This window comes from Lewinella sp. (assembly GCF_050633125.1).
In the GTDB taxonomy this organism is placed as follows: domain Bacteria; phylum Bacteroidota; class Bacteroidia; order Chitinophagales; family Saprospiraceae; genus Lewinella.
In genome coordinates this window covers 1-55,081 of sequence record NZ_JBOEFX010000005.1, presented here as the reverse complement: position 1 = coordinate 55,081, position 55,081 = coordinate 1, and the positions used below count along the sequence as shown (strand labels likewise).

General features: G+C 44.4%; 38 protein-coding genes. 15 read left to right on the top strand and 23 right to left on the bottom strand.

The genetic code is table 11. The annotated features are described in order from the left end of the window. Nucleotides 1–18 precede the first annotated feature (18 nt). The 3 genes from ACRBG0_RS01015 to ACRBG0_RS01005 form a co-directional block, all read right to left on the bottom strand. Nucleotides 19–429: a hypothetical protein gene (locus ACRBG0_RS01015; RefSeq protein ID WP_431485073.1), complete on the bottom strand. Its 411-nt coding sequence runs from the start codon at nucleotides 427–429 to the stop codon at nucleotides 19–21. Nucleotides 430–581: 152 nt separating this feature from the next. Beyond that, nucleotides 582–1,487 (bottom strand): ADP-ribosylglycohydrolase family protein, encoded by a 906-nt coding sequence (locus ACRBG0_RS01010; RefSeq protein WP_431485072.1) that lies wholly within the window; start codon nucleotides 1,485–1,487, stop codon nucleotides 582–584. A gap of 19 nt (nucleotides 1,488–1,506) precedes the next feature. Then, nucleotides 1,507–3,090, bottom strand: coding sequence for an N-acetylmuramoyl-L-alanine amidase (locus ACRBG0_RS01005; RefSeq protein ID WP_431485071.1), 1,584 nt, complete (start codon nucleotides 3,088–3,090; stop codon nucleotides 1,507–1,509). A gap of 354 nt (nucleotides 3,091–3,444) precedes the next feature. On the opposite strand from ACRBG0_RS01005, the gene ACRBG0_RS01000 reads away from it, so the two are divergent. From ACRBG0_RS01000 to ACRBG0_RS00985, 4 genes are all read left to right on the top strand, one after another. Further along, nucleotides 3,445–5,388 carry a hypothetical protein gene (locus tag ACRBG0_RS01000; protein WP_431485070.1) on the top strand — a complete coding sequence of 648 codons (1,944 nt, stop codon included), beginning with the start codon at nucleotides 3,445–3,447 and terminating at the stop codon, nucleotides 5,386–5,388. Nucleotides 5,389–5,478: 90 nt separating this feature from the next. Further along, the gene (locus ACRBG0_RS00995) at nucleotides 5,479–8,235 is read left to right on the top strand and encodes an FG-GAP-like repeat-containing protein (RefSeq protein WP_431485069.1); all 2,757 of its coding nucleotides are present in this window, start codon (nucleotides 5,479–5,481) and stop codon (nucleotides 8,233–8,235) included. 180 nt (nucleotides 8,236–8,415) lie between these two features. Beyond that, nucleotides 8,416–10,704 (top strand): TonB-dependent receptor, encoded by a 2,289-nt coding sequence (locus ACRBG0_RS00990; RefSeq protein ID WP_431485068.1) that lies wholly within the window; start codon nucleotides 8,416–8,418, stop codon nucleotides 10,702–10,704. Between the two features lie 52 nt (nucleotides 10,705–10,756). Continuing rightward, nucleotides 10,757–11,200, top strand: coding sequence for a thioredoxin family protein (locus ACRBG0_RS00985; RefSeq protein WP_431485067.1), 444 nt, complete (start codon nucleotides 10,757–10,759; stop codon nucleotides 11,198–11,200). Between the two features lie 95 nt (nucleotides 11,201–11,295). Here the strand turns inward: ACRBG0_RS00985 and ACRBG0_RS00980 are convergent, their stop codons facing one another. Then, on the bottom strand, nucleotides 11,296–12,894 hold the full coding sequence (locus ACRBG0_RS00980; protein WP_431485066.1) for a cytochrome c peroxidase: 1,599 nt from the start codon (nucleotides 12,892–12,894) through the stop codon (nucleotides 11,296–11,298). A gap of 156 nt (nucleotides 12,895–13,050) precedes the next feature. Here ACRBG0_RS00980 and ACRBG0_RS00975 point away from each other — a divergent pair, with 156 nt between their 5' ends. The 3 genes from ACRBG0_RS00975 to ACRBG0_RS00965 all read left to right on the top strand — a co-directional run bounded on the left by ACRBG0_RS00975 (nucleotide 13,051) and on the right by ACRBG0_RS00965 (nucleotide 17,211). Beyond that, nucleotides 13,051–13,566, top strand: coding sequence for an RNA polymerase sigma factor (locus tag ACRBG0_RS00975; protein WP_431485065.1), 516 nt, complete (start codon nucleotides 13,051–13,053; stop codon nucleotides 13,564–13,566). Nucleotides 13,567–13,653: 87 nt separating this feature from the next. Further along, entirely contained in the window at nucleotides 13,654–14,574 is a 921-nt protein-coding gene (locus ACRBG0_RS00970; protein WP_431485064.1) for a FecR family protein, read from the top strand. A 6-nt stretch (nucleotides 14,575–14,580) separates the two neighbouring features. Beyond that, nucleotides 14,581–17,211, top strand: coding sequence for a TonB-dependent receptor plug domain-containing protein (locus ACRBG0_RS00965; protein ID WP_431485063.1), 2,631 nt, complete (start codon nucleotides 14,581–14,583; stop codon nucleotides 17,209–17,211). A gap of 8 nt (nucleotides 17,212–17,219) precedes the next feature. On the opposite strand, the gene ACRBG0_RS00960 is transcribed toward ACRBG0_RS00965, so the two are convergent. Both ACRBG0_RS00960 and ACRBG0_RS00955 read right to left on the bottom strand, forming a co-directional pair. Next, nucleotides 17,220–19,514: an FdhF/YdeP family oxidoreductase gene (locus ACRBG0_RS00960; protein WP_431485062.1), complete on the bottom strand. Its 2,295-nt coding sequence runs from the start codon at nucleotides 19,512–19,514 to the stop codon at nucleotides 17,220–17,222. 81 nt (nucleotides 19,515–19,595) lie between these two features. Further along, on the bottom strand, nucleotides 19,596–20,741 hold the full coding sequence (locus ACRBG0_RS00955) for an ankyrin repeat domain-containing protein (RefSeq protein ID WP_431485061.1): 1,146 nt from the start codon (nucleotides 20,739–20,741) through the stop codon (nucleotides 19,596–19,598). Between the two features lie 402 nt (nucleotides 20,742–21,143). On the opposite strand from ACRBG0_RS00955, the gene ACRBG0_RS00950 reads away from it, so the two are divergent. Further along, nucleotides 21,144–21,794 (top strand): SPOR domain-containing protein, encoded by a 651-nt coding sequence (locus tag ACRBG0_RS00950; protein WP_431485060.1) that lies wholly within the window; start codon nucleotides 21,144–21,146, stop codon nucleotides 21,792–21,794. Between the two features lie 66 nt (nucleotides 21,795–21,860). Here the strand turns inward: ACRBG0_RS00950 and ACRBG0_RS00945 are convergent, their stop codons facing one another. From ACRBG0_RS00945 to ACRBG0_RS00935, 3 genes are all read right to left on the bottom strand, one after another. Beyond that, nucleotides 21,861–22,157: a rhodanese-like domain-containing protein gene (locus ACRBG0_RS00945; protein ID WP_431485059.1), complete on the bottom strand. Its 297-nt coding sequence runs from the start codon at nucleotides 22,155–22,157 to the stop codon at nucleotides 21,861–21,863. A gap of 7 nt (nucleotides 22,158–22,164) precedes the next feature. Beyond that, nucleotides 22,165–24,714 carry a T9SS type A sorting domain-containing protein gene (locus ACRBG0_RS00940; RefSeq protein WP_431485058.1) on the bottom strand — a complete coding sequence of 850 codons (2,550 nt, stop codon included), beginning with the start codon at nucleotides 24,712–24,714 and terminating at the stop codon, nucleotides 22,165–22,167. Nucleotides 24,715–24,896: 182 nt separating this feature from the next. Beyond that, the gene (locus tag ACRBG0_RS00935) at nucleotides 24,897–28,664 is read right to left on the bottom strand and encodes a PASTA domain-containing protein (RefSeq protein ID WP_431485057.1); all 3,768 of its coding nucleotides are present in this window, start codon (nucleotides 28,662–28,664) and stop codon (nucleotides 24,897–24,899) included. Between the two features lie 445 nt (nucleotides 28,665–29,109). On the opposite strand from ACRBG0_RS00935, the gene ACRBG0_RS00930 reads away from it, so the two are divergent. Then, nucleotides 29,110–29,565 carry a TraR/DksA family transcriptional regulator gene (locus ACRBG0_RS00930; RefSeq protein WP_020537011.1) on the top strand — a complete coding sequence of 152 codons (456 nt, stop codon included), beginning with the start codon at nucleotides 29,110–29,112 and terminating at the stop codon, nucleotides 29,563–29,565. An 88-nt stretch (nucleotides 29,566–29,653) separates the two neighbouring features. Here the strand turns inward: ACRBG0_RS00930 and ACRBG0_RS00925 are convergent, their stop codons facing one another. Beyond that, nucleotides 29,654–31,084, bottom strand: coding sequence for a M14 family metallopeptidase (locus ACRBG0_RS00925; protein ID WP_431485056.1), 1,431 nt, complete (start codon nucleotides 31,082–31,084; stop codon nucleotides 29,654–29,656). Between the two features lie 345 nt (nucleotides 31,085–31,429). Here ACRBG0_RS00925 and ACRBG0_RS00920 point away from each other — a divergent pair, with 345 nt between their 5' ends. Further along, nucleotides 31,430–34,294, top strand: a complete 2,865-nt coding sequence (locus tag ACRBG0_RS00920) for a M16 family metallopeptidase (protein WP_431485055.1) — start codon at nucleotides 31,430–31,432, stop codon at nucleotides 34,292–34,294. 167 nt (nucleotides 34,295–34,461) lie between these two features. Here the strand turns inward: ACRBG0_RS00920 and ACRBG0_RS00915 are convergent, their stop codons facing one another. From ACRBG0_RS00915 to ACRBG0_RS00905, 3 genes are all read right to left on the bottom strand, one after another. Continuing rightward, nucleotides 34,462–34,677, bottom strand: a complete 216-nt coding sequence (locus tag ACRBG0_RS00915; RefSeq protein WP_020537007.1) for a Sec-independent protein translocase subunit TatA/TatB — start codon at nucleotides 34,675–34,677, stop codon at nucleotides 34,462–34,464. A gap of 193 nt (nucleotides 34,678–34,870) precedes the next feature. Beyond that, on the bottom strand, nucleotides 34,871–35,824 hold the full coding sequence (locus ACRBG0_RS00910; protein ID WP_431485054.1) for an isopenicillin N synthase family dioxygenase: 954 nt from the start codon (nucleotides 35,822–35,824) through the stop codon (nucleotides 34,871–34,873). A gap of 196 nt (nucleotides 35,825–36,020) precedes the next feature. Beyond that, nucleotides 36,021–37,073, bottom strand: coding sequence for a hypothetical protein (locus tag ACRBG0_RS00905; RefSeq protein ID WP_431485053.1), 1,053 nt, complete (start codon nucleotides 37,071–37,073; stop codon nucleotides 36,021–36,023). A 128-nt stretch (nucleotides 37,074–37,201) separates the two neighbouring features. On the opposite strand from ACRBG0_RS00905, the gene ACRBG0_RS00900 reads away from it, so the two are divergent. The 5 genes from ACRBG0_RS00900 (at nucleotide 37,202) to ACRBG0_RS00880 (ending at nucleotide 42,794) form a co-directional block, all read left to right on the top strand. After that, nucleotides 37,202–37,930, top strand: coding sequence for a porin family protein (locus ACRBG0_RS00900; RefSeq protein WP_431485052.1), 729 nt, complete (start codon nucleotides 37,202–37,204; stop codon nucleotides 37,928–37,930). A gap of 57 nt (nucleotides 37,931–37,987) precedes the next feature. Beyond that, entirely contained in the window at nucleotides 37,988–38,854 is an 867-nt protein-coding gene (gene nadC / locus ACRBG0_RS00895) for a carboxylating nicotinate-nucleotide diphosphorylase (RefSeq protein ID WP_431485051.1), read from the top strand. A gap of 27 nt (nucleotides 38,855–38,881) precedes the next feature. Next, nucleotides 38,882–40,990: a tetratricopeptide repeat protein gene (locus ACRBG0_RS00890; protein ID WP_431485050.1), complete on the top strand. Its 2,109-nt coding sequence runs from the start codon at nucleotides 38,882–38,884 to the stop codon at nucleotides 40,988–40,990. Between the two features lie 100 nt (nucleotides 40,991–41,090). After that, entirely contained in the window at nucleotides 41,091–41,642 is a 552-nt protein-coding gene (locus tag ACRBG0_RS00885; protein ID WP_431485049.1) for a class I SAM-dependent methyltransferase, read from the top strand. Between the two features lie 12 nt (nucleotides 41,643–41,654). Further along, nucleotides 41,655–42,794: a PQQ-dependent sugar dehydrogenase gene (locus ACRBG0_RS00880; protein WP_431485048.1), complete on the top strand. Its 1,140-nt coding sequence runs from the start codon at nucleotides 41,655–41,657 to the stop codon at nucleotides 42,792–42,794. 77 nt (nucleotides 42,795–42,871) lie between these two features. Here ACRBG0_RS00880 and ACRBG0_RS00875 read toward each other — a convergent pair whose 3' ends face one another. The 10 genes from ACRBG0_RS00875 to ACRBG0_RS00830 form a co-directional block, all read right to left on the bottom strand. Then, nucleotides 42,872–43,489, bottom strand: coding sequence for a DUF937 domain-containing protein (locus ACRBG0_RS00875; protein WP_431485047.1), 618 nt, complete (start codon nucleotides 43,487–43,489; stop codon nucleotides 42,872–42,874). Nucleotides 43,490–43,828: 339 nt separating this feature from the next. Continuing rightward, a complete protein-coding gene (locus tag ACRBG0_RS00870; RefSeq protein WP_431485046.1) occupies nucleotides 43,829–45,289 on the bottom strand; it encodes a transglycosylase SLT domain-containing protein in 1,461 nt (486 codons plus the stop codon). Nucleotides 45,290–45,523: 234 nt separating this feature from the next. Further along, nucleotides 45,524–47,113 (bottom strand): DUF4139 domain-containing protein, encoded by a 1,590-nt coding sequence (locus ACRBG0_RS00865; RefSeq protein WP_431485045.1) that lies wholly within the window; start codon nucleotides 47,111–47,113, stop codon nucleotides 45,524–45,526. Between the two features lie 186 nt (nucleotides 47,114–47,299). Then, nucleotides 47,300–48,607, bottom strand: coding sequence for a TolC family protein (locus tag ACRBG0_RS00860; RefSeq protein WP_431485044.1), 1,308 nt, complete (start codon nucleotides 48,605–48,607; stop codon nucleotides 47,300–47,302). Nucleotides 48,608–48,638: 31 nt separating this feature from the next. Next, the gene (locus tag ACRBG0_RS00855; RefSeq protein ID WP_431485043.1) at nucleotides 48,639–49,061 is read right to left on the bottom strand and encodes a GtrA family protein; all 423 of its coding nucleotides are present in this window, start codon (nucleotides 49,059–49,061) and stop codon (nucleotides 48,639–48,641) included. A 4-nt stretch (nucleotides 49,062–49,065) separates the two neighbouring features. Then, complete coding sequence (locus ACRBG0_RS00850) at nucleotides 49,066–49,596, bottom strand: 5' nucleotidase, NT5C type (protein ID WP_431485042.1); 531 nt, start codon at nucleotides 49,594–49,596, stop codon at nucleotides 49,066–49,068. A 30-nt stretch (nucleotides 49,597–49,626) separates the two neighbouring features. After that, complete coding sequence (locus tag ACRBG0_RS00845; protein WP_431485041.1) at nucleotides 49,627–52,770, bottom strand: efflux RND transporter permease subunit; 3,144 nt, start codon at nucleotides 52,768–52,770, stop codon at nucleotides 49,627–49,629. A 54-nt stretch (nucleotides 52,771–52,824) separates the two neighbouring features. Continuing rightward, nucleotides 52,825–54,000, bottom strand: a complete 1,176-nt coding sequence (locus ACRBG0_RS00840; protein ID WP_431485040.1) for an efflux RND transporter periplasmic adaptor subunit — start codon at nucleotides 53,998–54,000, stop codon at nucleotides 52,825–52,827. 72 nt (nucleotides 54,001–54,072) lie between these two features. Continuing rightward, nucleotides 54,073–54,513, bottom strand: a complete 441-nt coding sequence (locus ACRBG0_RS00835) for a MarR family winged helix-turn-helix transcriptional regulator (RefSeq protein ID WP_431485039.1) — start codon at nucleotides 54,511–54,513, stop codon at nucleotides 54,073–54,075. A gap of 216 nt (nucleotides 54,514–54,729) precedes the next feature. After that, on the bottom strand, nucleotides 54,730–55,081 hold a 352-nt coding region (locus ACRBG0_RS00830; protein WP_431485038.1), incomplete at its 5' end, for a T9SS type A sorting domain-containing protein.

The following is a 55,081-nucleotide window of genomic DNA, read 5'->3' as shown; positions in this document are numbered from 1 at the left end:
AAATTTCCCAACAAGCTCTTAGTTCATGTACATGAAGTCATTTTCTGGGACTCGAACTCTAAAAAACCTAGTAATAACTATTCCAACAGAATCTAGTTCTACATCAATAATAGATTGTGGAGGATAGCTTTCTAGACAAGCATAACACCTTAGCATGTAGGTTAAATTTTCACAATTTTCATTCAATTCCTCTATGAGGCCTGTTGTGTTGTTTTCATGTACAAGTGGGTCGTCTTCAATCGATAGTGGAGGGTACTGTTGGCATAATGAATCTATGACTATTTTAATTGCATCTCTATCCATGATAATAAAGTCTTCCTCAAGTTCTAAGCAGCTAATGCTAGATTGTTCAGGGACTTCATTGTTTTCTTCTTCATAACATCCTGTAAGAAATAAGACTCCTGTTACTAATAATGACAAGTATTTCATATTGATTAAAATGTTTTACGGTACGTGATGTTTGACACGCTTGTCTTTGAATTTGTATCTTACTATTCCCAAATGGGTTCGCTCAACTCCCGAGCTAGCCGCAGTGTGACTAAAGAGAGCATTATTGTGCTAGCAAAGTTGACTATCGTAGGTTAATAAAAAATACTGTCCTCTACTCTTTCAACGGAGTTTACCCAATCTAATGGAATTGTTTCTTCAGGAGCTGACATAATTACAATACCTCCTACTATGGCACAAATCGTATCTCGATCACCGAGGATCGAAACAGCTTTCCATAGCGCATTTTCAAAGCTTGTGGAATAATGAGCAGCGCACCAAATGGAGTAAGGTACGGTATCCTGGCTTTTCATTTTAGTTCCATCTCCAAGTACACTTCTCAGCATCTCAGGATGAGCACTACTTGATAAACTCAGCCCTTTCAATATACTGTATTTTGTGTCTGAATCTGGAGTGTTTTCACCTATTTTAGCGATGAATTCCTTGGGAGATAGGCTTTCTTGTTCTTTTCCTATTCTTGTACTATACATACTTGCTAGTGCAACACCAATAGCTCCACAAATGCCTTCCTTATTTGAATGGGTAACTTCGGCAGATTTCGATGCCTCTTCGATTACTTTTTCAATATCATCATAAAAGTATGCCCCAATTACGGAAGCTCTCATTGCTGCTCCATTTCCCATAGACCCCATGCCATCAAATGCCCCTCTACTAGCGGCCTTCCAGCTTTTTCCTATACCAATCTCTCGCAATATCCTTCTTGCTGTAGCCCCGTATCCCCTATTCGGATCTAGATCATGATTACGAACAAACTCTAGCGCTAATTCAGTTTGGTTTATTTTCCCATTGTTAACTAACTGCTTAAAGACAGAAATGCTCATCACCGTATCATCTGTGAATTCCCAGGTACTGTCTGGAACTTCGCATTGAAATATAGCTTCTTTCATCTTCTGTGTCTCTCCGAAAAAGCTTTCGCCGAACGCATCTCCGATCGACGTTCCAAGCAATGATTTTTTGGCAAGTAATCTTCTAGGGGGCATTTACACTTCAGGTTTTTTTTTACCGTGCTTTCACCACTTTCCAAATTCCGCGCCTCCCATCCACTTCTACGCTTAAGAGGTAGGTGCCGGCGGGCAAGTCACGTAAATCCAACTGCTCGTTCCACTGCGTACTGTACTTCTGGCTTTGCTTGGCCAATAGCTGGCGCTGGGTTAGGTCTAATAAGCGAATTTCTACGGCGCCTTGCCATTCTCCGTTAAGGGATAATTGGAGGATGTCTTTGGCCGGGTTTGGAGAAAGCGTCAGCGCATCCTTCGGTAAGGTGGCTTGGTTTGTGCCCACTACGCCGGTATTGATGATGACGATATTACTGTAGTCAGACGTGTCTATTTCGCTGAAAGCTCGGATTCGGTATTCGTAAATGCGCTCCAGTTCCAATCCTGCTTCTACAAAACTCAGCATGTTGGCTCCTATTTCGGCGTATAGATTGAAGGTGTCTCCTCCGTCTTCGCTACGCTCCAGTTGGAAGCCCGTTTCGTCTGGAGAATTATGTGCCCAACTGAGGAAGTAAGTGGTCTCATTGATTTCTGAAGCTGCCAAGCTGATAGGGCTGGACAAGCCGGCACAGTTGGCTAAAATCATGTTGTTGGTCTCTTCTCTGACTTGTGACATAAGAGGGTAGAAGGAGTCGCCGGGGCAAGCAGTTGCACAGCCATCCCGATGACCGGAGATGTTTTTAAGAATGCCATTAGAAGAGTTATGGTAGCTTTCGCCTAAAGGATCGGCACCAATGTCGCAAGACTTCCAGGCGAGTAATCGCTCTAAACTCTCCAGGGCTTCGCTGGTTGGCTCGATGTCTGTATAATTGCCCATCATACATACGCCCATCGTACCTGTGTTCATTCCACAAAAGTGTGCCCCCAGGATATTGTAGCCACGGCCTTCGTAAAGAACCCCGTTGGGATCAATTAAGTAGTTGTACCCAACGTCTGACCAGCCGTTTCCATTGACATGAAGGTCCCAGATTGCACGAACGATTGCTGCCCAGTCACTGGCACTGTTGGTGCCTGCCGCATGGTGCACAATCATGTGGGTAACATCGGTAGGTGTAGGGGAAGTTTGAGCTGGACAATCGCCAGAGGGGCACCATTCTGCACGGCTCTCGATATCTGGTTCAGGACAAGGGCAAGCAGAAGAATTAACAGGATCTATATTTGCTGTTGGGGCAGGAGTATCTGCCGTAAGGCCAGGGTGATAAAAGTGCAGTGTTGCCGTTTCTAAACTAGAGGCCTGTCGCACTGTTTTTAACTGAAAATAGCGGTGTTCTGCCTTTCCTATATAAAGTTGAGTGATTCCTTTTTCTGTGTTGTGGGAATCCTGGTGGAGCGTTTCCCATTCCGTCCAGTTTTCCAAATCATTCGTGAACCTAAGTTCAAACTCAGGATCAATGTTGCCTTGAGGCCATTCCACAAAAAAGGAAAAGAATGGAAGTTGATCTACGTAAGGTAGTTCTGCAAAATAATTGAGTTCGGTCGCATCACGGGGAAACTCAATAGGAATGGTCATTCTTTGGCCTTGCTGGGCATTGAGGCCTGCAAAAGAGAAAAAGAAAATACTAAAGGAGAGGAGTTGTAATAGCCGCATCGGTTGTCATTTGATTTTAAACTGCTTGAAAATTAGCTTCGCTGATTATTGTCCCTCCTGGCAGTAGAGACAAATCCCAAACGCGCTTGAAGGGGAAGGTAAGTGATTCCTAGATAATACAATAACGCCAAACCACCGTTTGAAACGTTTATTCCTATTGATTTTGTTCGTTGACTTCTTTGATTTAACAAGAAAAAACAAATTTCCACTATGTTAGTTAATAGGGCTGTCAGCCAGGTGACGCATCTTTATTACGGTGGTAAAAAAATAACCTTTAGCTTTAAGGCTTGTTATAGCAACTAAATCAACGTCCGACTTCCTCATCCTTCGGGATGTAGTAACCTGAACACAACGATGGTAATTTCCAACTTGCCCCATTTTCGCTACCTACTCATAGGTAGTTTATTCGTATTAGTCACGCTTTTTTTTAGCCTTGACTCTCAGGCTTCTCGTGATGCAAATGCCTTTCATACTACCGAAGAGTTCGCTTTTTTTACTACACTTACAGATTCTTTACCACGCGGCTACAATGGGCTCTTTGCGGGCTCTGGAGAGTGTGTGCAATGCCACGGCTTTGATACCGCAATGATTGCCAGCCTTGATCCTCAGGGCAATGATATTAACTTGGTCGACGATTGGCGCGCTACCATGATGGCGAATTCTGCTAAAGATCCTTTCTGGCGGGCTAAAGTTAGCCATGAGGTGTTACTACACCCTCAGTATATGGAGGCTATTGAAACAAAGTGTACAACCTGCCATGCGCCATTAGGACATTTTGCTGCTTTTCACCAGGGAGCAGAGAGCTATAGCATTGATGATATGGTCAATGACAGTATCGCACTGGATGGGGTTTCTTGCCTCGCCTGCCACCAACAATCTGAAGAAAATCTAGGCAACGGCCATTCTGGTGAATTGGTTTTTGAAACGGAAAAACTGGCCTTTGGCCCCTTCATTTCGCCATTGTCATCACCTATGCTGGAAGCTAGTCAGTATGAGCCTGTTTATAGTCCTCATATCTCTGATGCTGGTGTATGTGCTGGTTGCCATACCCTGATTACCGAAACTGTAGATTTGGAAGGAAACTTTACTGGGGGTACTTATGTGGAACAAGCCACCTATCATGAATGGCTAAACTCTAATTACGCCGTCGACAATGTTAGTTGTCAGTCTTGCCATATGCCGACTTTGCAAAAAGGGCAGTTTTACCTGGCGGCAGGTTTTGAAACGGTGCCGCGAGACAAGTTTGCCTTACACGAGCTAGCTGGTGCCAATGTCAATATGCTTAAACTGATGCGAGATAATGCCGCTGAACTTCAAATTTCGGCTACGCCGCAAGATTTTGATGCGGTCATTACAGCTACTGAAAACATGCTGCGTTTCCGCACAATGGAGGTCGCACTCACTGATCTTGATCGTACAGCAGATACAGCCTTTGTGGCATTGCGCCTGACCAACATGGCGGGCCATAAGTTTCCTTCTGGTTATCCTTCGCGCCGTGCTTTTGTAAGCCTGGTTGTTCGAACGGCTGAAGGAGATACGCTCTTTCATTCTGGTGAGTATGATGCCAATTATGAACTAACAGGTCATGACGCTTCTTATGAACCTCATTACGCTACTATTCGTTCGGCGGATCAAGTTCAGATTTACGAACAAGTCCTGGGTGATGTTAATAATCAAAAAACAACGGTACTCTTGCGTGCGGCCAGTGCGCTGAAGGATAACCGAATTCCACCAAAAGGCTTTACGCAAAGCCATGCAGTGTACGATACCACTCGTATATCAGGAGAAGCTTTGTTTGATACAGATTTTAATATAAATGAACTGGGCGAAGGTTCTGGTTCCGATGTGGTTTATTACCATATTCCTACTCTGGGATACCTCGATGAACTCGATATTACAGCTACCGTTTATTATCAATCAATGCCTCCAAAGTGGATGGCTGAGATGTTTGCAGAAAGCACTCCGGAAATTGACCTCTTTGTCGAAATGTTTAATGAAGCTGAACGTACTCCCAGCCTGGTTGGCGAAGACGAACTGACGATGGCTGGTATTGTGGGACTACAACCTGTAACCCCCACGCTAAATGCAGAGGTCTTTCTTGCCAGTGATCGACAGTTGTTGGTCCAGGCTCCCGTAGCTACGGAGTTGACGATTTACAATTATTTAGGGCAACAATTGCAGCAACAGCGGCTCTCCGCAGGTTCTACTAGTGTGCCCTTGCAATTCAAAAGACAAATTATCATTGTTTACCTCAATAGCCCTGAAGGTACCTTTACACGCACATTGTGGGTGAACTAAGGGACAGCACGAAAACAAATGACAGTTTTGTTTTCTGCGCAATACTGATGTGCTTTTTGGTAACTTTATTTTTTTTATAAATTCCTTGCAATGAAAAAACATATACTCTTTTCCTTGGCTCTACTCCTTACTGGTTGGGGCACTTTATTGGCTCAGCCGCTACCAGTATCCTTTACCAACCAAGGAAGCTTATTGGCGTCGGTTTCCGGCGGGTCGTCTAATGACTGTGCCGTTGATATGAATGGCGATTTCCTGGATGACGTCGTGCGCATCCAAAACAGTGGCGTTAACATCGATTTTCAGCAGCCTGATGGTAGCTTTGTTCACCAGTTTAGCCCTGTTAGTTTCAGTAATTCTCCTTCCTGGAGTATCTGTGCGGGCGACTTGGATGGGAACGGCTTCAATGACTTGCTATTCGGTGGAGGAAGTGCCGTATCTTTTGTAATGGCGAATGAAGATGGTACCGCATATACAGAGTATTTCAACCCTGATTATATTTTCTCTCAGCGTTCAACCATGTTTGATATCAATCTAGATGGACACTTGGATGCTTTCGTTTGTCACGATGTAGACCTTAGCCACCCCTACCTCAATTCAGATGGTCTGGGCACAATGGTAGAAGATCAATCGCTGATTGAAACGATGGATATGCCAGGTAACTACGCAGCCATCTGGGTGGATTACAACAATGACTCTTACACGGATTTGTTTATTACCAAATGTCGTGGTGGAGCTTCTCCGGGAGACCCGTTTCGCACCAATAGATTGTATCGTAACAACGGCGACGGAACCTTTACCGAAGCAGGCGAAGAAGCAAATATGGCAGACAACGCCCAATCTTGGTCAACGGTTTTTGAAGATTTTGATAACGATGGTGATTTTGATGCCTTTATCGTTAATCACGATTTCGCAAACCGCTTTATGCTCAATAACGGTGATGGTACTTTCACCGATATTATCGAAACTACTGGCATCGCTCCTGGAGATCTGGGCGCGTGGGAAAATGCTTCTGGCGATTTCAATAACGATGGATTTGTAGATATTTTCTCAGAATTGAATAATGAGCTTTACCTTAATAATGGTGATTTGACTTTTACCGGTCAGAACCTTCCTTTTGACGAAGGTGGGATTGGTGACTTCAATAACGACGGTTTCTTGGATGTTATCCGCGGAGGCAGCTTGCATATTAATGATGGCAATGATCACAACTGGATCAAGGTCAACACGCAAGGGTTGATTTCTAATAAGAATGGTATCGGCTCACGCGTAATGATTTATGGTGAGTGGGGGATGCAAATGCGGGAAGTACGCTCTGGTCAGAGTTTCAGCCCAATGAGTAGTCTTTGTGCACACTTTGGAATTGGAGAAGCTACAGCGATTGATAGCCTGGTGATCAACTGGCCATCTGGCATTCGTACGGTTGTTGAAAACCCAGAGATTAATACGATGCATAATATTTTGGAAGCAAGCTGTACCCTTCCTGCTGAAACCATTGAGGTTTTGGGAAGTACGGCCATTTGCCCTGGTGATATGGTAGAATTGGCTGCTCCTGCGGGCTACGAATCTATCCTTTGGACAACAGGTGATACTAACCCTACGCTACAAGTAACGGAGCCAGGCTCGTACGGACTGGTTGTTTTTGACGAAGGTGGGTGTGCTTCTATCGCGCCAAACGTTTCTATTACTCACATTGTTGATATTCCTCCGGTGATTGCTGTAGACGGTGATGTAGAATTCTGTGCTGGCGGCGAAGTAAGCCTAACTGTTAATAGCGGGGACAATCCTCTTTGGAGCAACGGCATGACTGGCGAGACCATCGTAGTACAAGAAAGTGGGATATACAATGTTTCCGTAGATGCACAATGTTCAGAAGAACAAATGGAAGCACTCGAAGCAGTAGAGGTAACTACCTTTGTAGTAACAGCGCCTGTAGTAGAAAGTGTGGAAGTTGACCCTGATGGTGTTGCGTTGTTGACGGCTACTGGCGAAAACCTTACCTGGTACAGCGAAGCCACTGGTGGAACTCCTCTGGGAACGGGCGCTACCTTTATGACGGATCCACTCACGGAAGACGCAACCTTCTATGTAGAAGCTGGCGAAATATTTGGAGGTGGAATTGAAGCAGGAGGAAAACTCACGACCGATGGACCAGGTGGTATACCTTCTGTAGGTGCATATAGTTATTTTGATGCTTACGAACCATTTACGATTCTTACGGTAGATGTATTTGTACCGGACGATCAAGAAGAAGGAGTCAGAACGATTCAATTAGCAGATGCTAACGACGTTATCCTCCAAGAAATACAAGTAGACCTTGTATATGGCCTTCAAACAATCGACCTTAACTTCGATGTTGCTGAAGGAACTGGAATGTCATTGCGTTGTCCTGAGAACAATGTATTCCGTAACAATGAACAAGTGAACTACCCTTATGCCATTGGTGCTGACTTGGGTGCTATAACTACTTCTTTTTATGGCGATAATTACTACTATTACTTCTACAACTGGCAAGTAGAAACACCGGCCATCTCTTGTATTTCACCACGGATACCAGTGGATGTTACCGTTGTAAACGTGAATGAAATTCCTGAAGTAGAAGCTTTAAGCTTGTTCCCTAATCCAGCTCAAACTACCCTTCGGGTAGAAATGACACTGGTAGAACAGGCTGATCTTCAGTTACGTCTTTTCAATGCTTTAGGACAAGTTGTCTACCAGGAAGCATTGGGGAATACGAGCCTTGGCTTGCAAACACAAGATATTGATGTTAGCAAATTGCCTGCTGGTGTTTATCAGTTGCAGCTTAGTGCGGGGGACCGGACGGCTACCTACAAAGTAGTAGTTGAGTAGAAAAGGTGCAAGGTATTTGGTACGCAGTACTATGTACACTTGGGCTAAAATGCTAAATAGAATCCCGGATAAGGCCAATGGTTTTATCCGGGTTTTTATTTGCTTAGTTTTTTATTTAGTCTAATCTAAATGTGTACATTTGCAAGACTAAATAATTTTAAAGCTCAAGCGAATTACTTAATGAGACGATTCTTACACTGCCTACTCGCTGTATTTTGCCTTCCTGTCCTTAGCGCCCAAACAGGAAGCCTAATAGGAACGGTAAGTGCGGATGGCGCCCCACTTGACTACGCAACAGTTACGTTGAAAAAGAGCAATTACGGCACCTATTCTGATGAAGACGGCAAGTTTGAGTTTGACAAAATACCTGTAGGGGCCTATACCATAAATGTTTCTTTTCTAGGTTACCAATCCTTTGACGAAAAGGTAGTAGTGGAAGAGGGCGTAACCACAGCACTGAATATTGAGCTTATGGAACAAGTAGGCTTGCTTGATGAAGTGGTCGTGACAGGTACCCTTAAAGAAGTAAGTCGACTGGAGAGCCTGGTGCCGGTAGAGGTATATACGCCCGCTTTTTTTAAAAAGAATCCTACTCCTAATATTTACGAAGCTCTCCAGAATGTCAATGGCGTTCGTCCGCAACTCAATTGCCAGGTTTGTAATACGGGGGATATCCATATCAATGGCCTGGAAGGTCCCTATACCATGGTTCTTATCGATGGCATGCCAATCGTTAGCAGTCTTGCTACAGTCTATGGTTTGTCGGGTATTCCCAATTCTCTAATTGAGCGGATGGAAATCGTGAAAGGGCCGGCATCTTCCCTGTACGGCAGCGAAGCCATAGGAGGGCTTATCAATATTATTACCAAGAATCCCCTTAATGCCCCCTTGGTGAGTGCTGATGTAATGGCTACTAGCTGGCAAGAGTACAATGTGGATTTGGGGGTTAAACTAAATGCAGGAAAGAAACTGAGTATTCTCACCGGCGCCAACTATTACAACTATGATGAGTTGGTCGACAATAACGGCGATAACTTTACGGATGTCACCTTACAAGAACGTATTTCTGTTTTCCAGAAATGGAATTTTGCCCGCAAGAGCAACCGCTTATTTACCATCGCTGGCCGTTATTATTATGAAAACCGTTGGGGAGGGGAGTTAGACTGGAACGAGAATTACCGGGGAGGAGATGAAGTTTATGGTGAAAGCATCTACACAGAACGTATCGAATTTTTAAGTTCTTACCAATTGCCTACGGAAGAAAAATTACTGCTTTCTACTTCGTTTAATAGCCACGATCAAAATTCAGTTTATGGGGATTTGGCTTACCTGGCAAAACAGAAAATTGCTTTCGGACAGCTTACCTGGGACAAGCAAATGGGATCTCATGACCTGCTTCTGGGGACAGCGCTGAGGTATACTTTTTATGATGACAATACGCCTGCTACAGGTGGAGATGATGATAACCCATTTAATCAGCCTGATGAAACCTGGCTACCAGGAGTGTTTTTTCAGGATGAAATAGTTTTGCATCAACAGCATAAACTACTACTGGGGCTCCGTTATGACTATAATAAAGACCATGGAAATATATTTACGCCGCGTTTTGCGTACAAATGGTCCCTCAGTGATCAGGATATTCTGCGACTAAATGCGGGTACGGGTTTTCGTGTTGTCAATCTTTTTACCGAAGAACACGCCGCTCTTACCGGTGCAAGGGAAGTTGTTATTGCAGAGCAACTGGCTCCAGAACAATCCTATAACCTCAACCTCAACTATACCCGCAAAACATACTTGCCCCAGGGAGGATTCGTAGGGTTTGAACTAGCAGCCTGGTATACCCATTTTACCAACGTGATTTACCCCGATTACGAAACCAATGCCAACCAAATTATTTATGATAACCTGGACGGAAGAGCCGTTACCAAAGGCATTAGTACCAATATTGATGTTACATTGTCAAATGGATTAAGCTTGCTGTTGGGGGCTACTTTTATGGATGTTACTACCGAGGAAAACGATATCAAAAAACGCCAAATTCTTACAGAACAATTCACAGGAACCTGGGCCTTGACCTACCAGTTTTGGGATCATAAGTTGGCCTTAGATTATACGGGGAATATCTACGGCCCTATGCGTCTTCCTTTGCTGGGAGAACTTGATCCGCGTGCACCAGAATCGCCTGTTTGGAGTATCCAGAATATTCAACTCACTTATCGTGGAAAGAAAAACGTAGAAATTTATGCAGGCGTGAAAAACCTGCTCAATTGGACGCCTTGGAAGAACCAGGATTTTCCGCTCATTGCCCGTGCTTTTGATCCTTTTGATCGTGGCGTCGACTTTGATAATAATGGCAATGTACTCGCTACCGAAACCAACCCCAATGCCTTGACTTTCGACCCCAGTTACGTCTACGGACCCAATCAAGGGATTCGCGGATTTGTGGGGGTACGGTATATGTTGAAGTAAAGATAGCCTTGTGAGAAAATATTACTACCCGTTGCTTGTGTGCCTAATACTTATGGCGTTTAGCTTTTGTGCTAAAACACAATCGGAATTGCCGATAAAAGCCCTTTTTACAGGAATTGACAGCCTCCAGCTAGTGGCACCTCGTCCAATGGTCGTCTTTCTGCATACCGACTGGTGCAGGTATTGCCAAAATATGCAACAGACGACTTTGCGCGATCCTGATGTGAATGTATTGCTAAATGATCATTTTTACTTCCTTTCGCTAAATGCGGAAACAGAGGAGACTATAATTTTTGGAAACCAGTCCTTCCCTTTTCAACCAACGGGTAATGGTAGTGGTGTCCATACACTGGCAACAACCATTGGTACGATCAATGGCCAACTTCAATATCCCACACTGGTCATTATGAATGAAAACTATGAAATTATTTTTCAGCACGGTGCATTCATCCCTGCGGATATGTTCTTGGATATTTTGACAGCGACACTAAAATAAGAAGCGCCTAAAGCTATGCTTTAGACGCCCTGGTATAGAGGAATCCCCCGATTTCTGTCAAACAAATTCAAAAGGATTATTTTTAAGCGGTATACTTATTCTTTTAGCACCTTGGTAGTGAAAATGCTTTCTCCGCTAGCATTGTGCCCTATGACGAGGTATAGCCCTGCGGGAAGTTGATAGGTGTCTAAGTGAATAAGGTCGTCGTTGTAGCTCGCTTCTTCTGTGATTAAAGGCCGCCCACGGAGATCATAAAGAGTGATGATTTCCACTGCTGAGCTCGAAAATTCAATAGTTAGCGCGTTTCGGAAAGGATTAGGGTAGGCGGATGCAGTGCCATCTATGGTCGCTTCATTGGTGCCGTTAACAACGCAGTCGGGGTGATTGTCGGGCAAAACAATGAGCTGAAGCTCGCGAATGGAGTCACATCCATTGGCTGCTGAAAATACATCCGTATAAATACCTGTCTCGCCATACCCTTCAAAAAGATCGCCACTACAGATGGTGGCCTCTAAGGTCACATGCGCTGGTGTGCCACAGACGGGGATTATCGATAATTCCCCGCTTTGATCAAAAGGGTTAGACCATTTTTCAGCGGTATATATTTCGGAACCTGACAACGTACCTAAAAACGCAACGAGGGCATTTTTCTCTGCTTGGCTCAAGCCCAGGTTTTGTCCTTGTCCCGGCCCACCGCCGACTTGTCCTCCTCTCAAGCGTGGATCTAGGCTTGGATTAATGGCAGGATTGAAATTAATGTTGTCGTAGTGGTTTATGACATCCATTAATGTCAACAAGCTTCCATCGTGCATAAAGGGCCCATTACTTAGTCCTAGGGGATTAATCAAATCGCGCAGAGATGGGGCTCTGGTGTTCGTTAGGTCGATATCGCCAGGGCTGCCAGCAACACCAATTACGCCATTGTTATTACTGTTGGGGTCAATGTCAAAAGTAGGTGGGCGGTGACAAGCAGCACAGCCTGCTCCTCCTTGATTAGGAGCTTGGGCGAATAGCATTTTTCCTAGGTTTTCCTGTGCTGTAAAATTGGGAAAAGGCTGATTGTTATTATTTACCAAGGCACGGCCAATATCGTATTTAGCATCAAAAGATTGAATGCTTCTAATGAATTGTGCCAGTGCGCGCTGCATTTTGGGCTCTGTAATGTTAGAGTTTCCATAGGCAAAGGAGAACAATTCCTGGTAATAAGGAATGTCACTGAGTTTCCGAAACAACGAGTCCAATGACGGATCGCCATCCGTACCACTGAACCCCATTTCTACGTGATCTTGAATAGGACGGGTGGTTTGATCTTCTAGCGATACGGCTCTTTTGTCCCAGAAAAAACGACTCTCATCTGCAAAGCGAGCATTTACAAGTCGCATAGAATGACGGCCAGTGAGCCCATTGTTGAGACCCAGACTCTGAGTGGCGTTATCGCCAAAAGCAAACGCTTGCTTATGGCAACTGGCACAGGCTACTTCATTATTTGCAGAAAGGTTAGTATCATAAAAAAGTACCCGCCCCAAAGTGGCGATTGCGTCATTGATGCTATTATTAGGAGGCGTATTGTCCCGATTTACATAAAGCGGAAAATCCTGATCTTCGTAATTGAACAGTTCATTCAAGTCGATGGTGCCGTTTAGGCCAACTAATGCAACTATGCTTACTATCAATATGCCGAGGCGTTGTTTCATTGTAACTGTTTATTTCGTTTAAGCTCATATATTTGTATGCCTTTGAGGCTGCGCCTTTAAAAGTGGCTTCGAACATAAAGACCAGTTAAATGGTGTAACACCTACCAGTGGAGGGTTATATTTATTTTTTTGCGAACTCCCTTAATGTTTTTTCTAATGCCTGAATCAGAAGAGCAACTCTGCGCTGAGCCAACCTTTACAAAGGTCTTTAGAGCTTACGCTAAAACCTTACATAGCTACCTGTTTTACCAAACGGGTAATGATAGTTTGGCTCAGGATATCGTTCAGGAAGCATTTAGCCGGCTTTGGAAAAATTGTCAAAAAGTGGCTTTTTCTACTGCCCGTGGTTACGTTTTTACCGTTGCTAAAAATCTTTTAACCAATAACCATCAGCATCAGAAAGTCGTATTGCAATACGAGCAGGCACAACCTTCTTCAAGCAAAGTTCAGGACCCTCAGTTCCTTTTAGAAGAAAAAGAACTTGCTCATCAGCTGCAAGCAGCGATTGCCGATCTTCCTGAAAAACAAAGGGTCGTTTTCTTACTAAGCCGTATCGACAAAAAGACCTATAAGGAAATTGCTGAACTACTAGGAATTAGCCGACAGGCGGTGGAGAAAAGAATCTATAAAGCATTGGATAGCTTAAGGCTGGTCGTGGCGACGCTTAAATAATTGATTAAAACGAGGGGCTAGTAGTAGGTGCTGCACCAATAAACTGGTCTTTATATAAAAGCTTTATTTTTTATTATAAACCAGGTCATGAAAAATGATGAATTACTACATAAGTGGGTAAACGGCAACTTATCTTCTGATGAGCAGAAAGAATTTGAGCAGCGCCCTGAATACAATTCCTTGCAGAAAATAAAGAGAGGGATGGGACTCCTTTTCGGGCCAGAGCTTCAGCAAGAAGTAATACTTGCCAATATCTTATCTGACAAGAAAACAACCTCCTCAACAAATAACCGCCGTCGCATTCGTTACTTGCTACCTTATGCTGCTGCGGCGGCTGTTTTACTATTGATAGGCTTCTTTGTTCTTCGCCCTGCTGCGCCTGCCGTTTTTTCTACGGGGGTAGCCCAACGGTCTACAACGGTACTGCCAGATCAGTCGACGGTATCACTTAATGCCGAAAGCGAGGTATCATTTCAGGTGAGTAAATGGCCAGGAGAGCGAGAGGTGCAATTGGTAGGAGAAGCTTTCTTTGCGGTAGAAGAAGGAAGTACATTTACTGTCAACACGTCTGTTGGTGAGGTTACTGTTATAGGTACCCGATTCAATGTGGTGAGCCGAAATGGTTTGCTGGAGGTAAGCTGTTTTAGTGGTGAAGTTATGGTGCAGTACCTCCTGCAAGAGATAAGCCGCGAGTTGAAAGCGGGAGAAGCTATTCGTTTTAGCGAAAATGAGCCTCCTGTCAACTGGATGCTCGATGAAGCAGAAAAACAAGCCAGTTGGTTAGATGGTATTACTAGATTACAGACGGTTCCCTTAGCGCGTGCAGTGGCGGAATTGGAGCGACAATTTGGAATTCAGATAAAGACGAACAATGTGGATACGAAACGTGTGATTACCGTTAATTTTCAGCAAGAAAACCTGGAAGAAGCTTTAATAACTGTTTTTCGCCCTCTCAATATTCGCTACGATATCAAAGATAAGGAACAGGTAAATCTATTTCAGGAATAAGCAATTATGAAGAGTTACCTTGCTTTTTGGGGGTTAGTACTTGGCTTGTTTTTAGGAGCAAGTACTTGTTTTGGCCAGTCAGCTACTTATCAAGCGTCTTTTCAAAAGTCGCCTTTAATTGAGGTGATCAAAGTACTGGAGAAGGATTATGATTTGCTTTTCTCTTATGAAGAAGAACAAATCCGTTCAACGACCATCAGTTTGGAATATGGTACCAATGAGCTCGATCAATTTCTTGATAAAATCTTCCAACAGACGAGCCTGGATTTCGAAAGAGTCAATGATCGGTTTGTTGTACTAGTTCCGCGTGAGCAAGGAGTTGAGAACGCTATACTTCGCTCGTTTTGTGGCTTGGTTCGTGATAGCTTGACCCTGGCTCCCCTACCTTACGCCAATGCTTATTTGTTGAAAAATGCGGTAGGTGCCACAACTCAACAAGATGGCCGCTTTTGTTTTAATGGGCCAAACGATATAACAGACACCTTGGTGGTGAGCTATGTGGGGTACAGAGAGTTCCGGTTGTCGGTCAATGATTTTTTAGCGCTTTCTATGGCAGAGATCCAACTCTCTTATTTTGATTTTGGGGAAGATTTTGTTGTTGTTACCGATTACCTAAGTGACGGCGTACATTTGGATGATGCTGGGTTTGCTACAGCTTTGAATCCTCGAAGAATGCGTACCCTTCCCGGTAAAGTAGAACCTGATATACTGGAAGCACTGCAAAATTTACCAGGTATTTCTAGTCCGGATGGTGCTTTAGCGAATCTACATATTCGGGGCAGTACACCTGATCAAAACCTCATTTTGTGGGAGGATATACCCATTTACCACAGTGCTCATTATTTTGGAACAATTTCTGCTTTTAATCCTTATGCAATAGATGAGGTGAAGGTATACCGAGGTGGTTTCGGTGCTGAGTATGGCGGCCGGATAGCAGGAGTGGTTGATATGCGGGTACAGCCATTTAAAGCAAAGGAAAACCGTATTGGACTAGGAACTAATTTGCTGACGTCGTTTTTAGATGGTCAACTGAAGATGCCTGGAAATGGAGGTGTTTTGCGTGTTTCGTTGCGCCGTTCTATGACGGAAATTTTGTCTTCTCCCTATTATAGACAGTTAAGTTTTCGTAATCATCAAAGCCTGCTGGCCGGGAATTTTTCTGCGAATGATTTACCCGATGGAATAAGTGTTACAGAGGATTTTAATTTTGTGGACACCCAGTTGAAATATGCGGTTGACTTATCTAAAAGAGATCAGATTACATTCTCTTACTTGTGGGCTCGTAACAATTACAATAATATAGTGAGTGATGACCGTCGAGGTCAAGATAATTATAACGATCTCTATGTAGAGAATCAAGGGTGGAGTACTTCCTGGCAACGCCGTTGGACACCTTTCTGGTCTACCCAATTAACGGCACTCGGAACCCATCATGATTACAATTACCAATTCACCGTAGATAAGCGCAACCCTTCCCTGGGAGATGACTTCGGCCGCCGGGACAATGATATTCAGGAACATCATTTAAAGCTAAGTACGAATTACCAATTGCCATCGAAAGCAAATATGTTGGTAGGGTATCAAATCACGAATTACGATCTTGGTTACGAAATTGTCGAAAAGGAGCAGGAGGTCAATTTGGCCAACCAAACCGGAGGCAGTGCTTCGTTGCTACATACACTTTTTGCCACTTATCAGACGAATGCACAGCAAAAAACAGGTGTCCATCTTGGGTTTAGAGTAAACCGTTACGCCAATACAGGTTCACTTTATTGGGAACCACGCTTACAGTTGTGGCATCAATTTAATCCATCCTTAAGGTGGCAAGTTGCTGCGGGAAAATACTATCAGTTTGTCAGTCAGCTTAATGAATTTAAAGGAGCTAATATTGGTATTAGTAGTCCGATTTGGGTGTTGGCAGATGAGCGGGCTCCTGTCATCAATGCAGTACATTGGCAAACAGGTTTACTGTATGAAAAGGAAGCTTGGCTTATCGATGCACAACTTTATGCGAAAGAAAGTAAAGGACTCAGTGCGCTGGCTATTGGGTTCTTACCTCGCCCTAGTCAGGGCTTTGATCTTGGTACCTCCAGCGTTCGGGGCTTTGATTTGTTGGTAAAAAAACGCTGGGCAGGTTTTTCCACTTGGTTGAGTTACTCTTTGAGCAACGTCACCTATAAGTTTCCTACCTTTTTTGACCCCGTTTTTGCAGCACCATTCGATCAATTACATCGCTTGTTTTGGGCAGGCACTTACCGAAGAGGTCGTTGGGAATACTCTTTGAGTTGGCAAATTAATAGTGGGGTTCCTTATTCCTTATTGGAAGATTTTGAGATAATAACTCCCCAGGGTGGACAAGAGGTTATCCGTCCAATCTATGAAGCATTTAATGCTCAAAGGCTTTCTGCTCAGCATCAGCTAAACGCCGCCATCGTCTATACATTAAATGTAAAAACGCCTGATAAATGGGTAGGCATGGTAGGCTTGTCTTTCTTGAATATTTATAATCAGACCAATACTTACGAACGGGAATATTTTATAAACAATCGTCCTAATATGCCATTAGGTATACTCTTCGAAGATAGTATACAGATAGGCTTTACACCCAGCTTTGTAGTTCGAGTAGAATGGAAGTAGTACCAGTTTTATGCTTCCTCCAGCCGTACTATAATTCGCTTTGATGCTGGCGTTTTACTACGATCATCAAAACTGTCGATAGGCACCAATACATTGGCTTCGGGGAAATAGGCCGCCAAGCAATTTCTGGGGATATCATAAGGGACGAGCAAGAAGCTTTCTGCTACTCGCCTTGTGCCGCCGTGTTCGTTGATGAGGTTAATTGCTTGTTTGGCTTGCCAACCACGAGTCTTCATGTCTTCCGGGTGCATGAACACAACCCGGCGCTCATTCTTAATGCCTCGATAACGATCATCCAAACCGTAAATTGTTGTATTAAACTGGTCGTGGCTTCGGATGGTCATCAACTGATATTCCCCCTCGTTTAATTGATTCTTGGGTACTTTGTTTATTGTAAAGTGGGCCTTCCCGTCGGGTGTTGGAAACTGGCCATCCTGTATGCCATTCGCGAGATAGAAGCCAAAATCATGGCGTACTTTTTCGTTGTAGCCAGCAAATTCGGGAATGGTTTTTTCAATCGCTTCCCGTACCAAGTCGTAATCACCTACCCATTCTTGCCAAGGCACAGTGGCTTGGTTACCTAGTAAGGCTGCTGCTAATGTCCCAATTATGGCTGACTCACTACGTAAGTGTTCAGAACAAGGAGGGAGTACTCCTTTGCTGCGATGTACAATGCTCATGCTGTTTTCAACCGTAACAAATTGTTCTCCCTGGTCTTGTAAGTCGATTTCTGTGCGGCCCAGACAAGGAAGTATGAGCGCGCGTTTTCCTGTAACCAGGTGGCTTCGATTGAGTTTAGTACTCACATGTACCGTAAGTTGGCACCGCTCTAGCCCGGCGGCAGTATAAGCGGTATCGGGTGCTGCGGAAAGGAAGTTGCCTCCTAGCGCAAAAAAGACGTTTACTTTCCCTCGGTTCATCGCATGAATTGCTTCCACGGTAGAGTAACCATGCTTTCGGGGAGGAGTGATCCCAAAGTTTGTGGCCAGTTTGTCGAGGAAAGCATCACTAGGAGATTCCCAAATGCCTACAGTCCGATTACCTTGTACATTACTGTGTCCTCGTACTGGGCATACCCCTGATCCGGGCTTGCCAATGGCGCCTTTCATCAGCAGTAAATTGACAATCTCTTGCACATTGGCGACACCGTTTTCATGCTGTGTTACCCCCATCGCCCAGCAAACAATCACACTTTTAGCTTTCCTGATCATATCAACGGCGGTTAGTATTTGTGCCCTTGGGACACCACTAGCTGTCGCTAAATCAGTAAAATCTTGGCGTCGCAAGTCTTCTACAAAAGCTTCGTAACCTGCCGTTTGTTCGCTAATAAAATCCCAGTCTAAGATACTGCCACCCTGTTCTCTGTCTTGATGCCAAATACGGAGCATGATGGCTTTCAGTAAGGCAATATCACCGTTCAAGGCCACAGGTAAATGCAGATCGGTCAATGGGGTGCCGCCACCGAGTACTTTGCCCAGCCGCTGTGGGTTGATGAAATTAACCAAGCCAGCTTCGCGCAAAGGGTTAATAGTGATTATTTTCCCTCCGTTTTCCTTGCATTTTTCGAGGGAGGATAACATCCGGGGGTGATTGGTGCCCGGGTTTTGACCAATAATCAGCAGCAGGTCGGAATTGTGTATATCTTCAAGGGAAACGGTGCCTTTTCCTATTCCAATTGTATTGTTAAGACCATGTCCACTAGATTCGTGGCACATATTTGAACAGTCTGGCATATTATTAGTGCCAAACGCACGCACCATTAACTGGTACATAAAAGCGGCCTCATTGCTGGTACGGCCGGAGGTGTAAAAAACTGCCTCGTCTGGAGTTTTCAATGCCTTTAATTCTCCTGCAATCATTGTGTTGGCTTCCTCCCAGCTGATGGGAGTATAATGAGTAGCCCCTGCTTCAAGTACCATAGGCTCGGCTATCCGCCCGGATTTCCCCAACTTGAAGTCAGACCAATCGCCTAGTTCTGCAACACTATTCTGTGCGAAAAAATCGCGACCAATGGTTGTTTTTTGAGCTTCTTCCGCAATGGCTTTCATACCGTTCTCACAGTATTCTCCAAGACGGCTACGGTCATCATCGGGATCTGGCCATGCACACCCTGGGCAATCGACCCCTCCTTTTTGATTTAGTTTTAGCGAAAGCTTGATAGCCTGCCCCGTTTTCATGTAACGATTGGCTTGGCCTACTGCTTTAGTAATGCCGGGAATGCCGGCGGCCTTGGCTTTGGGAGCTTTAATTTTAAGGCCGGTGTGTGCTGTAGGTGTTTCGTGCTTAGGCTTCTGATCAGACATGAGAACTATCGGTAATTTGGCAGGTCATTTTGATCGGCAAAGGTAATGGTTTTACCCAGAACAAATGACCTGCCTAATTAACTACTCATTTGATTCTTGTAAAAGGAAATCTACCTCTTGTTGTAGATAAGGATCAGTGTATTCGTAAGTACCAAAGTCGTTAGCCGCAATTCCTGAGTAATCCCGCAAATTAGGATTAGCACCGGCTTGTGCCAAGTGATTGGCCAAGTCATCGTGCCCACGTTGAGCTGCTGCCATGATAGGGGTAACGCCCATTATGTTTATTGGGTCAACAAAAGCCCCGTTAGCTAAGAGTATGTCTACGGCGTCGGCCATCCCTCGTTCTGCTGCCAGGTGAAGTGGAGTGTTTTCCATATAATCCACAGTGTTTACATTGGCACCTTTTTCGACCAATACCCTCAGCATAGCCGTGTTTTGCTGCGTAACAGCCATATTTGTTAAGGTTTCTCCAATGGGCGTCTGCCAGTTAGCATCTTCATCGGGCTGTGTACTACGGTGTAGTAATACGCCTGCCAGTACTGCGTGATCTAGCTTTACTGCTTGGTAAAGAGGGATGATGCCATCTTTGTTGGCGAGGCTAGGGTCAGCACCATAGCGCACGAGCATTGCTGCACTAGCAATGTTTTCTTTCTCGACGGCACGGGAAAGAGGACTGATACCATTGGATAAACGATTTGGGTTAGCTCCAAGGCTCGTTAATTGTTTTAAAAAAGCAGGTTCGTAGCCATACGATACGGCCAACATCAGAGGCGTTTCGTCTAGGTCGTTAGGTAAGTCTGCTTTTGCACGCTCTAGTACTAGGTCGATGATGCCCATGTTTTGCTCTTTAATGGCCAGCGTCAATGGGGTTTCTCCATCTTTGTTTTTAAGGTTGATGACGGCATCTTCACAAAGCCATTCTACCATTTCGTATTGTCCTGCTTCGATGGCTAAAGTGAGTAAGGTTTCTCCTTCTGTATTGTGCTGATAGTAGGGGAGACTTACATCTGGGAGCATGGTTTGTGCCAACTCCACATCTCCTCGCTCGACGGCAGCAAAAAGGAAGCGGATTTTTTTATCATCTTTTAACTTGTCCCACTTAGAGGGCATATTGAGTACATCCGCTGCATTACTGGCCGGCGCCTCAGGGATGGTGGTTTCTTCTTGAGCTTGTACACTACTTGTCGCTAAAATTACCAGCGCGCATAAATAAAATAGGTTACGCATTTTGCTTGGTTTTTTCGGGATTACCCGGGTTACGAATTTGATTTGTCGTGTACAATCTTACTTATAGCAATAACCATTTAAGCCCGGGCAAAGCCAGGAAGAGTGAAGAAAAACTTATGGAAGGTAGTTTGAAGGAATAAGGATTTTGTCTCCCTTCAATAGAGACAAGTAATTAATGTCTTTGAGCAAGCTTTTATTATACAGTTACTGATGGTAAGCGGAGTTGTCGCTGGTAGTTTGTTGGTAATCAGTTGATTAAACTAGTGTTAAAGAAATCCAAAAAAAGACTGTATTTTGGTGGCGGAGTAAAATCACTAAAATGCGGTCCGGTAGATACGGACGAAAATGTTGTTCTGAGAAAGAACAATGAACAGCAGAATAATAACTGAAAAAAGTTCACTTATGTCAAAACTTGATGTGCTCACGATTGCCATTGTTATAGTATGCTTGGCTGCACTTGGTTACCTGGTGTATAAGATAGTTAACCTCGTTAATCCTCCTGAAGAGCCTACTAGCTCCATTGAAGATAGCTACGAAGACACTGCTAGTACCGATGAAAGTACTTACAAAGACTGGGATAATGAAGTAGATACAGCTGGAGATGATGTTGACCTGGACGACGATCAGGTTGCTACCTACGGCAATACAGATAATGATGAGAATACTACTGGTGCGGCTAGTACTAATGCGTCAGCAGATGAAATGGACAATGAAACGTCTGGTCTTGCTGAAAAAGATAACCTCACCGATGAAACGACTTCAAAAGGTAGCACAGCCACTGCTACGACTCCTACTCCGGCAGTAAACAACTCAACGAGTAATAGTGGTCGTTATATGGTTGTTGCGGGGTCTTATCGTCAGCGTGTGAATGCGGATAACCAAGTGGCTCGATTACGCAAAATGGGTTACAATAACACCCAGGTAAGCCTGTTTGATCGGGGTTCTTTTGCTGTTGTCTTGGTAGACAGGTTCAGCAGCTACGGTGATGCAAAGCGCCTGGTCAATGAGTTGGCTGGAAAAGGGGTAGATGCTATTGTAGACGAGAAGAAGTAAAAAAGATATTGGAACTAAGTACCTTTTTGTAAGATGCTTAGTTCCAATGCTTTTTTTGAGTTAACCCTACATGGCTTGCCAAGCCATCATGCCGCCGGTCAGGTTACGAACATTCTTAAAGCCCTGCTGTTGCAGAAAGCCTTGTGCCATGCCACTCCGAGCACCGCTGCGGCAGTAAACGATTACCTCTTTGTCTTTATGGGCCTCTAGATCTCCCACTGCGCCAGCTATCGTTCCTACAGGAATGAGCGTTCCTCCAATGTTGAAGGCGTCGTGTTCACCTGGTTCTCTTACATCAATTAAGACAAAATCTTGATCACCAGCATCCATGCGGGCCTTAAGGTCTTTTACACTAATATCCATAGCAAATCTATTTTATTACGATTAACCGCTGAGGAGCACTTTGGTTACCATCAATTGATTGTAACTGAGCAAAGTATATTCCTGCCGACAAGGTACTGATATTTACAACCTCTGCAAAAGACTGGCGGAAGACTTCCTGGCCCGTGGCATTGTAAATGATAAGTTGGGTGTTTTGCTGATCCTCGATGTTCGTTTTTAGAAACAGTTGATCCCTGACAGGGTTAGGAAACAGCTGTAAATCGGCTGTCCTCGTATCTTGTAAAGATTCAACGGAGGTAACACCAATTTCACTGTTCAGATAGGGGCGCAACATAAGCGCACCTTCGGTGATGCCTGAAACCGGGTTAAACCCAGACCCATTATCGGCAAAAATAAAGGCTTTGGCTTGAGGTCTATTGCGGTCGTAACCGATGGATATGCATTCTGAAAAGTCACACGAAGAGGCTTGCTGCCAACCTACATAAAAGGTGCCAGCAGGGATAGCCAAAGGCGCGAGGTCACCATTTTCATCGAGCAGACGATAAGAGGTGAACCCTTGTAAGGTGTCAAAGAAAGCACTGGGGAAAACAGGCTCGTAAATTTGGCTGTATTCCGGTGTTCCGTCCAACTCCCCAATCCAGATGCGTAAGCGAAACTGCTGGTCAGGGAAACCATCATTGGTATTCGCAAAATGCATTTGTACACCGTGAATAGTGTCAGCAACAGAAGCCGTATAAGCTACGGCCACTTGCCGGTTAGCACTCGTCTGTATCGCACTTTCTGCCGTTCCATCATCATAAGCAAAGTATTCACCAAAATGGGTAGTTCTGCTTACTTCGTCGTTGCGCTGAACAAAATCCAACCCTTCCTGAGAAGTATTGGTCAGACTATAGGATAAGCGAAAGTCTATGTCGTCAATATTATTAAAATCATTGCTCCCCATTTGGGCGGCATAGTTATCGTAAACATTACTAAACCCGGTAGGGTCGCCCTGTAAGCTATAGGTGCGCAGAATGGTTTCCTGAGCAGCAATATTACTTTCTAAACCATTGAAAAGCGTAGGTGTCGCTCCAAAAGGATTGATCCCTGTATTCAATTCCTCGATGGCTGCAAAAGAAGGGCTTGCATTCTGATCTGTAGCAAAATGATTATAAACACCGATGTCGATATTTGTGCGTAATTCTTCATTGAGCTGTGGCTGAAAATGCCGCCAAGGCATACTCGTGTAATTTTCGAGAATATAGTCGGGAGGATAAGTGAAAGCGATATCATTGAAATCTTCACTACCCGTGGGGTTGTTGTCAAGGCGGACATAATCCAGGTGCCAATTGTCGCGGAAGCCTGTGCGGTCATTGTAGTTGATAAAGCGGAATTGAAAACGATCATGTTGATAATCTGCACTCACAGGGGCAGAATAAAACTGAAAAGAATCTCTTACGCTAAAAGGTTGGTTAGCAGCCATGCCCTCAAATGACATGATCGAAATCCAGTCATCTTCTTCATTGCGGAATTGAAGTACAAGGGAGTCTTGTACCTCTGGCCGGTCGGCAATACCGCCACGTTGTAGCCAAAAGGAAAGCGTCCAGTTCCCGTTTATGGTATTCAGGTAGGTGGATGTCAGGCGATCTGCAGGACCATAGCCATCGCCATAAGGGCGTCCGCGATTACTGAGACCATCAAAGGTGGCCACCCCAATTGAAGGTGGATTGAATGGCATTTCCTTATTCACATAGACTTCCTTGTCTAGCCAGAGGCCTGCTACCGGTACGGGGTTGTCATAAGAGAAGTCATCATAAAAAGGTGGTGTAATACTGTTTACCTGTACACGGAATGCGTAGTGGGTTGTATCGCAAATACCGTTGTCATCGCAGAGCACTACGCAGAGCGAATCCAGACCATCTACCCGACTGGCACGGTAAACAATTGAGTTGACAGGGCCGGAATAATCGGTGAAATAAGCCAGTTGTTCGCGGCCTTCATAATTGTCCGGGCAGTCGACAAAGAAATTGCAAGTGAGCTCGCCTGGGAGATTTAAAGGAATGTCTAAGTCGATCACCTCTTCTGGTTGCAGCGGAATAGCAGGAGGGTAGTCGTTTGCTCCCGGGCGACGAGCCAGGAAAACAAAAGTTTCGATATCCGTACAGGCTGATCCATCTGCGTTGCAATAGCGGATGCCTGCAAGGTCTGTATCAGCATCTACCCCAAGGTCAGCCGTATAGAAAAGGCTATCCGTAGGATCCCCCTCCAGGTCAAGGACGATGCCGGCCGTACCGTAAACGGCATCTGCACAAGCAATACACTCATAGTAGCCGTCTGCACCGAAACCAACGGTGTCTAATTCTAACTGAAACTGTACTGTTTGCCCATTTAAAACAGGGATAGCCTGAGGGTCAGAAGGAGTATAGCATGTGGTTTTTGGACGGGTAGTAAAAGTATCCTCCGAAAAAATGCCAAGAGCACGTTGCTCATCAGCGTGATAGACCTCTAAGATAGGGTTAGAGGTTAGGTCAACTTCTTTTTGTCCGTAAGCAAAGGTTGTCAAGAGCGCAAAGAAGGCGGTCGTAGCTATTATTCTCATGTCAAATGTTGTAAATATCTTCTTTGAGGGAACGTAAAAGGATTAGCTTTAGTGTTACTTAAGCCAGTTTTGACACCCTCTGGATACTTATACTCGTTATATCCCGATTTCATTACGGGGCTGCTGGCCCTCAAGTTCCATTTGTAGTTGAGGTTCCAACAAAAAAAAGAAAGATTTTTTATCTACAGCCCGCCAGAGGTGTCTACTGGTGTCACTGTGTCTTCTGTATCAGGTGGCAAACCACCACTGTCGCTAGGGGGTTCATTGATCTCTATCTCTGCAGCACATCCCGCAGGGCGCTCTTCTTGTAGATAAACCTTGATTTTCGATCCACGAAGGATTTTACCACCGGGGCGATATTCCGGCTCTTGTCGGTAAATAAAGGCATCGGCGCGATTGAAAACATCTCCCACAACATCGCCTAGCTCTAAGTCAAGGCCTGGCAAGAGGAACTGTACCTCACTGAAACGCTTACACTTCAGTGCTGGAGTACTTACGTAATCATCTTGTTTTTTCGTAACAACAAACTCAAGTGTTTTTCCCTGAAGGACTTTCACACCACGTTTAACATCAGATGGCGTGTATTTACGGCCTTCGTAGTAAAAGTGTAGAATGGTACTATCAGCTAGCTTAGCGTCAAAGATCGTCTCTTTAACCGCTCCTTTTACTTGCAAAGCCCGCAATTTCGGACGATACTGACTGTAATCATCAGCAGCGTCTTCAAAGGAAGGAAGGGTGACCTCTTTGGGATCACCAACGATGGTCAAATAAATGGTGCGGTTCTTTTTTATCCGGTTCAGGGCTATTGGCTCTTGATCAATTACTTCTCCTTGTAGTGTGTTGTAATCAAAAGGTGATTCATTGACACTTACTTTAAAACCGCGTGTTCGCGCTTTTTTTGTAGCATTATCTATGCTCATGCCCACGTAGTTTTCTACTTGTACAGAGTTTCCATGATTGGTGTACAGTTTGAGAAATACGTTAAGTAAAAAGAAGCTAACGAGCAAGACGCCCAACATAGCTGCTAAATTCTTTAGGAAATACCTTGTTTGGAGAAAATCCAGTATCTGCCGCCACCACTTTCCTTTGCTCAGGTTAACGGTTTTAGCCGGAATATCAGATTTGTTTTCCATAGTGTTGATAAGTGTTTCTTTGACAATAGGTGTCGCTGGTATTACCGGCGGAGCTGGTGTGTCTGCAATTTTTATGGGTGCTGCTACAGAAGGAGTAACGACCGCTGATGAAGTACGTTTCGCTTGTCTGGCAAAGCCGTATTCCAAGATTTTCTGAATAAATGTGGCAGGCTTATAGCCAGCCAGAGCTGCTTGGTGAAAAATAGCAGTAGCAGGCGTCATTCCAGGGAGTGAATTGACTTCAATTACTTGAGTTTCTACATTGCCATCGGCCAGAATTCTCACAAAAGCATCAATGCGGCAGTAGCCTTCTACTTGTAGTAGGCGAGCCACTCTTTCCAAGGTTTGTTGAACTTGGGGTAGTAGCTCTTCGTAGGTGTAATTTCCTGCGGCCATACGAGCTGGTGTCAGATTTTGCCCTTCTCCTGCCAGAAATTTTTCTTCAAGAGAGAGCACTTCACCACTTGCTAGTGTTTCGCTGGGTTCGAAAACTTCATACTGAATTTGTCCATTTTCACCATAGGAGGTAAGCATGCCACCAGTGACTTCAAGGAAATGAATGCCTTCTTCTTTTGTGACCAACTGTTCAAAGAGGATTTCTTCTTTTTGAGAAAATTCTTCCTTGATTTTTAACTTTAATACCTTCCGCTGCTCTCGTTCATTATCACTATCCTCCTGAAAGAGGAGTGCACTGTAAGCCGCTAGCTGCTCCCTGTTACGAATAACTTTAACAGCTGAACTACAACCATCGTCTACGGGCTTGGCGACGAACGGATAAGCGAAGTTTTTTTCCACGCGGTGAAAAAAACTTTCTGCGTCTATCTTGTAATCATTCTTGCTCAGCAATAGTTGATTCGCAACAGGTAGATCGTGTTGCCCCAAAAGCTGTAACGTCCGGTATTTGTCAATAGTAATACTAGATGACTTAATCCCCGAACCATTGTAAGGGAGATTCCGGGCCTCGAGCTCAATTTGTATTTGTCCATCCTCACCAGGACGGCCGTGTAGAGCAACGAATACACCATCTACTTTCTTGGCCAAGCTATCATAGGTCAGTTTTTCCGGTGCAAAGATGACATCTGCTGACGCATACTTTTTTGTAATCGGAGCACACTCCAACCTTATCTTTTTTAGTACAGGGTGGCTCTTCCAGTGTGTGATTTTATCCTTGATATCATCCGCATTATCCTTGAGCAGTAGGTTAATGGGCAACTGATACAACTCGTGTTGCTGATCTGAACCTGTTAAGAAAACAGGAATTGGCGCATAATCGACAGAACTGGAAAGTTTTTCAAAAATATTTCGCCCGCTTTCTACTGAAATATGTCGTTCGAACGAATAACCACCTAGAATAACACCAATTCGACGCTGCTGTTGCTGGTCGGCCTTTAGTGTGCCAATTGCGGTGTCTAATCGCTGTAAGAGAGCATGCCACTGTTCATTTTTCGGTTGGTCGCTACAGCGTTCCTGAACGGATAGGCGAATAATTAGCGTGAGGAATTGGCTTGGATTAAGCCCGATTTCTGCGGCCTGGTGAAAAAAGAAGGAACTCGGGAGCATGCCCGAAGTCGTGTTTGGATCATTCAGGAAAATAGTACCCTCAGGGGTATAAAAACCATCAATCCGTGCATATACCTGAAACCCAAGCTTGTTGAACAAGCTTTCACATTCTCGTCGAATGGTTTCAATAGCATCGTTGGGCAGGTCGATGGGGGTTTCCTTACGGGAAAGCCCCGGCATGTACTTAGAACGATAGTCAAAGACTTCACCGCCCTTGATAATTTCTGTAGGAGGCAAGGCAATCGAAGAACCATCCTCTGCTCGTAGCACTATACAGGAAAATTCTTTTCCGCTGATGAAGGACTCCAGGATGACATGCTGCTCTGTTTGCGCCGCTTCTAATACGAAAAGCTGGCTAAGGTGCTCTGCATTGGCCGTTTCTTCATTAAGGAAAGCCAGTAGGTCTTCCGGATGATGGATGGTTTCCTTGCGTTGGCCCAGGCTGATGTGCAGAGGAAATCCAAGGCCCTCTCTAATATCGCCTAATGCTTTTACGTATTCTATCCGATCAAAAGGAGTACGGTCATGCCACTCTCCCAGTGGGATCAACTCGCGAAAGAACGCTCGGTTGACCGCCATTTCAAAACCCTCTAGTCCCTCATTTTCGTCGATGATACTTACACCAATAGAAGAGCCCTGGTTGGCAGGCCGGATCACTAGGGGGAAGCCAATTTCTTGACTGGCTTCTTGGTACAAGGCTTGTAGGTCGGCACTCAACCAACCTTTTTTATCCAGCACCTTTACGGTAGGGCAAGGAAATCCCTGTTCCTGCATCAAGCGTTTTTGCCAGGCTTTATCCATCCCTATCCGACTGGCTTGCACGCCACTGCCTGTGTAAGGAATCTGGAGTGATTCCAAAATACTTTGCAACTCACCATCTTCACCGTAAATACCATGAAGCGAGAGAAAAGCTACGTCTATATGTTGGTGTAACTCCTCTTGAGGCAATGGTTGGCCAATAGCTGCAAGAAGCTCGCGTTGTGCGTCGTCCTCTAGTCCGGCAATGCTCTCGGCATAAATCTGAAATTGATTAGCCGACGGGGGCAAACTGTTCACGGGAGGGAAGAAGTCTCTAATACTGCCCTTGTAGATGTACTCCCAGTCTAGCAACACCCAATTGCGGTGGCTGTCAACAAAAATAGGGACCGGTGTGAAAATACTTTGATTGAGGTTGTCGTAGACAGTTCGTCCGCCCGCGAAAGAAATTTCCCGCTCACGGGAAGGTCCACCAAAAAAAATACCAACTCTTATTTTCATATCATCATACCGGTTAAAAAGGCAAGAATGCTTTTGTAAAAATAGCTTTTGCGCAATACTTTATCCTAAAGATTTACCTGCATCAACTAAATTAGCCTGATTTGCGTTTGTAGCAAGGAATCAGGTAACTGTACTATTAAACAGGCGCAAAGTTAGGTAATTTCTTCGTGCAGCCCGATCAAGCTTCACGCATTGGTGCTACTTTTATGAGTAATCGTAGTACTTAATCCAGTGTTCGTTCAGTTTGGGCCGATAATCTGCTTTAAATCGTTAATATTATTGTACTTTATAGGTGCATTAATACGTTACCGACCAATAAATATTTGATTGCATTTGATCGTTGCAAGGAAATAAGACGGCTAATAAACATTTAACCCGAATAAAATTTTTTATTTTTCGTTTTTTTTGAACACTTTTGCGGCGATCATTAAAAAAGCCTGAATTTATGGCCAATAAAGAAAACATTACACGCTATTCAGATGAAGAGCTGGAGGAGTTCCAGGCTCTGATCGAAAAAAAACTGCAGCAAACCGGAGAACAACTGGAAAGTTTGGAGAGCCAGATCATGGAGATATCCGAAAATTCTAGCGACGATCACGGTGGAGATTGGGTAGACGACAGTTCCACCAATAATGATATCGAAATGCTCAATAGCATGGCAACCCGGCAGCGCAAGTACCTGGTGGATCTCAATAATGCCATGATGAGGATTCGGAACAAAGTATATGGTGTCTGTGTAATTACTGGTGAGCTAATTGATAAGCGCCGCTTATTAGCAGTTCCTACGACGACCAAGAGCCTTACTGCTAAAACGGATATCCGTAGAGAAGCAGAAGCACGGATGACGCACCGGATTACCGATAACCCTTACGTGAAGCAAGCTAAAGGTAAGAAGGAGTAAACCGGACTGATACCGTATGCTGTAAGAAAAAAGCCACCTTTCCTGCTTCGAATAGGAAAGGTGGCTTTGTGTTTTAGAGACACTTTTCTTACTCTACCTTCACCAACTGCCCGTTAATAACGGCGTAAACAACTTCCCCAGCGCCGTTTCTGATGATCAACGGAGGGTTAAGCCCGGTAGCAACCTCGCGGTCATAAATGCCTTCTGCACCTAGAATCCATAGCGGATGTTGATCGCGCTCCCAGGGTGGACCCGGTTTTTTTGTGCGTACGACGGCATAACCAGCTTTTAAAAGGCTCATAGCATCTAGTGCCTTTGCCTCCGCTAAATCTGCCAAAACTTCTGGGAATAGTTTACCAACCTCAGCAGTGTAATTGCCACTTGATAAAGCGGTGTATCCCTGCTGATAAGTTAGGTCACCGATGTCATCAATACGGCCTTGGTAATAAAAACCATTGGCACCACCATATTCCCGTTCTCCAAGGTCAAAAGCAATGTCCATTAGGTAGCTATTTCCGTTGGGGTGTAGGTAATTGATTTCTCGCAACAGAAGATCATTGTAAACACTTCCTTGATTATAGGGGATTTTATTATAGTCTGAACGGCTAAAATTGCGGTAAGACTGGTTGGCAATACTGTGACAGGCCGCCAAAATACTGGCAAAATTTAGCTGACGGATATATTGCTTTTCCCGATCTTCGGGGTATCCACCAGATTCAATCAAGATCGTACTGGTGCCCCATTTTTGCATATTATCACCAAAAGCGCGTGGCTCAAAGGCATCACTGTAGCGGGCTACTTTACCAGGGATATGTCGCTGTAGAGCTGTATTGAGTTGTGCAATGACCTGCATAGCCCGTTCTCTGCCAGGATTGATGGTCTTTGGAAAATCAAAAGCTGGAGCCAGAAAAGAAAGTGTCGCCATATTTTCAGAATGGAATCCGGCACCGTAGTAGCGGCTTTGATCGTGGAGGTTGAACCCCCAATCGGCATCCAACTCATCGCGAACCCGCTTCAATAATTGCGCTTCCGGGCTGGTAAGTCGCAGTGCATCCCGGTTTAGATCAATACCTAGTGCATTCCTGCGCTCAAAATCTTCTGCACCATCCGGGTTGAGCATGGGAATGAAAACGAGGGTCAGTCGATCTAGGATGTTTTTGCGGAAAGCAGTAAAGTCATCATCTTTTGCCTGGAGGAAACAAAAAATATCCATCAGGGCAGCGGTAGCAGTAGGTTCATCTCCATGCATTTGCGACCACAATAAAACCGTTGTCGGTCCGTCACCAATACGAACACTGTGGATGGATCGTTCTTCCACCGAAAGCCCTTCCTGCTGGACTTGAAAGGGAGATTCCAGTTTTTGGAGAGCATCCACCAACTCCCGATGTTTAAAGCGACGATCTTCCAGGGATTTCTCCTGGTAATCGGGGTAGGCTTCGTGCAATTTGCTTAGCCAATCAGTCTGGGCAGCTGTGGAAAAGCCAACTCCTAGTAATAGAAATAAAATTATTATACGCATTTTTTTGAAGATCAAGGTTAAAAATACCCATTGACGGGATTGGCAAATAATGTATTGTTTTAATGCTGGATTTAGTCCTAGTTAAACGTTACCTTTGTGCCCCTTAAGTATTTGTAAACCTTACTTGCTAAACAAATCGGCAAGTGGGTAGTAACTTAAGCTCCCTCTAGGATGGTACTATTTAGCAAGCTTACACACAGAACACAAGTCTCAGGCCTTACTACTAGGACGTAACTGGTCGAATCCGTATCGTGGTTTCATTTCATTCTTAAATAGTATCAGCGAGGGTTAATATCCAAGGCAATGCCATGGATATTATTTGACCAAAAGTTTAAAAATAGAAATATGCCGAAAAATACGGTAACCACAAAATACGATTACGAAACCATTTCTGGTGATGCGCTCAATGTCAGAAGCTACACCTTGGCCAATGGTTTGCGGGTATTTTTGAGTGTCAACAAGAATGAGCCCCGTATTTTTACGAACATCTGTTTTCGTGCTGGTTCTAAACATGACCCTGCCGATACTACCGGGCTGGCCCATTATATGGAGCATATGCTCTTTAAGGGTACCAGTAAAATTGGTGCCACCAACTGGGAAGAAGAAAGTAAGCTACTCGAAAAAATTGCAGACTTGTTTGAGGTCTACCGCGAAACAATCGGAGACGATAAACGCTCGGTAATTTACCGCGAGATTGATCGTCTTAGCTACGAAGCGGCACTACTAGCAGCTCCTAATGAATACGATAAGCTTGCGACCTCTATTGGTGCTAAGGGTACCAATGCCTACACCTGGGTAGAACAAACGGTGTATGTCAACGATATTCCCAGCAATGAGCTGGAACGCTGGATTAAATTGGAACGTGAACGCTTTCGTTATTTGGCACTCCGACTTTTTCATACGGAGCTTGAGACTGTTTACGAAGAGTTTAATATGAGTCAGGACAAAGACTTTCGTAAGGCTCATCAAGCCATGCGGAGTTTGTTGTTTCCAAAACACCCCTATGGTACCCAAACGACTTTGGGCAAACCTGAGCACTTGAAGAATCCGTCGATGCGCAACATTGAGCGTTTCTATGAGACTTATTATGTACCCAATAACGCAGCACTTTGCCTGGCTGGCGACTTCGACCCTGATGTAGCAATTGCTATGATTGAAGCCCAGTTTGGTAACTGGGAACCAGTAGAATTCCCTCCTTTCAAATTTGAACAACAACCCCCGGTCAATGAACCTCTTCGCCAGGCCGTTAAAGGTCAGGAAAGCGCCTACGTACAGATTGGCTGGCGAATGGGCGGCGGTAAAACCGACGATTACATGTTGGGGCTGTTAGTGCGTCAAATGCTCTATAATGAACAGGCAGGCTTGTTTGATCTCAACTTGAATCAGCAGCAACTAGTCCTCAATGCGGAAGCTTTTAACTGGGTTTACGAAGATTACAGTGTCTTTGGCGTCTACGGAAAACCCAGAGATGGGCAGACGCTGCAAGATGTGGAAGAATTACTGCTGGCAGAAATTGAAAAATTACGACAGGGAGATTTTCCTGATTGGTTACTAGAGGCCTCCATCCGGGACATGAAGCTTTCGGACCTCAAAGCGGTTGAAAAAAATGCAGCCAGGGTAGGTGCTATTGCCAATTGCTTTATACTAGGTATTCCGTGGGAGAATTTTGTCAAGCGCTACGAATGGTTGGGGCAACTTACCCGTGAGGATGTTATTCAGTTTGCTAAAACAAAACTTGCGGCCAATGGCTTTGCTGTTGTTTATAAACAGGAAGGCGACGATCCTAACATCAAAAAAGTAGAGAAACCGGAGATCACGCCCGCGCCTTTACAAAAAGATGCTGTTTCGGATTACGCTCGCGAGTTTTTGTCAACGTCGCCTGCTCGAATGGCACCTATTTTTGCTGATTACTCCAAAATCCAGCATGAAAATTGGCAAAAAGGCTTGCGTTTTGATTACGTTCATAATCCTCAAAATCCGCTTTTTCGTCTCGATTATATTTTTGAGATGGGAAAAAATAACAACCGCGAACTAGGGTTGGCTTTTATTTATCTGCCGTACCTGGGAACCAGCAAGTACAGTGCTTCGGATATTCAAAAAGAATTTTTCCGCCTTGGGCTGCATTTTGAAGCTTACAACTATGAAGAGCGCTGCCATGTATCGCTGACTGGCTTGGAGGAATCTATGGAAGCCGGCCTAAAGCTGATGGAGCATTTACTGACCGATGTTCAAGCCGATACGGATACCTGGGGGGCTGTCGTAGAAGACATTGTCACCAAGCGTGCTAATCAGAAGCAGAACAAAAATGTTATCCTCCGCAGTGGGCTTGGGAATTTTGCCAAATATGGACCCGATTCTCCCTTTACTCATCGTATTCCGGAGAAAGATTTGAGAGGCCTGAGCCCTGAACAGATATTGCATTGGCTGAAAAATCTGCATACTTACGAACATCGTATTTATTACTACGGTCAGATGGATGCCAGTGATGCTGCGACGATTATTAAGCGCCATCACAAGGTTGCAGACGATTTACAGGCTCCGCCACCTGTTCGTGTATTTCCGGAGCTTGATCAGGCGGAAAACAAAGTATACTTCACCCATTTTCCAATGGTGCAAAACGATATCATGATGATATCACGCGGTACTCCTTATTTCAATATGGCAGAACATCGCATCCATGATCTCTATAACGAGTATTTCGGATACGGCCTTTCTTCTATTGTCTTTCAGGAAATCCGTGAGGCCAAGGCCTTGGCTTATAGCACTTATGCTTATTACAGTAGCCCGGCGCTGGCGAACCGTTCACATTACTTACGGACTTACGTTGGTACGCAGCCCGATAAAGTTGCTGATGCCATGCCTACGCTCATCCGTTTGTTAGAGGAGATGCCAATAGTAGAAGCTGGCATTGAACAGGCTCGTTTGTCGCTACTGCAAAGGGTAGAAAGTGATCGTATTCCCCCTCGTAGATTGTACTGGGAAGCCCAAGGCGCATGGGATGTGAACCTGAATCACGATATCCTCAGAGATATTTACGAAGAATTGCAAACGGCAGGCAAAAAGGAGTTGCTGGAGTTTCACGAGAACCACGTCAAGGGCCGTAATTACAACATTACGGTACTAGGTGACCGGGCGGCTACGCCACTCAAATACCTGGAGCAATTTGGCCCACTGGAAGAGCTTTCGCTGGAGCAGTTGTTTGGGTATTAATATAAAATACAACATCCCGAATACTATCTATCTGATAGCATCCGGGATGTCATTTTACAAAAGTCTTTTTAGTTGGAGTCAAGTAGAAATCAGTGATGTCTCTTTAGGCTATTATCAAGTAACAACACATAATCACATAATTCCGATCTCCGACTTCCGACTTTAATTTAAGACTCAGTCGTTGTACTTTTCTTATTCTCTTCTTTCAAACCCTCTTTTAACTCACTTTCCAGGGAGTTGCGAGCAGTGTTGAATTCGCGAATACCTTTACCGATGCCGCGCATCAGTTCAGGAATTTTGCGCCCACCGAAGAGCAACAAAATAGCAAAGAAAATAACCAGCATTTCTGGTCCTAAAAATTGGAATAACAGCAATGTATTCATGCTATCAGGTTTTTTCTGCAAAAGTATACAGCTAAGTGTTCAGCATAGGCTGAGTAGCTGGCGCAAAGGTAGTTGAATTTGTGGGACTCTGCCAGTTTTTGATGGTCTAAGCCCACAAAAGACACTGATCTTCGCAAATATTGACGCGCTTTTGACGTCGCGTTGCGTTTGAAGTTTAGCCAAGCTAAAAATACTACTTTTTCAAACCAATCTCCCGCAAACGCTCATCCAGGTATTCGCCTGCAGTGATGGGTTCATAAGCAACCGGGCGATCAGCTGTTATACAACTGTCTAATACCGTCAAATCCATCTTGCTGCGAGGGTGTAGGAAAAACGGAATGCTCAAGCGCGGCAAGTGCCACATTTCACGGGGAGGATTGACGACCCGGTGAGTGGTAGATTTTAGGTAATTATTGGTTAAACGCTGCAACATATCTCCCACATTGATCACGATCTCGTCATCTTCAGGCTGGATATCTTGCCAGTCACCGTCCATGTTAAGGAGCTGCAAACCTCCGGCAGAGGCTCCTACCAGTAGGGTGATCAGGTTGATGTCTTCGTGGCTCTCTGCCCGAATGGCTGAAGCTGGTTCAGAAGTGATTGGCGGGTAATGGATAGCTCTTAGGATGCTATTCCCTTTCTCGATTCGGTCATCAAAATAGCCTTCTGGCAAATCCAGATGAAGAGCAATGGCACGCAACAATGCTCCTCCTTTCTCTTCGAATGCCTGATAAAGCTGACGCCCAAGCTGAGGAAATTCTGGAATTTCAGCAACCTGAACATTGTCAGGGTATTCGGGCTTTAAAGGATCTTCGTCAGGTACTTCCTGACCAATCTGGAAGAATTCTTTCAAATCAGCTACTTTACTGCCTTTGGCGTGTTCTTTGCCAAAAGAAGTATAGCCCCGCTGACCAGCTAAGCCAGGAACCTCATATTTCGACTTTGTCGCTTTTTCAAGTGCGAAAAAAGCCTTTGAGCTACTGTAAAAGTCATCAATTAATGACTTGGGGATTCCGTGGCCTGTAACGCCTACAAAACCGATTTCGTGGAAAGCTTTTCCTAATTCATCAACAAAAGCTTGCCGTTCTGCTGGGCTGCCGTGTTCAAATTTCGACAAATCAACCAAGGGGATGGTACGTGTCAACATAATGGTATTTTTATATTCCAATGCTATTCTAATAGCATATAAAGTTAAGCAATTATCTAAATAAGAGCCTTCTCTGATGTTTTTTGTGGTCAAGCTGAAACAAAAATCGTAAGTGACTGATAAGGAACGTGATATTTGTTTTCGGTTGACTCTAAACACAAAAAATGTCAGAGAATCAATAAGATAAGAGGCAGAGTTACTTACGCGAAGGCTTATATCGCGATTGCTCTAAAATTTCCTGGGCATCTTGGTAAACAAGGAGGTCACTTAGTGGAATTTCCGGATGCCGCTCCATAAATTGTTTAACAATCTGATAGCCCACGTAGTTGGCCGATTCTCCGGGAGAATCTTCCGGCAGTACTGGAGAGCCATTAGGGCTGGGCTCAATAAGCTTACGAATATCCTGGAAACGAGAATTGTACAAGAGGTCTTCCGTCAGGAAGTGAGACCATAGATTGCGTTCGTTTTCCACCAACCACTCCTGCTGTGTAGCAGTCGTTCGAAAGATCACTGTATCGGTCGTCTCTGGTAGCAGTTGTTCTAAAACATAGAGCTTTTTTCCACGATGGACCATCTCGTCGAGTAGTCTCGTCCCCGGAGCGCTACCAAACACATCATCCAGTAAAACGCGCAAAAGGGAGGCGGTCAGGTGGTCTTTGTTGTAAGTACGTACCAGGTAGTTGGAAAAAATGGCAGCACCAGGGCTGTATTTTTGGTAGTCAAAATTTGGGCCTAGAAACATATCTAAACTGGCGCCCAAATCATTTTCGCCAAAGATGATACTCGCATAATTGAATGCCGAGTTAAAAGTAATCAAGCGCTGAGGTGCTTCAATCTCGGGGAAATAATAGCGAAAATAACGAAGCGCCTGTTGCAATTCTTTTTCCGTGTCTGTCAAATCAGGGAAAATCATTTGGGTCGTGTCATAAACCGCTCGGTACACGGGAGAGGTGACGAATCCGCGAAAATAATCCAACTGCTCAGGTGACATGTTTGAAAGAGAACCAGCTTCCAGAATACTAGTGCTGAAAAGTTCTGCAAATTCCGGATATTTAGTAGCCAGGCCAGCGATAGAATTGGCGAAATCAATAGTGTCTAAGCTAAATAGGTCTTGCTCAAAACGCAAGATAGTTAAAGGGGCTTCGATATCAGAAACATCAGGCAAAGGGCGTTTATCATCGGTACAAGCTGCTAAAAGCAGCCCAAAGAAGATAAAAATGGTTAAACTTTGTTTACTATACTGGAGCATAACGTGATTTACTTATCAAAAAGCTATTTTTGCCGTGCTTTTTCCAACGAAGGAGCTGAACAAAAATTGTTGAGCATCTTTCCAATAGGACAACATCGCTTGCGTTAAACAAAAAAACAGTTTAAACGATGAAAAATATTATTGCAATTTGTGGACTCCTTTTCTTTAGTTTGAGTCTATCTGCCCAAAATGACATTCAGTTTGGTTTCGAACTAAGCCCAGCTGTTTCTTGGTTATCTACTGATGATAACAAGATTAATACCAATGGCCCAAATCTGGGCTTAAAGTTAGGAATGATTGGTGAATATTACTTCCGTGAAAATTACTCTTTCACGACGGGTATTGGTTTCCATTTCAACGCTGGAGGGAAACTTTTTTATGAAGAAACCATTGATACCGTTAGCCTGTGGACTGATGCCAATATTCCCGGCGATAATGTCTATGAAGGTGGTACTGATTTTAAATACAGTATCCAGTACGTTGAAATTCCTTTTGGTTTGAAACTGCGTACGCGTGAGTTTGGTTACCTGAAGTACTATGTTGAGCCTCGTATGACGATGGGTTTCCGTACACAGTCTAAGGGTAACATCCTCAATGATGCAGCGGTAGACAGTGAGGAAGATTTCGATATCAAATCAGCGGTAAATCTTTTGAATCTTTCCTGGGGAATTGGGGGAGGTGTTGAATACACGATCTCTTCAAATACAGCTATTATAGGCGGAATTGCTTTTCAGTCTGGTTTCACAGATGTAACCAAGGACAAGAATACCCTTCTCGTAAGCAACGGCCGGGAAACCAAAGAAGATTCGAAAGGTAAATTTAACAGTATTATTCTTCGCCTTGGGATCATGTTTTAAGAAACATAGACTTTAGCGAAAGCCCGGTTTATAGTTTTAACAGCAAAAAAATCAAACATGTCCTTTACCCTAGATGCTAAATTAGAAGAGCAGATTCATGATTTTATCGTCCGTGCTTTGCGGGAAGATGTAGGTGAAGGCGACCACACGTCGCTGGCTTGTATCCCGGCAGATGATCGTTCTACCGCCCGCCTGCTCGTGAAAGATCCCGGTATTATTGCTGGACTGGCCATTGCTGAACGCATTTTTCGCCACGTAGACCCTGATGCTGAACTGAAAATCAATACAGAGGATGGGAAAACGATGAGCTACGGCGACATTGCTTTTGAGGTTACCTGTAATACGCAAGCCCTGCTTAAAGCAGAACGCCTGGTACTCAATACGATGCAACGAATGAGTGGTATAGCTACGCTAAGTAATCGCTTCGTTTTTGAGGTGGAAGATATGCCGGTTAAAATATTGGACACCAGAAAGACGACCCCAAACTTGAGGTTCATTGAAAAATGGGCAGTTCGTTTGGGTGGCTGCCATAATTACCGTGACGGATTGTACGACCGCATCATGCTGAAAGACAATCACATTGATGCATGTGGTGGTATTACCGCAGCTATTCAGCAGGTTACGGCCTATCAAAAGGAGAAGCAACTAAATTTGCCTATCACGATTGAAGTACGAAACCTGGTCGAGCTTTATGAGGTTTTGGGAATAGGCAAAGTGGACCGAATTATGCTGGATAATTTTGAATTACCTATCCTGGCGGAAGCGGTTGCTGTAGTAAATAAACGCTTTGAGACCGAAGCCTCCGGAGGGGTCAATATCCACACCGTACGTAAGATCGCCCAAACGGGTGTGAACTTCATTTCTGTGGGAGCATTAACCCATTCGGCTGTTAGCCTTGATTTGAGTCTGAAAGTGGTGAAATAAGAGCTATTCCTGTACCAAAAACCGGCTATGTTGTTCTACAAGTATGTCCTGATCGGGTTCTTAGTATTGTTCAGCCTTTCTTTGGGTGCACAGCCTAAAAGTACATTGAAGGAAGAAGCGAAAGCCTTTATTGCTACCGAGCATTACGAAGATGCTATCCAGACCTTGGAGCGATCACGACAACTTGTACGAAGTGACGAAGAAAGTCAGTTTTTAATTGCTGTTTGCTATTATCAACTGAATCGCTTGGAAGAAGCCCAGGCTTTATTGGCATCTTTGACAACGGCAGACAAGTCTCCTTATCCAGAATGCTGGTTGTACCTGGGGAAGATTCTCCATGCTCAACAACAGTTTGCTGAAGCTGCTGCACACTATAAGTTATACCTACGTACACTTCGTCCTGATCACCCTAACCGGCCGATGATTATTGAAGAAATTCGGAGATGTGATAATGGATTACGATTGCGGTTTCATGATGCTCGTGCGATTGTAGAAAATATGGGGGCTCAGGTCAACACGAGCGGCGACGAATTTGCTCCTGTGTTGAGTCCTTCTCGCTCTACCCAGTTGTATTTTAGTGCCGTTAGGCCAGGCAATAGTGGTGGGCCAAGGGATAAGGATACTCGTCCTGATGAAAAATTTGGACGTTTTCTAAGTGACATGTTTTACACCCAACTAGAGGGAGGGCAGTGGCAGGAGGCGAAGGCACTCCATAGTTTACTCAACAGCCCACAACATGAACACCTTATCGGCTTTGCAGGTCAGGGGCAGGTGTTGCTTTACTATCAGGGCTGGAATTGGGAACGCGGAGAAATTTTTGCGGATACTTTTCAGCAATCTGAGCAACGTACGCTTACTACTACGCCATTACTCGCACCTGTTAGGGGACAAAATGGGGAGCAACAATTGTTTTCTTATAATGATACGTTGATCATTTTCGCCAGCCGTAAGCCTGGAGGCTATGGCGGGCTTGATTTATATCAAACATCTTTTCGAGACGGGCGATGGCTGGCACCGGTAAATATGGGCCCGATCATCAACTCCGCCTTTGATGAAACGACTCCCTTCCTTGCTCGTGATGGTAAAACACTTTACTATAGTACCAATGATAGTAAAAAATCTATCGGAGGACTAGATGTCATGCGAACGGTATATCTACCTGAAGCTGCACGTTGGTCTCCTCCCGTAAATATGGGGCTACCCATTAATTCTGCGGATGACGATACGCATTTTCGATTAGCTCGCGATGGATTCACGGGGTTCTTAGCCTCGTCGCGCAAAGATGGGCTAGGACAGCGTGATCTTTACGTAGCGTATTTTACCAAGTACCGGCAAGAAATGGAACCACCTACTTTTTCCTTTATTGCTAGTCCGCCAGCAGCGCCAGTGGCCAGTACTCCCGTGGTCAACCAGCCTGTACCTAAGCCTCCCGTATCTGTACCTGTGGCTCCATCACCCACGACCAACGCCTACACTTGGCAAACAAGGTCTTCCAGCTTAAATACTGCGGTAAGGCCCACCTGGTTGGTGAGCTTGGCGGAACAAGCAAAACAATTTCCTGAAGATCATTTGGTTTTGACCTGCTATGTACCCCAAAACCTTCAGGGGGCCCTCAGTAGTGAACTTTATTCGGCGCTTCAGTTATTGACAACGTATAGTCGGACTTTAGAATCAAATGGTATAAAAGCGGAACGCATCTTTATCCGGGCCTTAGCCCATAGTGAACAGGATTATCAAATAGATGCTCACTTTGCTCCTGTAGCGACTAGTTTTTCGACAAGGTCAGTGCCTGTCATTGGAGTTGAACAGGCAAAATCTCCTGCCAACAATGCTTTGGAAGAAGCCCTATGTTATAAAGTGCAGGTCATGTCGGTGCAGCGTTCTGTTAGTGATGTAAAACTTAGCCAGCGGCCACAGTTGATGCTGGAGCAAGCTTCTTCCTCTCCTTATCAACGGTTTACTGCCGGAGCATTCTCTAATTTTGCAGCGGCAGATAATTTTCGACGTGAGTTGATCAGTACAGGGTATCGAGGAGCATACGTTGTTCCTTATCTCTACGGTAGACGCCTTGAAAAAGGTGAAGCAGCGCAATATCTAAGCAGCTTCCCTGACTTGCGTAACTTTCTGGGGCGTTAAAAATTAGACTTTAAGTTCTTTCCTTACAATGTTAATTCTGAATTAATACCAGAAATATTTCCGTACTTTTGATTCCATCTGTGATTGACGAAGGAAAGGAATGAATAAGATCAAATTTTTACGAGAGGGTATTAAAAACCTCCGCACCACTGGCACTGTAACCCCTAGTTCGCGCTTTTTATGCCAATCAATGCTTAAAGGGATTGATTTTGACAAAGCCCGGATTATCATAGAATTAGGTGGAGGAGACGGTGTTGTAACTCGCCATATCCTTAAAAAAATGCACCCAGAAGCAAAGCTTCTGACATTTGAAGTACAAGCCAACTTTTGTGATTTACTTCGAAAAATAGAGGATGATCGTTTGGTGGTTATCGAAGACTCCGCAGAGTTCATTGAGCGGTATCTGCGTCAACATGGTTACGAAAAGGCAGACCACATAATTTCAGCCATTCCATTTGTTATTTTCCCCAAAGAAGTCGCAGAAAACATAGTGAGAACATGTCGTGACCATTTGGCACCGAAAGGCTTTTTTGTGCAAATGCACTACTCTACTATTCTGAAGTCATTGTACGAAAGCATTTTCCCAAAAGTAAAAACAAGCTTTACCCCATTGAACATTCCTCCCGCTTTTGTTTTTCACTGTAGTAACTAACTACTTCCAACTATGAAATATTTACCTCTTCTTTTTTGTCTGTTGCTAGCTGGGTGTGGACAAGTCAATCCTCCTATTAAGAATCCACTCAAATCAGCGTCAGAAGAGTTACCCATTGATCGAATCAAGCTCCCTGAGGGCTTCAAAATTGAAGTATTTGCTAAAGACATTACAAATGCTCGTTCTATGGCGATTTCTCCAGCGGGCACCATATTTGTGGGGACCAGAGGCGAAGGCAAAGTATACGCCTTGAAAGATACTGACGGTGATTTCTTTGTGGATGAAAAATATGTGCTTGCAGAAGACCTGCAAATGCCAAATGGCGTAGCATTTCGCGATGGTGATCTATACGTAGCGGAAGTGAGTAGGGTAATAAAATTTGTTGATATAGAGAACCACCTTGACCAACCAGGAGACCCCGTAGTTATCTACGATCAATATCCTACAGAAACGCACCACGGGTGGAAGTTTATTGATTTTGGGCCTGATGGCAAACTGTATGTTCCTGTTGGTGCGCCATGCAATATTTGTGAATCAGAGGAAGATATTTTTGCTAGTATTACCCGTATTAATCCTGATGGAACAGGATTAGAGGTAGTTCAACACGGTATCCGAAATACGGTTGGTTTTACCTGGCATCCTGATGATCAAGAGCTTTGGTTTACTGATAATGGCCGTGATATGCTGGGAGATGATATCCCCGCCTGTGAGCTGAATCATGCTACCGCTATGGGCCAACATTTTGGCTATCCTTATTGTCATCAAGGAGATTTGCCCGATGAAAAATTTGGAGAAGGTAAAGATTGTGCAGACTACATCGCTCCAGTGCAAAAACTTGGTGCACATATCGCACCACTAGGGGTGGAGTTTTATACAGGAGCAATGTTTCCTGCTGCCTACCAAAAACAAATTTTAATTGCTGAGCACGGTAGCTGGAACCGTAGTAAAAAAGCAGGTTATCGTGTTACGATGGTGACACTCGATGAAAATCAGCAAGCCATCGATTATCAAGCCTTTGCGAGTGGCTGGCTAGATGAGGAAGAAGATGAAGTATGGGGTCGGCCTGTAGATTTGGAATTCCTACCTGATGGTTCAATGCTGGTATCAGATGATTATGCCGATGCGATTTACCGGATAAGCTACAGAGAATAATAAGCGCTTGTAAATAAAGAAAACCCCAGCTACTGAACAGTAGTTGGGGTTTTCTTTATTCCTTAGCGGAGGTCTGTTTACTTGCGCTTGAACAAACCGCCCAGTAAGCCTTTGCCGAGCATGCCTGCTACATCATCAATGATGCTACCGTCGCCATCAGCATCCAGGAAGCCAGTGATTAAGCTCATGGTAGGGTTACTTCCTTGCTGTTGTTTGGTGAAACCAGTCAATAGGTCGGTCAATCCACCTTGGTCAAGGCCTTGTTCACGCTTGGTTTTACCCAACATGCCCATTACAATAGGAGCAAGTGTTGTCATCAAGCTACCCGTTTTGCTAGCATCCAAACCACTCATCTTACTGATCATGTCAATAGCACCACCCTGGCGGTTACCCAAAACGTGGTTCAAAATACCAGCACCATTCACGGCACGTTCGTTGTCGATGCTACGCTGACCCGTAACCATTCCCATAACATCGTCAAGGATACTTCCGTCGTGGTCATTTTCGAGGGCATTGTTCAAGGCAGAAGCTCCATCAGGAGTAGAAGCATTACGTGCCATAGCGCCTAGCAAAGTAGTAAGGATACTGCTTGTAGCAGCAGAGGTCGTTTCTTTGTCAACACCACCCAGTTGGTTTGATAGTTGATCGATCAGTCCTTCTGATACTTGGCTTTGAATGAGGCTAGTTAAATCCATAAAAACATTTGTTTAATTTCTCTTGTGACGGAGGTTATTCGAAAAAGTCATGTGTAAGATAAGTTTTTTTCATTTTTTTTAACAATGAAGCAAAAAAAAGGCAGCAGGCCATTCCTATGAATGTACACCTGCTGCTGATGATTCAAACTACTCTCTCAATAGTTCGTGCTTCTTAGCTACTTAATGTAGTGTTTTTTTTGGAGCGTGTTCCGTGTGAAGTATTATCAGATAAACTAAATACTTCCTTTGTTACGATGGTAGAAAAACGACAAATAGAATGGTCTATTGCCTGAAGGACAGAATTTTTTCTGGTAGAATAAGAGAAGATTATTCTGGTTATTACCGTGAAGGCAAATAGATTAACCTTCCTGCTGGTAAGGCGCGGTCTTTTGAAAGATCATTTTGCTGGTAAAATTGCTCGTTGTCAACCTTTGGAAAGCGTGATAAAATCTCCGAAGGTTTTTCTCTACGGTTTAATTGAAAACAGAATTTAACGTTAATTGCTGAAGGCAGAGCATGGAATACTGGACTCAGCGTGCTGACGATTTTATCTGCCTGTAAATGAGGGGCTCTCCAGTTATTAGATGCAATTTCCCGCATAGGAAGATCGTGAAAAAGAACGGGCTGGAAAAATTTTATGACTTGTCCTTCAGTGAGGGAATCCAAGGGGGAGATGTTGTTCCATATCGCCAATTGAGAACTCGAAAAATTAAGCCGCTTCGCTACTGAGGCCAAGGAGTCTCCCTCGGCAACAAGTGTTGTGAATGTCTGATAATTTAAGTGGTCATCTGGCTGGTAATCGTTGAGCTTAAAGATAGGGGCCCATGGTAAAATAGGCTCATCTTCCACTTGGTCATAAGTCGCTAGGTAGGTATTCATAGCTGGGATGACCCGCTGTGGCAAGATAAGATTGTGGCCACCAGGGTAAGCTGGCAGGTAGCCTTTTTTATAACCAGGGTTTAGGTTTTGAATAAACTCAATGGATAATCCCGTTACCTGAGCAATCCGATAAAAACTTAGAGGTGTTTCAATGACCATCCTTTCCACCAACTGTTGATCTAATGCTGGGAAGAAGGGAGTTATTTCATGAGCAGCGTAAAATTCGGTAAGGTATATGGCCGCAATAAAAGCAGGTACGTAGTTGCGCGTTTCTCTGGGTAAGTAACGACGTACAGACCAGAAGTGCTTTCCTCCACTGCGTCGTTGTGCTCTCCTTACTCGGCCTTTCCCTGCATTGTAAGCAGCAATGGCTAAAGACCAATCGCCAAGGTATTCATAAGCACTTTGGAGATAGCGAATAGCTCCTTGTGTAGCCCGATAAGTGTCTAGTCGTTCGTCGAGGTATTCATCAATGGTTAACCCAAATTCTGGGGCTGTTTCAGGCATGAATTGCCAAAGTCCTTCTGCGCCGACTCTAGACACAGCGTTGGGTAATAGCGCCGATTCAATGACAGGTAAATACTTGAGCGTTTCGGGTAAACCCGCTGCGGCCAGCTCGGCTTCAAAAATGGGGAAATAAGCAATTGCTCGCCCTAGATTGCGGGACGTTTGCGCAGGGTATCGAAGATGATTAGATATCAATCGTCGAACAGTTGCGTCTAGGCGATGCTCTAATAAAGATTGATCAAGGAGTTGTAAACGCTCCTTTACCTCTTCTTCCGCATAAGCGATAATCTTGTCTACCTGTGCCTCTACCTGAGCATCAACAGATGTCGCACTTAAGCGAGGAATAAAGAGGCAAATAAAACTGGCTAAACCGATAAGTCGATGCCAAGATAAAAAACTAGGGTCTGTATCCATGATAAGGTTAAACTGACCCCCAAAGGTAAGAAAATTCTAATGGTCGCTTTTTATGGCGATTTGGTTTTTTTAGATGAATGCAGAAGGAAGAGAGAAAATACATAGAAGAGGATAGAACACAGGCTCAACGGATTTTGCAGATTGACACGGTTTAAAAACCTGTGATTATTCACTTGTGTCGACTTTGTGATCTGTTGAATCGATGTTCTATCCTAACTCAAATCTACTGTCAGGTTATTCTAAGAAAATATTCATATTCTTGGGATGCTTGACGAGATAGCGGAAGCCTATTTCTTTTTGTTCACCAAACTTGAGGTCCAATTCCCAGCGGAGCTTACCGGTCGTAGGATCATGTGTTGCACCTTTGGCTTGATCCAGTTCTACTTCTATCTCATCTGTAGTAGATACCGGAATCTGATCTTCAATAATGAGGGGGACATCATTTTTGCGGCTCTTTTGCACTTTAATGGTCCAGCCTATTTTTTGTTCGGTTTTGGTACCTAGGAAGCGGCGACTACGGTATTTGTCTTCCCGCTCCCGTTCGATAGTAAGGCCTTCGTCGCGACCCAAACTGAAGACGAGTGTGTCTGTAGCGATACCTGTAGATAGTTGGGATTTGCCTACATAAGCGCCGTCGAAAAACAAATTAACAGGGCCAGGTAGCAGGCTATATTTGCGCCAATCGGTTACACGAGCAGTCAGGTAAACATGGCAATCATATTTCGGTGCTGCGTAGTATTGGTAGTCTGCAGGTAATTCGTAATCGTCTACAAGTACCCGGTATTGCTGCCCATTGCTAAGAATGTCTTGTGCGAGGCGTACTTTGAATTCTGTATTTGTAAGGTTTACGGAAACATCTGCGCCTGCAAAATCAGCTTCTACCTCCTCTCTGGTAACGACAACATTAGAGGTTTGCATCAAATCATCGTACGCATAACCAGCAGGTTGTTGCGCCCGGGCATACGGCTGGTTGGGGTTGAGGTACCAAGTGGTAACGCGAGGAGCATTTTGCTGCTGGCGAGGATTACCTGTTGAAAGGGTGAGTTTGATGTTTTTCCAATCTTCGCCAGTGCTCTGCGTCACAATTGCACCATAGCTAAGATCAACAGCTTGCTCAAGATCTTCAACGCGAAGGTCATAAGTTGCCGACCAAGATGCTCCATTGATAAGGTACATAAGTTGAAATTCTGCATTAACAGCACGGTCTGCCTGGTATTGTACGACAACCTCTGAGACACTTTTTTGTTGTGTTTTCCGAATTTCATTAAGCTGTTGATCTACTTGCTTGAGCTTTTCCTGATCGGTGCGCATATTGGTACTAATGTCAAAGCGCTCTAGTCGTATTTCGCCCAAACGTTGGCGCATATATTGGCTTACTTTCAGTAATGCGTCTACGTCTACACCTGTTTGGGTGCCGCCAATCGATTTGTTTGCCAATAATACTTTTTCTTCTTCTGAAAGAACATCGAGTTTGATCTGTTCTCTAGCCAAAAGGTCTGAAAGGCGTTCACGTTCCGCAACCAGTCCAGCATATTCTGGAGAATCGGTAGGTGCTGTGAGGTAATTATTACGAGGGTTAACCGTCAAAATAGTGAAGTCGCCCGTAGCGCCAAGGCGTACAGAGCTTTGGTCGAGTAGGGGGCTCAGGCCGGTAAGTACGATTGTGCCTCGGCCGGCAGGTAAATTCATTTTCCCTGTACGGGTAATCTGGGCGGTTTGAAGATACACCGTTACATCACGAATCGTTGTTTCCAATTCCTTTTGAGCCGAGAGGCTAAAAAAGGTAAAACAACTCAAAAAGAGGCCAAGCAATACTTTGTTCATGTTTCCTAGAATTTTGGTTTCCAGGCGTAGATGCATTGGCGTTAATAATTGCATAACGGGCGTAAAAAAAAATCTCTGACAATTTTTATGTTTAGAGCCAATCGAAAGCAAAATCACGCTCCTTAATCAGTCGCTTACGATCTTTACTTTAGCTTGATCACAAAAATAGTCAGAGAAGGAAAAAAATTAACGCACCAGCTCCCCGGTCAGGCGAAGTAATTCTGTTTCGGTATTTTTTAGATTGAGAATTGCGTTCAAGCGTGATTGGGTAGCGTTGATATACCCCAATTGTATACTACGGTAATCAAACGAATTGATCAGCCCTCCTTTTTGGCGCTCCTCTGCGATGGTGAGGTTACGGCGGGCATTGGATACGAGTTCGCTTGTCAGACTCACCAGTTGTTGCTGGTTTTGGTAGGTCGCATAGGTATTGGCAAGCTGAGTTTTTAGACTTTGCTCCAAGCTGGTGTATTGTAATTGAGATTGTAACTCCTGCAGCTGGGCAGTCTCTATCCGACGCTTTCTAGCACCGCCGTCATAAATATTGTAGGTTGCTGTCAAGTTGACGAAGCCACGGAGGGTTTTAGCGGCTACGCCTGGCAAGTCTTGTTCGCTAGGCATGCCCCCAAAGTTGAAGGTTTGAGAACCGTTGCTGACATTGATATTGTAGTTGGCACCAGCATTTAAACTTACTTGTGGTAAGCGAGCGACACCCAGCACTTCTGTATTAAGGGCAGCTAGTTGAATGTTGACATTGCTAGCTTGTAACTCGGGGTTGTTTTGGAGAAGTTTTTCTTCTAAATCTTGTTGTGTATATGCTGTTGTAACACCTTCAAGAGAGTCGGTCAACGTAAAATTGGTAGGGGTGTCTACTCCCATAATTAACTGTAGGTTACGCAAAGCATTTTGATAAGCATTTTGTTGTACCAAATAAGTGGTGGAGTCATTGAGGTAAGCATCTTGTGCTTGTACTAAATCAAAAGCCCCGGCCTGACCAAATTCCTGACGGGTTTCCTGATAGCGAATCCGATCACGAGACAAGCCCAAGACCTCTTGAAGCACTTCTAGTTGTTCTCGCTGTACGAGCGCACCATAGTAAGCTTGGATGATGCCCTGAATAGTGCTTTGTATTTGTGCCTCGAGCTGTTCTTGACTAAGGTCCAACTGTTTGGCGAGTTGATCCTTGGCATAAGTAACCCGAGAGCCATTGTACAAAACCCAACTTGCAGAAACACCAGGCACCACGGCGTTGGAAATCACAGAGCTTTGCGTCACGACGCTCGCTGGGTTTTCTGTTGAGGAGTAGGAGTTGTCAGAGCCAAGGGTGAGGTTGACTTCTGGATACTTTCCTGTTAAGGACCAGTCGTTGTTGTTTTCAGCAATGGCGACGGAAGCCCTCGATAGGCGAACCTGGTAGTTGTTTGTGAGCCCTTTAGCAATCGCTTGCTCCAGGCTTAGTGCTTCCTGGGCATTGAGGCTTGTAGAAAACAACATTCCAAATCCAAGAATAAAACACAGTATGCTCTTAGAAAAAACGTCTTTCAAATACATAACGCTTACAATAAAAGTTGTAAAAAAATACCAGGCCGGTGGTCATCAGCTTAGCGATTAGTTGATACTCCTGAAAGAAGGGGTACCAGTTGAGGACATAAATAATACCAGCACTTAGCACCAGTCCTCCGAGTGATACTAACATACTCCACAAAAAAGTAGCACGGGTAGATCCCTGTTGTTCAAAAACAAAATATTTCTGAAAAAGGAAATTAACAACGACCGAAACAGAATACGCGATGACTTGTGCTTTCACAGGAGCTACTCCTTGCTCAAACAGCGGGAAGTAAATCAAGTAATCAATTCCTGTAGCCAATGCACCTCCAACCGCAAAACGGGCTTTTTTTGAAACTAGTTCGGTAAGTTGCGCACGTCGGATTTCCTTTTTGTCAGCCATTTTATCAAGGGGTTTCCGATGCGAAAAATTCTCGAATCTCCAACCAGTTGTTAACCCTGGTATAGCTGGTCTCGTCGATGTTGTGGGAGGCAGTGTACAGGAGGCCTTTGCCGACGAATTTTTTCAAATTACGAGGATGATCATCAATCATATAGTCTGCTCGAAGGATGCTTTTGTCTCCGCAGAAGACAAACTTTTTCCAACTAATGAAAGGAAAATGATCCAATAACCAATCGTATTTATCTTCCAGAGAATTACGAAACTCCATTGCAGATGTTGTGAAGAAGATATCGTATTTCTCGTTTAATTCCTGCACGACTTCTTGGCTGTTTTCCATGACGGGCAAGTCGCGAAAAAAACCCTTGTTGTATAGAACGTTTCTGATATGGTCGGCACCGGGGATGTCATAAATTTTCTTTCCCCAGTAGTCTTCCCGTTGTAGGCGTTTACCAAATTCAGCCTCGTAAGCGGCCAGGAATTTGGGCATCACGTTAGCGACCACCTCGTCCATATCGAGTGCTATTTTTTTTCGCATAGTGTCTTCTTAGTATTTTCGTGCTGTTCCTTATTTCGTGGGCATAGTTTCTTTATAAGCGGGTTCTACCTCTCTATATTCCGGTTTCTTGGCGTTCCACAAATAGTCCCGGTAAACCCGGAAGCGGTTCAACGCAATGAGCAGAATCGGCAGCATAAGTAGGATGGTAATCGTCGCTGCTAACAAACCAAAACTAACACTGATGGCCATCGGAATAAGGAATTGGGCCTGTAAACTCTTCTCGAGTAACAAGGGAGCAAGTCCGGCAAAAGTAGTAACCGTCGTTAAAAGAATAGGCCGGAAGCGACTCACACCTGCTTTGTATAAAGCATCCATTTGTGATTTCCCCGAGCGAAGTTCATCATTGTAAGTGCTTACAAAGACGAGAGAGTCATTAACCAAAATACCGACCAAGGCGATAATTCCCAGGAAGGAGAATAAGCTGATTGGTGCACCCATCAACCAGTGTCCCCAGCCTACGCCGATAAAAGCAAAAGGAATGAGCAAGAATACCATAATCGTTTGCCCTACAGAGCGGAAGGTCAATGCGATGATGAAAAACATCAAGGCAAAACAAATACCACCCACCAGTTGAATGGAAGCAGCCGACTTGGCTTGCTCCCTGTTTTGACCTTCGTATTGAGCGGTTACAGTTGAATACTTTTTCAAGATCTCAGGGATGATGACAGTCTGTAAGCTGGTCGTAACATCACTCACAGATACCTCGTCGTTGGCGATGTCAGCTTCTACTTTAATTTCCCGCTTGCCATCGATGTGGTTGATGCCGATCACGCCGCGTTGTACATCTAAAGTAACGATTTCCGAAAGCGGAAAAGCACGTCCATCGGGGAAACGCACCCGCATTTTGGCTAAATCTTCAATCGTACGGCGATCTTCTTCATTGTAACGTAGCCATACCCTTACTTCATCCTGTCCGCGTTGCAGGCGCTGTGCTTCGGCACCAAAAAAGCCTTGGCGTACTTGCCCTACAATATCCTGGATGTCTAATCCCAGAAAGCGTGCTTTTTCTTTGAGCGTGATATTGACTTCACGGAGGCCTTCCTGATTATTATCCACAACATCGGCCAGTTCTACGAGTTGGCTCATTTCGGCTTTCACCTCTTCGGTGGCGGCTTTAAGTTCTTCGTAGTTTTGACCTACCAGTGAAATTGAAACAGGCTTACCAAATGCGGATTGAGCACCATAACTCAATACCTCGGCTTCCGGGATTTGGCCTACTTTACTTCTAATACGATTAATGACTTCCCGTAAAGCAAGTTCACCACGATTTTCACCATCGAGCAAAGCTATAGAAATCGTTCCCTGATAAGTACTTGGCCCTAGCGTTACCTCAATTCTTTCAATGGCCTCCTTTTCGTCGTTGAAATATTCCTGGCTTAATTCTTCGTTGGCCTCCCATGCTGATTTTTCGATGTATTCCAACCAGTTGAGTGTAATGTCATCTTGCGTACCAGCCGGCATCTGGAGAGTAATGCTTACATCGTCTCTTTCTATAACAGGAAAGAAGGTCGATTTTATGATCCCACCACTCATTGCCCCTATAGTGATCATAAAGAAGCCAACAAAAACACTGCTGATTAGCCAGGAGTTCTTCATGCTGAAGCGCAGTGCTGGGGCATAAATATTATCTCTTAAGTAATTCATGCGCCGGTCAAACCAAGCTTGTAGAAGATTAGGTGTTCGATCTTGGCTAAGTGCTTTGGAGTGGGCAACGTGAGTAGGCAAAATTAGCACGCCTTCAATCAAGGAAAAAAGTAAGGAGAAAATTACTACAATGGCCATTTCGCTAAAGAAATCACCCAAGCGACCGTCTATGAAGAGGAAGCTGGCAAAAGCAACTATTGTTGTAATGATAGCTGCAAAAACAGCGGGAAGAACCTGCATCGTACCATCAACGGCAGCTTGTACAGGAGATTTACCGTCTTCGTATTGTTGATAGATATTTTCACCAATGACGATGCCATCATCTACGAGGATACCAATTACAATGATCATCCCAAAGAGAGAAATAACATTGATGGTGATGCCTAGCAAATTAGCACAGATAAACATCCCCGCAAAGGAAATAGGAATAGCCAGTGCGACCCAAAAAGCAAGGCGCCAGTGTAAAAACATGGCTAAGAATGCGAGTACAATCAGGAAGCCAATGATCCCGTTTTTAGCAAGCAATTCTCGGCGTTGAACGAGAACGGTACTACCATCGCGGGAGATCGTTGCCTGAACTTCTGAATTACTCTTATTAAAGTCCTCTACATATTCCTTTACTTTAGCATTAATGCTAAGCATGTCTTCTTCAAGTGTATTCTGAACGTTGATGAGTACAGATGGAGCTCCGTTAAGGTAAGAACGATTAGGGGTGTCTGCCCACCTGTCACGGATATCTGCGACTTGATGTAAACGGACAGTTCCTCCTTCTGGCGTCGTTTTTACAACAATATCCCGAAGGCCATCGGCATAGTATTCTTTACCCTGTGCACGCACGAGTAATTCTTCCTTCTTGCCTTTGATCGTCCCACCGGTAATATCTACGTTTGACCCACGGACAGCTGTTGATGCTTCTTGTAAAGTCAGTCCGAAAGCACGCAGGTCACGCTCACGGAAAGTTATCTCGATTTCTTCTTCCGGAAATCCACTTAGCGTTACTTTGGAAAGGCCATCCATGGCCAAGAGGTCGTCTTCGATCTCGCGGGCATAAAGTTTCAATGCAGCTAAGCTTACATCTCCACTAAGGGCGACATTGATCGCAAAGCCGAGGTTTTCACGCTTGTAGATTACAGGCGGTTCCATGCCAGTAGGGAAGGAGTTGATCCGATCCACAGCGTTTTTTACATCTTGTAAGACCAAGTCGGTGTCATAACCCTTGAGGACTTCTACGGTGATGTTTCCACTGTTTTCAGAACTAACGGAAGTGTAGCGTTCGACACCCGTAAGCCCCTTGAGATTGTCTTCAATCTTGCTGACGATACCTTCTTCTACTTCTTCTGGAGCAGCACCTGGGTAGATCGTTTGGATACTGATGATCCGGCTAGGTGTTTCCGGGAAAAAGGTCGTTTTCATATTGACCGCCCCGAAATATCCCAGTGCTAGGAGGCCAAACATAATAAGGTTGGCCGCTACTGGGTATTTAATGAAGTATTGAACAATTCCACGCATAATCTTGGAAATCTAGAGCAATAATTGAGAAAGGTAAGAAGCAGGTATTTGGGGCTAGTTCATTCCCAGCGGAGCGGCCTCCGTATTATCGGAAGCATTCTGTTCCACAATAGGTAATGGTTCTACTTTCATGCCGTCAAAGGCACCGGGTATTGGCTTGGCCAATAGGGGAGTACCGTTGGGAACGCCTTGTACGATGATGTTCTCTGGTTCTACTTTTACCAATTTAATGGTGTGGAGACGTAGGGTACTATCCTGGATGGTGAATACCTGACGTTGATCTACGAGTAAATTTCGGGGAATACGTACGGCTTCATCAACGGAACGAGCAACAATGTCGCCTCGGAGATACATGCCCTCTCGAAGTTCTTTGCCTTTTACACCAATAAAGACCTGTACCGTTTGAGAACCGGGATCAATCTGGTCGCTGATGCGTTTGACTGTCCCCTGCCACTCACCAGCAATATCTTCGGAGGCCAATTTTACAGAATTTCCTACTTTGATGTAGTTGAGGTCGGCCATTGGTACGGTGGCAATGAGTTCGTAATTTCCTGTTGCCATCAATTCTCCCAACTTCTGCCCTGTACGGATAACGGTACCAGGGTTGATACTGGCTGAAGTAAGTACCCCTCCGAAAGGTGCGTAAAGTGTGAATTTACTCAACCGCTCTTCCTGGCTCTTGATGTTGTAATATTGAGTGTAAAGATTACGAGTGGCAATAAAGCGCTTCTCTTGATCTGTTTTAGGCTCAGGGAGCGGTTTGATGGCTTTTTCTACATCGAAGCTGTTCAGGTATTCTTCCCATACGGTGAAGTTTTCCGAATAATCGATTTTTAAATCAGGCATCGCTTGAGCAATGGCATTGAGTAGCGTGCTTTTTTGAGCAAGTAAAGCCAAGCGGGTTTCACTATCGTCGATTTTGATCAGTGGACTGCCTTTTGGGAAAAAAGTACCTACTTTGAATGCGCGTCCTGAACTTTGCACCATACCACCAACCTCGGCATAGAGTTCTACCTTGTCAAAGGCAGCTAACTGTCCCTGTACATCTAAGGTTGTTACAATGGTTTCTTGTTGTGCCGCCATCACCTGAGCTTGCTTGGCAGTGGTGACCTGTGGCTTACGAGGGGCTTCTTCCTTTTGCTGAGAAAGATAATTATACCCCATGAAGCCTATCAAAAGAATTATCCCTGCTCCAACAATGGATAATCGACGTTTTGTAAGATCAGTCATATCGTCAACCCAATTTTAATTTGTAAAACAAGCGATGCTTGAGTTTTAATTCCGTACAAGTTGCGTGTGCAACTATTTGCTTAAGTTGTTGTACATTTTTTGCAAAACAGTTGTGCAAGCTTCCAATTCTGAATCTGTAATTCCTGCTTTTGCTTCGGCCATAACCTCTTGGCCAAGCGGGAGAATAGTTTGATATACCTTACGCCCTTTTGGGGTAATGTAGATGCGTTTAGTACGTTTGTCTATAGGATCAGCTATTCTTAGCACCAAGGCTTCGCGCTCTAAAAGCTTGAGAGATCTGGTAATGGTAGCTTTGTCTTTGAAACTAGATATTGCTAAATCCTGCTGACGGACGCCATCTTTTTGATATAAGTCTGATAATACCCCCATGTGAGGCCCCATCAAGTGCTGGTCCTCTTTGTTGAGTTTATCATACATCCTGCCTGTTACAATTCGGCCAAGACGAATTGTAAGCAGTAAAAGGGGGTCTATTAGTTGATTAGAATTGGACAAAAAATGTTTTTTTGGTTGCGCACGCAACTATAAACTACTTAGTTGTAAAAAGGTTTAGTTGGTTGTACTTTTTTTTGTGAAACCTCGCTTTTTTGCAGCAAACGGGGTTTCACAGTTACAGTGAAACCCCGCCGGTCCTTTGAAACTCTTGTCAAAGTCATTCGTTCAACACCACTTCCAAATTTTATTCTAATGGTATTCGTTAGCAGAATGATTCTATTGAACTATCACTGGTTGAAGACTCAATCCACCATCACTTTGCAGTACAAATAAGTATAAACCAGGAGTCCATTGGGCATTGATTTGTTTTGTTATGGTACTTCCTGTGCCTTTAAAATCCATTTTAAAAACGGTAGATCCGAGGATGTTTTTAATACTTACGTGATAATTTTCCCCAATCTTACTCTCAAAGCTGAAACGGAGAAAATCACTTGTTGGATTGGGGAATACCTTGAGAGCTGTTTCCTCTGAAGATAAATACTGTGTAGTAGTCGGGTCGCATTCGTCTGGAACACCATTGTTGTTGTTGTCCAGATTGTCATCGCCACCTGGGCAAAGGTCGTCTGCA

What these genes read in the sequence shown, in the direction of transcription:
- ACRBG0_RS00970 (WP_431485064.1), top strand. Translation starts at nt 13,654, where the DNA reads ATGAAAAATGATGAATTACTACATAAGTGGGTAAACGGCAACTTATCT.
- ACRBG0_RS00885 (WP_431485049.1), top strand. Translation starts at nt 41,091, where the DNA reads ATGAATAAGATCAAATTTTTACGAGAGGGTATTAAAAACCTCCGCACC.
- ACRBG0_RS00960 (WP_431485062.1), bottom strand. Translation starts at nt 19,514, where the DNA reads ATGTCTGATCAGAAGCCTAAGCACGAAACACCTACAGCACACACCGGC.
- ACRBG0_RS00985 (WP_431485067.1), top strand. Translation starts at nt 10,757, where the DNA reads ATGGCGTTTAGCTTTTGTGCTAAAACACAATCGGAATTGCCGATAAAA.
- ACRBG0_RS00935 (WP_431485057.1), bottom strand. Translation starts at nt 28,664, where the DNA reads ATGAAAATAAGAGTTGGTATTTTTTTTGGTGGACCTTCCCGTGAGCGG.
- ACRBG0_RS00905 (WP_431485053.1), bottom strand. Translation starts at nt 37,073, where the DNA reads ATGCTCCAGTATAGTAAACAAAGTTTAACCATTTTTATCTTCTTTGGG.
- ACRBG0_RS00980 (WP_431485066.1), bottom strand. Translation starts at nt 12,894, where the DNA reads ATGAAACAACGCCTCGGCATATTGATAGTAAGCATAGTTGCATTAGTT.
- ACRBG0_RS01015 (WP_431485073.1), bottom strand. Translation starts at nt 429, where the DNA reads ATGAAATACTTGTCATTATTAGTAACAGGAGTCTTATTTCTTACAGGA.
- ACRBG0_RS00945 (WP_431485059.1), bottom strand. Translation starts at nt 22,157, where the DNA reads ATGGATATTAGTGTAAAAGACCTTAAGGCCCGCATGGATGCTGGTGAT.
- ACRBG0_RS00860 (WP_431485044.1), bottom strand. Translation starts at nt 48,607, where the DNA reads ATGTTGTTTTCTACAAGCCTCAATGCCCAGGAAGCACTAAGCCTGGAG.
- ACRBG0_RS00910 (WP_431485054.1), bottom strand. Translation starts at nt 35,824, where the DNA reads ATGTTGACACGTACCATCCCCTTGGTTGATTTGTCGAAATTTGAACAC.
- nadC (WP_431485051.1), top strand. Translation starts at nt 37,988, where the DNA reads ATGTCCTTTACCCTAGATGCTAAATTAGAAGAGCAGATTCATGATTTT.
- ACRBG0_RS00840 (WP_431485040.1), bottom strand. Translation starts at nt 54,000, where the DNA reads ATGACTGATCTTACAAAACGTCGATTATCCATTGTTGGAGCAGGGATA.
- ACRBG0_RS00950 (WP_431485060.1), top strand. Translation starts at nt 21,144, where the DNA reads ATGTCAAAACTTGATGTGCTCACGATTGCCATTGTTATAGTATGCTTG.
- ACRBG0_RS00920 (WP_431485055.1), top strand. Translation starts at nt 31,430, where the DNA reads ATGCCGAAAAATACGGTAACCACAAAATACGATTACGAAACCATTTCT.
- ACRBG0_RS00995 (WP_431485069.1), top strand. Translation starts at nt 5,479, where the DNA reads ATGAAAAAACATATACTCTTTTCCTTGGCTCTACTCCTTACTGGTTGG.
- ACRBG0_RS00915 (WP_020537007.1), bottom strand. Translation starts at nt 34,677, where the DNA reads ATGAATACATTGCTGTTATTCCAATTTTTAGGACCAGAAATGCTGGTT.
- ACRBG0_RS00850 (WP_431485042.1), bottom strand. Translation starts at nt 49,596, where the DNA reads ATGCGAAAAAAAATAGCACTCGATATGGACGAGGTGGTCGCTAACGTG.
- ACRBG0_RS00900 (WP_431485052.1), top strand. Translation starts at nt 37,202, where the DNA reads ATGAAAAATATTATTGCAATTTGTGGACTCCTTTTCTTTAGTTTGAGT.
- ACRBG0_RS00890 (WP_431485050.1), top strand. Translation starts at nt 38,882, where the DNA reads ATGTTGTTCTACAAGTATGTCCTGATCGGGTTCTTAGTATTGTTCAGC.
- ACRBG0_RS00845 (WP_431485041.1), bottom strand. Translation starts at nt 52,770, where the DNA reads ATGCGTGGAATTGTTCAATACTTCATTAAATACCCAGTAGCGGCCAAC.
- ACRBG0_RS01000 (WP_431485070.1), top strand. Translation starts at nt 3,445, where the DNA reads ATGGTAATTTCCAACTTGCCCCATTTTCGCTACCTACTCATAGGTAGT.
- ACRBG0_RS00990 (WP_431485068.1), top strand. Translation starts at nt 8,416, where the DNA reads ATGAGACGATTCTTACACTGCCTACTCGCTGTATTTTGCCTTCCTGTC.
- ACRBG0_RS00930 (WP_020537011.1), top strand. Translation starts at nt 29,110, where the DNA reads ATGGCCAATAAAGAAAACATTACACGCTATTCAGATGAAGAGCTGGAG.
- ACRBG0_RS00965 (WP_431485063.1), top strand. Translation starts at nt 14,581, where the DNA reads ATGAAGAGTTACCTTGCTTTTTGGGGGTTAGTACTTGGCTTGTTTTTA.
- ACRBG0_RS00975 (WP_431485065.1), top strand. Translation starts at nt 13,051, where the DNA reads ATGCCTGAATCAGAAGAGCAACTCTGCGCTGAGCCAACCTTTACAAAG.
- ACRBG0_RS00940 (WP_431485058.1), bottom strand. Translation starts at nt 24,714, where the DNA reads ATGAGAATAATAGCTACGACCGCCTTCTTTGCGCTCTTGACAACCTTT.
- ACRBG0_RS00880 (WP_431485048.1), top strand. Translation starts at nt 41,655, where the DNA reads ATGAAATATTTACCTCTTCTTTTTTGTCTGTTGCTAGCTGGGTGTGGA.
- ACRBG0_RS00925 (WP_431485056.1), bottom strand. Translation starts at nt 31,084, where the DNA reads ATGCGTATAATAATTTTATTTCTATTACTAGGAGTTGGCTTTTCCACA.
- ACRBG0_RS01010 (WP_431485072.1), bottom strand. Translation starts at nt 1,487, where the DNA reads ATGCCCCCTAGAAGATTACTTGCCAAAAAATCATTGCTTGGAACGTCG.
- ACRBG0_RS00955 (WP_431485061.1), bottom strand. Translation starts at nt 20,741, where the DNA reads ATGCGTAACCTATTTTATTTATGCGCGCTGGTAATTTTAGCGACAAGT.
- ACRBG0_RS00865 (WP_431485045.1), bottom strand. Translation starts at nt 47,113, where the DNA reads ATGAACAAAGTATTGCTTGGCCTCTTTTTGAGTTGTTTTACCTTTTTT.
- ACRBG0_RS00870 (WP_431485046.1), bottom strand. Translation starts at nt 45,289, where the DNA reads ATGGATACAGACCCTAGTTTTTTATCTTGGCATCGACTTATCGGTTTA.
- ACRBG0_RS00875 (WP_431485047.1), bottom strand. Translation starts at nt 43,489, where the DNA reads ATGGATTTAACTAGCCTCATTCAAAGCCAAGTATCAGAAGGACTGATC.
- ACRBG0_RS00855 (WP_431485043.1), bottom strand. Translation starts at nt 49,061, where the DNA reads ATGGCTGACAAAAAGGAAATCCGACGTGCGCAACTTACCGAACTAGTT.
- ACRBG0_RS01005 (WP_431485071.1), bottom strand. Translation starts at nt 3,090, where the DNA reads ATGCGGCTATTACAACTCCTCTCCTTTAGTATTTTCTTTTTCTCTTTT.